Raw genomic sequence first — 57,671 nt, forward strand, 5'->3', positions numbered from 1 at the left:
CTCTAAGCGCATATCCGAGGGTTTGGAGCCGGCGGCTTAGCGTTTGTTATGCAGCGACCACCGAACCGGGAGCCATACCTGTCGGGCCACCCATGGGCCGGTATGGAGCCGGATCTCACCGCCCTCGACGACCACCTCGCAGACCACGATGTCGACGGCTATCTCATCGACGCCGACAGCACCGACCCGAACCAGCGATACCTCTCGGGGTTCGACGCCCCCGATCCATTTCTGACCTGTTATACGCCCGATGGGCTCGCGCTGCTCGTTTCCGGACTGGAGTACGGCCGCGCGGTCACCGAGAGCCGCGCCGACACGGTGAAACGACCGGCCGACTACGACCGCCGCCAGCTTGTTGCGGAGTATGGCCCAACCGAAGCCAGCCACCGCATCAACAGCGCGTTTCTGGCCGACTGCGGCGTCGACAGCGTCTTTGTGCCCGATCGGTTCCCGCTGTCGACCGCCGACGGGCTCCGCGAGCAGGGCCACACCGTCAGCGTCGACACCGACGATGTGTTGATGGATATCCGAGCGGTGAAACAACCCGACGAGATCGATCACATCCGCGCAGCCCAAGCTGCCAACGAGGCGGCGATGGCAGCCGCGGAGTCGCTGCTCGCGGCCGCGAGCGTCGACAGCGATGGGCGACTTATCCACGAGGGCGAACCTCTCACCAGCGAGCGCGTCAAACACGAGATCGAGGCGACGCTGCTGGAGGACGGCTACGGGCTCGATTCGACGATCGTCGCCGGCGGCACCCAAGCCGCCGACCCACACGACCGCGGCAGCGGCCCGCTGCGGGCCGGCAAGGCGATCATCATCGACATCTTCCCGCAGGATAAGACGACGGGCTACCACGCCGACATGACCCGCACCTTCTGTGTCGGTGAGCCCGGAGAAACGATCAGCGAGTGGTACGACCTGACCGAGCGCGCTCTCGATGCGGCCCTCGATGCGGTCGAAGCCGGCGCGAGCGGCGCAGACGTCCATGCCGCCGCCTGCGAGGTTTACGAGGATGCGGGGCTCCCAACCTTCCGGACCGATCCGTCGACCGAGACCGGCTTCATCCATACGACCGGCCACGGCGTCGGGTTGGCAGTTCACGAACAGCCACGACTCAGTACCGAAGGTGGCGAACTCAACGCCGGTCAGGTCATCACGGTCGAACCGGGGCTCTACGATCCCGATGTGGGCGGCGTTCGCATCGAGGACATCATCGTCGTCACCGAGGACGGCTACGAGAATCTAACCGACTACCCACGGACATTCGTCGTCGACTGAGACGATGTGGCGAACCGAAACCCACAGGCCGCCCGCGGGCCACCATCCTGCATGAGCAACGAGCACACCACAACCGCCGTCAGCGTCGTCGTCACCGACGCGCCGGCCGGCGTGCGGAAGTACACCGCCCGGGTCGCCTGCGACGCCGCCGGCGAGGCGGTCATCGAGGCTGTCGAGCCCGGCCTGTTGGAACGCTACTTCGAGGTCGTCGACGGCGGCACAGGATCGGCGTTTGTCCGAGCCCGAGCGGTCGATATGACGGGCGAGGCCGGCTCGCTCACCGACCCCGCCTCGCTGTTTACGATCAGGTTCAGCGAGGCGGTGCCGGCGGAATCAATCACGCTCACCTTCGAGACGATTCAGGATCACACCGAGGAGACGATCCCTGATGAGGCGGTGCGCTTCGACGCCATCGAGTAATCACACTCGTGGTCACGTCCGTCAGCCACCGAGTTCATACCCGTAGGCCGAACGGTAGCGGACAGTTGGATCAGCATCGAGAGTGGGTTTGATCACCTCCTGCCACCACGTCGTCGCCTCGTGGTCTGTCGCCGAAGGTGGCGCGTAGCCGAGTGGATGTTCCGGCATGACACTGTCAGCAATTTCACCGTCGGTCGCCGGCCCGGCGGCGACAAGAAACTCCACGACCGCATCGTACGCCGCTCGCGCGGCGGTCGCGTCAACGGCATCGGGAAGCGTGATGCGGTCGATCGGATGGGACACGACGGCCGTTGAGGCGTCGGCGGCAGGTGAGCCACTGTAATCGGCTGCGTCGGCCCATTTTGTTGCTGTCGGCGTCGGCTCGGCTGTCGGCTCAGCGGGTGCTGTCGTTTCCAGCAACGCTTGGATAGTTTCGACCGCCGCCGCGAGATGCTCGGCGTCACCGTCATCGTAGGCCCCGTTGTCCGCGTTGTGGACGAACGCTTCGAGTGCTTCCCGATCTGTAGTCTCAATCCCGACAGCAGGATGTCCACCCGTGTGCGATTCATCGTGCCCGGAATGTATTAGTTGATTATTCATTTCTGAACAGTCTTCTCGTGCTTCTGTCTGATCTAATCGCGTATTCGATGACTATTCGTAAAAGAATTCGGATCAATATAGCTATATACCTAATATAGTCTTAGCCAGTTAGCCGATGAGAGCGAAGGGGGGCGCGATCAGCGACAACAGGACAACAGGCCAGCAGAACAGCGGCATTGCAAGCCGCTGGCAGACAGCCCGTCGCCCCCATCGAACCCCTTTTGGGACATCACCCGGAAAGGCGGGTATGAAGCTACTCATCGTCGGCGCGGGCGAGATGGGGCGGTGGCTGGCCGACACCGTCGACGCCGACGTTGCGTTTACCGATGCTGATCCCGCCGTCGCCGAGGCGGCAGCCGACCCTCGAGCGGCGCGAGCGGTGCCAAGCGACACCGCGGAATCCTTTGATGCCGTCGGGGTTGCGGTGCCGATGTCGGTCGTCGACGAGGCGATCGCCACCTACGCGCCGCTGGCCGAGACGGCCGTCTTCGACATCTCAGGAGTCATGGATCGACCGCTGGCGGCGATGGCCGACCATGCCCCTGACTGCGAGCAGGCCAGTTTTCATCCCTTATTTGCACCGCCGCGAGTCCCCGGCAACATCGCGGTTGTCACCGCGACCGCGGGCCCGACGCTGGCGACGATCCGTGAAGCCATGGTCGAGGCCGGCAACACCGTCTTCGAGACAACAGCCGCCGACCACGACAGCGCGATGGAGACGATTCAGGCCGGCGCCCACACGGCCGTGCTGGCCTACGCGCTCGTCGCCGGCGACATCCGCGAGGAGTTCGCTACGCCGGTGTCCGAACGGCTCGAATCGCTGGCGACGACGGTCACCGAGGGGAGCCCCGAGGTGTACAGCGAGATCCAAGCGGCGTTTGATGGGGCCGACGACATCGCGGCAGCCGCCCAGCGGATCGCCGACGCCGACAGCGAGGCCTTTGCCGACCTCTATGCGGAAGCCAAGCGCAACGTCGACGCCGACAGCCGGGTGACAGACGAGTGATCGACCGAGAGGCTGTCCGCTCGAACGCGAAGTATCTCCGGCAGGTGCGGCCGATCGATCCCGACGAGATCGCCGAATACATCGACGGCCAGCCACACCCCGCCGTTGTCGCCCAAACACTGCGGGAGGAGGCGTTCGACCTCGGCCTCGTCGAGCGTGCGGATGGAACCTTCGTCCCGCTTGAGGCCGAGGCAGTCCCCCACCGAGAGTGGTCGCCAGCGGCGTTGCCTGCGGCGTATAGCCGTGCTGTCGAGGATTTCCTCGTCAAGCAGTACGGAGCCAACTGGCATCGCGGGGAATCAGGGACAACGCTTCGGTCGACGATCAGAACGCTGAAAGCCGACTATCTCACCGGCGACGATATCGAATACGACGCGGCGACCGCCGCAGGGTATGCGATCTATCACCTGCCGGCCTACTATGCGACCATCGGCTACGTGCTGGCGACGCTCACCGAGCGAGGGTTGCTGCCGGCGTCGCTGCGCGTCCTCGATGTGGGCGCCGGCGTCGGTGGGCCGGCACTTGGGCTCCACGATTTTGTCTTCGGCGACGCGGATGACCGCGAGCCGACAGCCGGCCTCGTCGATTACCACGCCGTCGAGCCAAGCGCGGCGGCTGACGTGTTGGATCGTGTGCTCAGCGAGACTAGCCGCAACTTCCGGTCGACGATTCATCGGTCGACGATCGAGACGTTCGACTATGATGCGGTCGACACAGACGACGACCCGTTTGATCTGCTCATCTTCGGCAACGTCTGCAACGAACTCGACGACCCGGTCGCCGTCGTCGAGGACTCGCTGTCACATCTGGCCGACGACGGGACGATACTGCTGTTGGAGCCCGCCGACCGCAACACTGCAATCGAACTCCGGGAGATCGAGCGAGCGATCGCCGGCGGCGACACCGACGCAACCGTCTACGCGCCAACGCTGCGGCTCTGGGATGGCGCGGAACCCGACGACCGCGGCTGGTCGTTCGACGTGCGCCCGGAGATCGCCGTGCCGGCGTTTCAGGATCGCCTCGCCGAGGCGGCCGCCGAGGCCGACGAGGACGACCCGGACGCATTCCGCAACGTCGATGTCCAGTTCGCCTACAGCCTGCTGCGCCGAGACGACGAGCGACGCTACCCGTTCCGGGCGAGTCGGGATCGACACGCGAAGATGGCCGCGATGGACGACCATGTCACCGAGCGGATCGACCTGCTGGCGGTCAAACTGAGCCATGATCTCAGCGACGGCGACAACGCGGTGTTCAAGATCGGCGACGGCAGCCAGACGACCGACCACTACGCCGTGGTGACAAAGGAGTCTGGGCTGAATCGGGCGTTGGCGAGCGCCGACTACGGCGCGGTACTGGCCTTCGAGAACGCCCTCGTCTTATGGAATGACGACGAAGAAGCTTACAATCTCGTTGTCGATGGCGAAACTGTGGTTGATCAGGTGTCCGGCTAACCCCGCGTTGACCTGTTTGCTGGCTGAATAAAGCCCGAAACGCGTGTGGCGTGCGGCCGACTCCTTTTTGCGGGTGGGGGTATACAGCGGTAGGTGTGAGCGACGACGAAGACCGGTTGGAGGCTAAGGGCGAATACTGGGATTTCGAGGTTGACGCCGGCCTCCCGGATTCGATCACCGAAGACGACGAGGAAGACGACAGCTACCAGATCCGCCTCGAAGAGGCCGCCGGCAAGGTCAAATGGTCATACAGCACGGGCGGCCTCGGCGGCTCCGCGCCGACGGTCGTCGGCGGCACGGTCGTCGCCGGCGGCGACGGCGACAGCATCTACGCTGTCAACGCGAAGACAGGCGAAGAGCAGTGGGTCTTCGAAACTGACGACTTCGTCGAATCCGCGCCCACCGTCGTCGACGGACGGGTCGTTGTCGGCAGCGACGACGGCCATGTCTACGCGATTGACGCCGACACCGGCAGCCAACAGTGGGCATTTCGAACCGCACGATTCATCGAGTCGTCGCCGACGATCGCCGGCAACGCGGTTTTCGTCGGTGGGGGCGACGGCTACGTCTACTCGCTACACGCCGGGATGGGCAAAGAGCGGTGGGCGGTCGGCACCGATGGCCCGATCTACGCCTCCCCAACCGTGACCAACAGCACCGTCTACATCGGCAGCGACGACGGCCACGTGTACGCACTAAGTGCGGCCTCTGGCGAGCAACGCTGGGCCTTCGAAACCGGCGGCCCGGTGCGCTCCTCGCCGACGGTCGCCGGCGACACCGTCTTCATCGGGAGCGGCGACGGCACCCTGTACGCCCTGGACGCCAAATGGGGCGACAAGCAGTGGGAGTTTGCCACCGGCGACGCCATCAACTCCTCGCCGACAGTCGCCGAGGGGAGCGTCTTCGTCGGCAGCGACGATGGCGCGCTGTATGCCATCGACGCCGCATCCGGCGACCGGCAGTGGTCATTCGAAACTGATAGCCGAGTGTGGTCGTCGCCGACGGTCGCCAGCGGCACCGTCTATGTCGGCAGCAACGACGGCTACGTCTACGCGATCAGTACGACAACCGGACAGCGCGACTGGATGTTCGATGCCGAGGACTGGGTCGACACCGCGCCGGTCGTCGTCAACGAGACGGTGTATGTTACCAGCGACGACGGGACGATCTACGCGCTCGGGGCTGGCGTCCGTGGCTCCAGCACCGACTCGCGGGTGAACCTCGGGACGCTCAGCCACCACGGCGGCTGGGCTGGGGGCGGTTAACTGTCGTTGTGATACGTGCGAGCCGTGGCTTCTTGTTGCTCCCGACCCAAGACCTGTTATGGCAAGCGCAGCAGCGACATTCGGCGGCGGCTGTTTCTGGTGTATCGAAGCCCCGTTCAAGGAACTCGCAGGCGTCGAGTCGGCTGTCTCCGGCTACGCTGGCGGAGATGTGGTTGACCCGAGCTACAAGGAAGTCTGTTCGGGGACGACCGGCCACGCCGAGGTCGTGCAAGTCGAATACGATCCCGACGTGATCAGCTACGGCGACCTGCTGGAAGTCTTTGTTACCGTGCACGATCCGACCCAACTCAACCGACAGGGGCCAGATGTCGGGACGCAGTACCGCTCGGCAATCTTCACCCACGACGACGACCAGCAGGACGCCGCCGAGGCGTTTCTCGCCGAACTCGACGCCAGCGACGCCTACGACGACGAGATCGTCACCGAGGTCGAACCGCTTGAGACGTTCTATCGGGCCGAAGAACACCATCAGGACTACTACGAAAAAAACCCCTCACAGGCTTACTGCTCAATGCACATCCCGCCGAAACTCGATAAGGTGCGCGAGAAGTTTGCCGACCGGCTCCGCGAGCAACCAGTTCACTGACGCTGTGATCAGTGCGTTGCTGGCAGCGACACTACCGAGCCCCGCTTAGTCCAACTCGACGGTCGGCGTCTCGAAGAAGGCGGTCTCGTACCCCTCGTGACGGGCGACCTGTGGCGGCGTCGTCACATCAATTGTGGCTGTCTCTTCGCCGGTCGCACCGGGGACAACCGCGCCGTAGTGGAAGCCGAGTTCCGGATCCAGTGACGGTTCCAGGGAGGTGCTCTCAACAACTGTCTCGCCATTCGAGTCGGTGAGCGTCCCGGCCAGCCCCATACTCGGAACCACCAACTCGTTGTACCGCGTCGCCGCGGTGACCGCGAGATACGGCGCGTCGCCGAAGCGGTCGTCGGTCAGGACGGCAGCCGCATACCGGATGTCGTCGGCGCGTCCCGTTCCCAGTTGGGTGCCACCAAGGTCGCGGACGCTACCGGTCGGCATCGCCATCCCGTTCATTTCCATGCGCATTGGCGACAGCGCACCTGGGTCGCCCTGTCGATCCTCGTAGGTTTCGTAGGCGAGTTCGTTGCGGGCGGCTTCGCTGTAATCAAGATTGATCGTCACGGTCTGAGGCTTGTCAAAGCGACCCTCGAAGCCACCGAACCGGGTGGCGGTCGTCGCGCCAACAGTGACGTTGACCGTGTAGGTGTCGTCGCCGTCGAGATGGTAGTTATCGCCGTAATGAAAGCCCATGCGCTGGGAGAGCATCGGGTACACCGTCTCACGTTCGTCGACGTTGTTGCCGCCGCGGGCCGCGATGTCGACGCTTGAGACCGGCAACACGACACCGGTCTCGGCGTCCCAGATATTTGCCATGATATGTATCGCGTCGTCGCCGTCGACGCTGAACTGCTCGGCTTCGTAGCGCCCCTCGCGTTTGAACACCCGCCAGAACCGATGGGGGAAGGTGTAGGCCAGCGAGACCGCCAGCCCATCGTCGGTCTGTGCCATCCCGCCCATGGCCATCTCCTCGGTGTGGGTTGGATAGTAGATCGCCGCCGGGCGGTCGGCGACCAGCTCGGGTTCCCGCCCATAGCTCACGCCATCGAGAGAGGTAAACGAATCAACACAGCCGGCAGCACCAACTGCCAGCCCGGCCGTTGTACCGGCGAGAAACTGTCGTCGCTTCATAACCCGCTTAGCTGCTCAGCGACCAAACGAGTTCTGGTGTAGGCGACGAAACACGTGGGGACGACTACCAGAACCCATATCTGACGCAGTCGACTACTCCGAGTATGACACTGCCCGACACGTCTGCGTCCCGTCGGGACGTACTGAAGGCAGCGTTGGCGACCGGTGGCGCGGCCGCGCTGTCGGCCTGTCTAGAGGCCGTCGACGACGAGCCGATCCCCCAAGGCGTCGACGATCCCGAGACGCTCCCGGATCGCCAATTTGCGTGGAACGACAGCCTCGACCACGACGAGGCTGGCAACGTCGTCCTTCCAGAACACCACCTATTTTTGTATCTCACCTACGACGGCGAGGCCGGCAACGATGGAACCCCCACCGACGCCGACCGCGAACGGCTAACTGCCGCCCTGCGAACGATCGAACGCGCCTACGAACGGAGCAACCGCGGCGTCGTCTTCGATCTCGGCTACTCGCCGGCGTACTTCGATCGGTTCGAGGCGTCGCTGCCGGAGTCGGTCGATCTCCCCCCGCCGCGTCGGCTCACGCCGGTTGATACGCCAACGCTGGACGAACAGGACGCCCTCCTGCAGCTGGCGTCGGATCGCAGCGACGCCCTGCTGGCGATCGAGGAAACGCTATTCCCGGACGGCGACGACACCCCAGAAACGCTCAACGGTGTTGCGGTGACGGGTCGACTGGGCGAGGTGTTCCGGATCGACGACCGCCGAACCGGATTCATCGGACCGGGACTGCCCGCCGCCAACCAGGGCGTCGGCGGGATTCCCGAAGATGGGCCCGTTCCTGATGCTGCACCGCTGTTTATGGGCTTCAAAGCCGGCTTTGCGGCCAACCAGGCCAGCGAGGCATCGGTGGCCATCGAGGACGGCCCCTTCGCCGGCGGCACTACGAAACACGTCGCCCGGATCCGCCAGCAACTCGACAAGTGGTACGACGAAAACAGCCACGAGGAGATGGTCGCGAAACTGTTTAGCCCGCAGCTCGCTGAGTCGGGGGCTGTCGAGGGCGTCGGCGAGAATCTCGGCGACGACAGCGGGATCACCGCGGAGCTGTTTGCGGCGATCGACGAGACCGCCGACGTGTTCGGGCTTGTTGGGCACGCAGAAAAGGCCGCCCGCGGCAACCGCGACAGCGAGGGCAACGTCCGCACGCTACGCCGCCACGTCGAATCGACCGACAACGACAACGCCAGTCTCCATTTTCCCTCTTACCAACAGCAAATCAGTGAGTTTGAGGCGGTACAGGAAGCGATGAACGGAACCGATATCGTTGCCGACAACCCGGAGATCGATCCGCGGGTCAGAAACGGGATCTTCCGCTATATCTTCGTCGAAAACCGTGGCAACTTCTTCATCCCGCCGCGGTCGCGGCGAGCATTTCCGACGCCACAAGGCGGGGACGCGGCGTAAGCTACAGGGCGTCGTCGATCGCGCTGCTGACCGGCTCGTACCAGCCACCGCTTTCGGGCGGCTCGATCAGCGTGTCGTTGACAAAGATACCAGGTGTTGATTCAACGCCCCTGTCGATCCCAGTTTGTCGGTTTGCGCTCAGCACCTGCTCGTAGGTAGCGTTGCTGGCATCACTTAGCACGCGACAGGGATCGGCACCGACTTCGTCAGCGAGGTCACCGATGAGCTGCCAGGAGTAGTCGGCCTGGTTCTCGTAGGCCGCAAGGCTAAACTCGAAAAACGCCGCATCGTCCTGTGTCTGTTGAACGCTCCGAGCGGCGTTGGCAACTCGGTTCGACCAATCAGAGACAGGGATAGGGAAATCGAAATGGCGGAACCGAACAGTCTCGCCCGCAAGATAGTCGGTTTTGAGTTGGCTGAGTCCGCCGGTGGCGAAGTCCGCACAGTGCGGACAGGCAAAATCCTCGAACACATCCACGGTGACCGTGGCCTCGCTCGGGCCCACGACAGGTTGAGAGAGGTCTGCGACGGGCTCGCGCTCCGTGAGCTCACAGCTGTGGCTCGTCGTTCCCGGCCCGGTGTCACCGGCACAGCCGGCGAGGCCGACAGCGGCGGCCGTCCCAACAGTCGTGAGATACGCGCGTCGCGTTGATGGCATACATCGGTGTTGTCGCGGCGATATTTAGCTTCGTTGAGACCGAAAGACAGCGACAGGCTGTCGGTAAGCCTTTGAGGAGCCACCCCGTTGAGTCGACCATGCCGACTGTTCACTTCCGCGGTGAGGAAATCGAATGCCGAGAAGGCGCGACGCTCAGAGATGTGCTGTTGGATGCAGATCTGACCCCACACAATGGCAAATCGAAGGTACTCAACTGCCACGGGTTCGGTAACTGCGGCACCTGTGCGGTCAAGGTCGACGGCGAGGTCAGCGACAAGGGCATCCGCGAGAAAGGTCGCCTGTTAGTGCCACCACACCACCCGAACTATGACCTCCGCTTGGCCTGCCAGACGAAGGTCATGGGGGATGTAACCGTCGAGAAATACCCCGGGATGTGGGGCACGCAGATTGCGAAGGAGCCGCTGCCGCCGCTGACAGACGACGCCGACGCGGACGACACCGTCGACGCTGACGACGAGCCAACCGCCGCCAGCGCGGATGAAACCCCCGCCGACGCCGACTAACCACACGACGTGCCCCGTTCGTTCGACGATTTTGTGCGGTATCTCGACGCCAAGAAATCGGTCGACGACCGTGCACTCCACCGACCGACCGTCGATCGCCTTGGTGCCGAACTCGACAGCCGAGCGACGGCCCGTGATGGAGAGCCGATTCGAATCCTCGAAGTCGGCTTCGGGATCGGCACGATGCTGGAGCGACTCTGCGCCTGGGACGCACTTCCCTCGCAGGTCGAGTATGTCGGCGTCGACATCGAAGACACAAACATCGCGGCGGCAAGCGACCGTCTGACCGACGGCGACTTTGAGCAAACTGCCAGCCACCAGTTCTCACGCACCAACGACGACGAAACGGTGACCGTCGAGTTGCACGCCGCTGATGCCTTCGAGTTCGCGGCCAACCGCTATGATCCGACGGCGGCCGATCCGCAGTTCGATCTGCTGATCGGGATGGCCTTTCTTGATATCGTGCCGTTTGCGCAGGTTGCCCAACAGCTACTTCCGCTGATTTCTGGCGGCGGCCTTGGCTACTTCCCGATCACCTTCGACGGCGTCACCGACGTGCGACCGGTTGACGATCCGGGGGTGACGGCGACCCTGCTGGATGGCTTTCACGCCGCGATGGATGCCCCCGCCCGGCCGGGCGGCAGCCAGACCGGCCGGCGGCTGTTTACCGAATTACCGGCCGCCGGTGCCGCCCAGCTCGCAGCCGGCGGCTCCGACTGGGTTGTGATACCGAGCGATGATGGCTATCCCGCCGATGAAGCGATGTTTCTCCGCCATATCGTCGATACGATCGAAACCGCGTTGCTGACGGAAACACCGAATGCCGCCATCGACACCGTCAGCGACGACGCGATCCGGGCGTGGGCGCGGCAGCGACACGCCCAGATCGATCGCGGGGAGCTAACCTATCTGGCGCACAACATCGATCACCTAATCCGGATGCCGTAAGCTGTCGGTGCCGACAGCTACTGGTGTGACACAGTCGAGACGGAGCAACAGCGTCAAAAACAGTCCCAGACGAGTCGCTACGCTTGGCCCGCGCCGACGTAGAGGACGACGACGAGGAAGATCCAGACGGCGTCGACAAAGTGCCAGTACATCGAAGCCGTCGACACCGAGAGGTGTCGTTCAGCGGAATACTGGCCATACAGCGCGCGCACGAAGACGATCCCGAGGATGGCTGCTCCCAGCCCAACGTGGAGGCCGTGGAGGCCGGTCAGCCCGAAGAACGCCGAGGAGTAGACCCCCTGTGTCCACGTGAAGCCGTATTCGCCGATGAACTCGAAGTATTCCAGCGCTTGCCCGCCGAGGAAGACAACCGCAAACAGGATCGTCAGTCCCATCCCACGCAGGAAATTCGTTCGGTCACCGTCGCGCAGGGCGACGTGGGCCCAGTGGAGCGTAAACGAGGAGGCGATCAGGATCGCCGTGTTAGCGAGGATCAGCGAACTGATCAGATCCGGCGTTGTCGACGGCAACGTCCACTCCGCGCCAGCACGGAAGTAGAAGTAGTAGCTGAAGATCGCCCCGAACGTAGCCAACTCGGAGCCGAGGAACGCGATCATCCCCCATCGCAAGGAGGCATGGCCGTGTTCAGTTGTATCGCGGCTCCAGAATTTGGTGATGAAAGCGTGATACAGCCAGCCGTAAATGCCGACCAAGAACAGCCCAACGCTGCCGGCGACCGCCGCCGGCCCGAGAAGCGGGCTGATCGCATCCCCGATGATCCAGAGTGCCACGCCGATGTAGATGCCGGCCGCCCCGAGTGCGGTCACAAACGGCCACCAACTCGCCTCGCCGAAGCCGCGCGGCCAGTCTTCGACCGCCGGGAGGTGGTGGTCGTCGTGTCCGTCCTCCGTTTCGGTGCTCATACTACCCCGTTGCAAGTGTGTGATTAAAAATCCTCTTAACCACGTGGGTGACACGAGATCGGCTGGCGTCGCCACCAAGGCGTTGATTCCGAAGATCCGCAAGCTACTCCTGTCGGCTGGCGCAACCCACGATAATGACTGAACGCGGTGCTGGACGACCAACCACGGACGCTGGCGGTCGCTGGCAACGAATGGCCCTGCGGGTGGTACTTATCGCCGCGGTTGCGGCCCCACTGGTGGCACTCCTCTCGGAGCCAGCGATCGCCCATGCGGCCGCGCTCCGGGGGTCGACAAGCTCTGTGGAAGTGCCAACCTGGCTCTTCCTGACGACCGGCGGCGGCACGGTCGGCGCGTCGTTTCTGCTGGCGTCGTTTGTCACCGATCGAGCGTTCATGCGGTCGATCCACGACTGGGGATTCACACTTCCCGCTCCGGGTCGGCTGCTCAGACTCGGCGGCCAACTCGTCGGGCTCGCGGTGCTGGCGGCAACCGTTGGGATCGGCTATCTCGGCCCAGAGACGGGGTATCGCAATCTGGCGATCCTCGTCGTCTGGGTCGGCTGGTGGGGCGGCTACGTCGCCTCGACGTATCTCATCGGCAACACGTGGCCGACGTTGAACCCCTTCCGTACGGTGGCATCGCTGCTGCCATCACTGGATCGGCCGTATCCTGCTCGGCTCGGCGCGTGGCCAAGTGTCGCCGGGTTACTCGCGCTCATCTGGATCGAGGTGGTCAGTCCGCTGGCCGACGATCCACGGCTGTTGGCGACGACGATTGGAGCCTACACGGCTGTCAGTGCTGCCGGCAGCGTCGTCTACGGCACCGACACGTGGTTCGGCCGTGTCGATCCGATCTCGCGGGTGTTTGCGTTGTTTGGTCAGTTCGCACCACTCAAACGAACCGACGACGGGCTCTCACTCCGGCTGCCCGGGGGCGCGCTCACCGATCGCGGTGCTGTGTCGGGGCATGCAGAGACCGTCTTCGTCGTCGCGGTACTCTATGTGACGACCTTCGATGGCTTCGTTGGCACCGGGCTCTGGGCCCGCCTTATCACCGCGGTCGTCGAGATCGGTGTGCCGCCGCTGGCCGGCTATCTGGGCGCGTATCTCGTCGGATTCGGACTGTTTGTCGCCGCGTTCTGGTGGGCGATCAGTCTCGCCCGGCGGTTTGGCCGTACCTACATCACCCAAACGGCGTTGGCCGAGCGGTTCGCGCCGTCGCTGGTGGCGATCGCCGCCGGCTACCACATCGCCCATAATCTCGGCTTCATCCTCGGAGTGGCCCCATCACTCGCTGTCGTCGCCGCGAGCCCGCTGTCGCCACCCCAGCAGCCGCCGGTGCTGACGACCCTGCCCGGCTGGATTGCAGGGCTTGAACTCGCCTTCGTGTTGGTTGGGCACTTCATCGCGGTGTGGATCGCCCACGCCGCGGCCTACGAACTCCTGCCCGGGCGACTGGAGGCGATCAAAAGCCAATACGGGATCACGCTGGTGATGATCGCCTACACGATTATCAGCCTCTGGATCGTGACAACGCCAACGGTCACACCACCGTTCCTCGGTGGAGGTGGTGTGTGATGTCGACCGGGCGGGCTGGCGACGACAGCGAGGCTCAAAATAGCAGCGACACCAGTCACACACAGGCCACCGCTGAGCTACGGCCGGAGACACACGTCCCCGACGGCGAGAACCCACGACAGTGTCCACACTGCGGGTTTGAACTCCCGGCCGACGACCAATTTCGGCTGCATCTCGGGCTCAACCACTATGACAAACTAGATGATGCCGACCAGCAGGCGTTTCGTGACGCCTACCAGCAGGAGGAAGCAGCACTCACCCGGTTTCGGATCATCGCCCTCGGCGGACTCGTGGTACTCTACTTTGGATTTTTGCTGATCTATGCGCTGTTAGCGACATGACACGCACCCCATACTGTAGCGGAAGTATAAAGTTCACAGCACTCGATTTATTGGACGACCGGGCACCCGATATTCATGACTACTATCTCGACAGATGACGCGACGATTCTTGTCGTCGACGACGAACGAGATGTCGCCGACCTCTATGCCTTCCGGCTTGAAGAACACTACACTGTTCGCACCGCCTACGGCGGGCAGGAGGCACTTGACGCGTTCGACAGCGATATCGATGTGATCCTCTTAGACCGCCGGATGCCGGGGCTTACCGGCGATGAGGTGCTCCAGCGCGTCCGCGAGGCCGATGCAGACGTCCGTGTCGTGATGGTCACCGCGATCGATCCGGATGTCGATATCGTCGATATGGACTTCGACGACTATCTCTGTAAGCCGATCGGCAAGGAGACGCTGCTGGAGGCTGTCGAACACCAGCTGACCGCCCGCGAGTACGGCGAAACCGTCCAAGAACTGTTTCGAGCGACCTCAAAGGTGGGCGTGCTCGAAGCAGAGAAATCAGCCGAAGAACTCGAGGAGTCCGCGGAGTATCAGGAGCTGACCCAGCGCATCGAGGAGCTCCGGGCCGAACAAAGCGAACTCATCGAGGAGTTAGACGACTTCGAGGCCGCGTTCAACGCGATCGACCGCGCGCCGAAGGAACCGATGCAGTAACGGGCGCGCCGCGCCGTTTTATCTGTCTACAGTCCCTACAACAAATATGAACGACGAGCTGCCGGACTCGCTGTCGGGATTTATCGACGAAACCACCGGCAGCCAGGAGAAGACGCTGCTCCTGATAAACCGAACCGAGCCCCAGCCGCTCGTAAACCTCTTAGATCGCGCCTTTGAGAATCAATCCATTCAGATCCAAGAGCGACACATCCCTGAAGGCGACAGCGACGTGGTGTGTCTGATCGAAAACGGACAGGTGAGTGCCGTCTCGTCGTTTGCGGATCTCAGCGAAACGTTTCTGCTTGTCAACGCCGACCGCTATCGAACCAGCACCGGTCGCTCCGCGACGGGCTCCTTCCCGGACGTGTTGACGGGGCTCGATGATATCGAGTTTACCGTCCGTGGGTTTCCGGAGTCCAACAAGGAGAAGCTGCTGTTGGTTGTCATCTCGCGGTTCATCGAGGATCGCGCACTGGCCTGTGGCAACGGCGAGTTCCACAGCACGTTTCAGCGGCTCTCCCGGCTTGACGACGAGTACGGGACTCGCAAGATGTATGAGTGGCTCGGCGACAGCAACGTTGAGACCCACGTCTACGGCATCCGTGACGATCCCGGTGTCGTCGACGATCTTGATGTGATTGTGCACGCTGGGACAACCCACGAGTATCGTCGATCGTGGGTGGTACTGTTTACTCCCGAAACAGACACAGGTGACGCCAGTGGTAGCGATATCGCCGCGGCCGACGCCTGCAACCCCGTCGCGCTCGTTGCCATCGAGACTGGCCCGAACGTCTGGCGGAGCATGTGGACCTACGACCGCGACCGCGTCGAGCGGATCAAGGCCTACGTCAACGATCGATTTTGACGCACGGTCACACTCGAAGGCGGGTATTTTCCACACGGAAAACGCTGAATCCAACGTCCGACGCTCTGGAAAGTATTTTATGCGTCTCGGGCGTCGGTATACCAAATGGATAGCGACATAGTTACCGCAGTGACCGACTGGGAGACCGTTCCGGTCGACGCGGGGTATGCGGGCCTCCATGCCCTCGCCGACGCGGAGTTCTCCGGGGCGGTCAACGCCGATGACGCCTGGGGGTTCATGCTTAACGGCCGGCTGGTCGGGATCCGCGATGGCTCACTCGGGGCCTTCGACGGGGCAGCCCAGACCGCCTACGAGGCGCCAACGCCTGCGCTTCCGTTGCTGTATACGATGCAGACACAGGACAACGAGAAGCAGGCGGAGTATTACACCAACGAGACGGCGATCGCCGAGGCCGATTCAACCCTCTCAGGTGGCAACTTCACCGGCTATATTGAGCTCTCCGAGAACGTCCTGTCAGGGGATTATTACATTGTCTACTACGGTGGCCGCTCGATGAGCGTCGCCTTCGTCGGCAACAGTCGCCGCCTCCTAACCGACGAGGAAGCCTTCGACCGCGCCAACGACGAGGTCGGGATCTACGATGTGTACGCCGCCGACATCGACGTGATCGATCTGCCAGAGCGTGACACACCGGCAACGACAACCGAAGACGAACAGACTGATGTCGGAGCCACCAGCGACGGCTCCGCACCCGCGACCGACACGTCAGCACCGACGACCGACGAGGCCGACGCCGATGCCGAACCCTCGACGAGTGATCGTCGCCGGGAAGCGATCGACATCCCGCAGGCAGGGTCGGCTGACGACAGTCCAGCAAGCGACGACACCGCGGTAGACGATGCTGGCGCGGAGCCGACGACCGCGGCCGATACCAGCGAGGATGGGGCGGAACCGACCGTCGCGGCTGACACCGACGACGAGGAGACAGCCACCACAGAAGCGTCCGAACCACCCGAAGGCATCGATCCGACCGGCGCGACAGCGGCCAGCGACGACACCCACGACACGGATCACTCAAGCGTCGACGGTAGTGGATCGGGGGTTGACAGCGGGACATCGACCGAACCCACGTCGACAGCCGACACCGGATCGACTACTGATGCCAGATCGACAGCCGACACCACCACACCAGCTGATACCGGATCAGCAGGCACCACCACGACAGATCCCGAACCCTTCGAAGAGGAAGCTGCCTGGCGGAACACGACAACGATCCCGTCGCTTGATCCCAGCGACGACGACACAGCCGACAACGGGAGTGGAGGCCGCGCCGACAGTGCTAGGCGGAGCGGCGGCGGTGGCCAACAGACAGTCACCCGGTCGGACGACCGCGTCTCACGCAAGCAGCTCCAACAGCGACTCCAGAAAGCCGAGGAGGTAATGGAGAAGGCCGAAGAAAAACACAGGCAGTTGGCCGCCGAACGCGACGACGCCCGCGAAGAACTCGCTGTCGCCGAAGAGCGAATCGACGAACTCGAAGCTGATCTGGCGGCCGCCAAAGAGCGCATCGAAGAGCTCGAAGCGCAACTCGAGGCTGCTGAGTCAGCCGGCGGAACCGACGCGGCCGGTGGCACATCCACGACAGCACCGAGCCACACGATGGATACCGCCAGCGCGCTTGCGGGAACCAACCTGTTTGTCCGCTATGATTCGAAGGGTGAAGCGACGCTTGCCGACGCCCACGACGGCGAGGCATCGAAAGAGGATGTGGCAGCGAATATCCGACTCGACACCCACACGACGTTCGACACCGAGGGGCTGGAAGTTGATGGCACCCCCTTCGAAGCGTTCCTCGCCGAGCGGATCGAGGTCGCCTTCGCGGAGTGGTTGGTGACCGATCTGCTGTTCGAACTGCGGGCGACAGGGGGAACAACCGCGCTCAGCGCGGTCGCTGATACGATCCCGGAGATCGATCGGGTCGAGCTGCACGGGACGATTGAGCTTGGCACCGACGAAGACGACGAGCCGATCGAACGCGAATTTGACTGTGTCGTTCGCGATAAGCGCGGCAAGCCGCTGTGTGTCGCCAACTTTGATAGCTCAAAGGAACCGGTCGGGGCGGAGTTGATTGAGGGACTAATCCGTGATGGCAACGCCCTCCGCGAGCGCAACGACAGCTTCGCCGCCAGCTTTGCGGTGACGAGCAGCTACTTCACCGAAGACGCCTACGAGATGGCCGACGACGCGACCGGCAGCGGCCTGTTCAGCCGCAGCGGCGGCAAAAGCTTCGTCAACATCTCCCGCAAACAGGGTTTCCACCTCTGTCTTGTCGACCGAATCAAAGGCGGGTTCGAACTCCAGAAACCTGAACTGTAGTTGACCCGGCAGTGGCTCACAGACTGTAGTTGACCCGGCAGTGGCTCACAGACGGCGCAAAACAGAACGGAACAAGACAGCGCGCAACAACCAATCGAAGCGCGTTAGTTTTCGATCTCGGCGGTGTCGTCGATGCGCATCGTCCGCAGCTTGTCGACGATGGAGTCGATCTTGTTGTCGAGGTCGTCGACGAACTCCTCGGTGTGGTCGGTCTGAATCGCGCCCTGGCTGGATGGCTCGATGAGGTTTTCCTCTTCGAGGACGCGCAGGGAGTACCGAACCTTGTGGTGGGGGTAGCCGGTTTCGTTGGACATCTTGACGATGCCGATGGGCTCGTTTTCGATGACCATCCGGAGCACTTGGAGGTGCCGTTCAAGCATGTCGACTTCTTTTTCGAGTCGGTCAATCATGACATGTGCTAACTTGTCTTGGCGTGATTTAAGTGTTGCTGTCGGCTGGGAAAAAGGCTCGTGCTGATGGCTGGTTGTGCGAGTAGTTAACACTTCGGGTCGGTACGCTGACAGCAATCGGTCGACACCACAGCCACGGGCTTCGACCGGTGGTTGCGTCATGGTCTGTCCGCGCGAGGCGCTGTACCGTAATCTGTTTACCCGGTGGTTGGAAACCCACAGTCGTTATGACCGTAACTATCGTCGGCTCCCAGCTGGGCGATGAGGGCAAGGGCGCGCTCGTCGACATCTGGGGAGGCGACGCCGATGTCGTCGTCCGGTATCAGGGCGGCGACAACGCCGGCCACACTGTTGTCCAAGATGGGACGGAGTACAAACTCTCCTTGGTTCCCAGCGGGGCGATCCGCGGGAAAGTCGGCGTGTTGGGCAACGGCTGTGTCGTCAATCCCGAGACGCTGTTTGACGAACTTGATACCCTCCGCGACCAAGGGCTTGAACCGGATGTGCGACTCGCCCGCCGGGCGCACGTCATCCTCCCGTATCACCGCGTCCTCGACGGCATCGAGGAAGAGGCGAAAAGCGACGATGATCTCGCAGCCGGCACCACCGGTCGCGGGATCGGCCCAACCTACGAGGATAAGGCGGGTCGCCGCGGGATCCGCGTCGGCGACCTCCTCGATCCCGACGTGCTGCGCGACCGCCTCGAATACGCGGTGCCCCAGAAACGCGCGCTCGCCGAGGAGATCTACGGGCTCGACGTCGAGAACTCCGAGCATGCCGACGCCTTCGATATCGACCATCTCTTTGCAACCTATCGGGAGTACGGCGAGCGGCTCAAATCGGAATCGATGACCGTCAACGCCGGCGAGTTCCTCAGCGACAAACACACCAGCGACGACGAACTGCTCTTCGAGGGTGCCCAGGGCACCTCCATCGACATCGACCACGGGATCTACCCCTACGTCACCTCCTCAAATCCAACCGCCGGCGGTGCGGCCGTCGGCACCGGTGTCGCCCCGACAGTCATCGGCCAAGGCGAGGTCGTCGGCATCGTGAAGGCCTACCTCTCTCGGGTCGGCACCGGCCCGCTGCCGACGGAACTCGATGGCACCGACAGCGAGGAGGAACTGGCGGACTTCATCCGCGAGAAAGGCGGCGAGTTCGGCACCGTAACGGGCCGACCACGACGGATCGGCTGGCTCGATATGCCGATGTTGCGGCACGCTGCCCGCGCCAACGGCTTCACCGGCATCGCCGTCAACCACATCGACGTGCTGGCCGGACTTGATGAAATTAATGTCGGCCACGCCTACGAGCGTGAGGGCGAGGAACTGCTGACGATGCCGGCGACGACCGAACGGTGGGGCGAGTGTGAACCCGTGCTCAAATCCTTCGAGCCGTGGGACGAGGTTGACTGGGCCGCCGTCGCCGAGGAGGGCTACGACGCGATACCCGCGAATGCCCGCGAGTACCTCGACTACATCAGCGACGAGATGTCGACGCCGATCTACGCGGTCGGCATCGGCCCCGGGCGCGACGAGACAGTCGTCCTCGACAACCCCTTCGAGCAGTAAGCCGGCGGAACTCGCCGGTGGCTGTTGTCTGCTGAGCGGACAAAGTAACACTTACACGCGGCCCGCGGTCTTTCTCGGATATGAGTGAAACCGTGCTGTTAGTTGGCGGTGGCGGCCGCGAACACGCGATCGCCCGCGCGTTGGCTCCTGACTGTTCGTTGTACGCTGTTGCCGGCAACCGCAACCCTGGCATCACCGAACTCGCCGATGGGTTCGAACAGATCGACGGCACCGACGCCGAGGCGATCCGCGAGTACGCCGAAGAGATCGATGCGACACTCGCCATCGTCGGCCCGGAAGCCGGCTTGCAGGCCGGTGCCGCCGACGAACTCGACGCGGCGGGGATCTACACCTTTGGCCCACAGGCTGAGGAAGCCAGAATTGAAACCGACAAAGCGTTCCAGCGGCGGTTCATGCAGGACAACAACATCCCGGGCTGTCCGGTCTTCGAGACGTTCGACGACATGGACGCCGCCTGCGAGTTCATCGACGACTACGACGGCGATCTGGCCGTCAAACCGGTTGGCCTGACCGGCGGCAAGGGCGTCAAGGTCATCGGCGATCAGGTGACCAGCGAGGAGGCCAAAGCCTATCTGCAGGAGTCAGACTACGAGGGGGTCGTCCTCGAAGAGCGGTTGATCGGCGAGGAGTTCACGATCCAAGCCTTCGTCGCTGACGGCGATCTGCGAACAGCGCCCGCCGTGCAGGATCACAAACGCGCCTACGAGGGCGACGAAGGCCCCAATACGGGCGGCATGGGCAGTTACAGCGACACCGGCTTCCAACTTCCATTCATGCAGGACGGCGACTATGAGGCCGCCGTCGACATCATGGAGCAGACGGTCGCGGCGATGCCCGACTACAAGGGCGTGCTGTACGGCCAGTTCATGTTGACCACGGAGGGCCCGAAAGTCGTCGAGTTCAACGCCCGCTTCGGCGACCCCGAGGCGATGAACACGCTGCCGATCCTCGACACGCCGTTCCTCGACGTACTGACCGCTGCCCGCGACGGCGACGACCTCCCAGAACTCGACTTCTCGGGCGAAGCGACGGTCTGTAAGTACGCGGTCCCTGACGGCTACCCAACTGATCCTGACGCCGGCGCAAAGATCGAGGTCAACGAGGAGACGGTCGGCGACGGACTCCTGTTCTACGCCAGCGTCGACGCCCGCGAGGACGGACTGTACACGACGACCTCCCGTTCCTTTGCGGTCGTCGGCCGCGCTGACTCCATCGCCGCCGCCGAGGAAATCGCCGAGGACGCACTGGCGGCCGCCGGTGAGGGATTTCACATCCGCCACGATATCGGCAAGGCCGACCTCGTCCAACAGCGGATTGACCACATGAGCGAGTTGCGCGGCGAGTAATCGCAGGGGCACACTCGATGTTTTTGTAGCCACCGCCCGAAGGGCAAGCCGTGCCGACAGCCGACACCGACGACAGCGACGACGTGCGCCGCCATGATCGCCTCCAGCGACGGCCGACCGCCGGCCCGCACAACTCGCTGTGGGGGTGGGCGTCGATCCGATCGCCGTGGCGGGTTGTCCGCAACTACCTCGTCGTCTGGCTGATCCGCATCTCACCGAGCCTGCGGCTGAAAAACTGGCTGCTGCGGCGGTTGGGCGCGAGCGTTGGCACCGGCGTTTCGTGGGGGCTTGAGGCGACCCCAGATGTGTTCTGGCCGGAGCGCATATCCGTTGGCGACCACGCGATCATCGGCTACGACGCGACGCTGCTCTGTCACGAGTTTTTACAGGACGAATATCGGCTTGGTGAGATCGTGATCGGCGAAGAGGCGATGATCGGCGCGGGCGCGACAGTGCTGCCGGGCGTCAAGATCGGCGACGGCGCGCAGGTCGCGGCCAACTCGCTGGTGACACGTGATGTCCCGGCCGGCGCGACCGTCGCCGGCGTGCCGGCGGAGCCGATTGATCACGGCGAAGCTACCCACACCGGTGACGATGCGGGTGACGCTGAGTCCTGATCAGCGTGCTACGATGTCGCTGCGTCGTCTGTTTCGGTTGCTGACTCCGCAGCGGCAACCGCTTTCGCTCGGTCTTCCAGCCCTCGCAGGACGTCCGGGCGGCCGAGGACATAGATCGTTTCCGCAACCGCAAAGCCACGATCCCGATCCGGGAGGGCTGTTAGCTTCCCGCCGTCGGGGCGGATCGCCACGACCGTCGCTGTCAACGCGCGTGGCGTCAACCCAACAAGTTCGCTGTCAGCCTCGATGGTAACCGTTCCCATCGTCTCGTCGACACCGCGCAGCAGGGTCGCAAACTCGCGGTCGGCCTGCGGTTCGGCGGGCATCGTCACCAGCCGATAGCCGGCGGTCGGTGACAACAGCGTCTCGTCGCCGTCATCGACGACCAGGGTTACCGTGTCGCCGGCGACGCCGCGGAGTTCGCCGGTTGTTAGTCGTTCCGGCGTCTCGCCGGTCGTCCAGACCTGTACGGTATCGCCCGGCGAAGCGTTGTTCGGCGGGTCGGCACGGATCGCCACGGCGACGCTGCCGGGCGCGATCGTCGCGCCGATGCCCGCCGCCCGCGAACCGACGGCGAGATACTCAACGGTTCCCTCGGCCGTGAGATCGATATCAACGTAGCCGACCGCGTAATCTTCCTTCAGTCGCTCGATCAGCCGACTCCGGAGTTCCTCGACAGTGAGCCGCCGCGGGAACAGCAGCGTCTTGTCGGCGAGTTCGGCTTTGGTCTCATCCGTGACGGGATCGTAGCTCTCCATGTCGTCGATCTCATCCGGGAGGGTGATCGTGGTCACCCGGCCGGCCGAGCGGACGACCGTCCCGACCTCGCCTTCGAACTCTCGGAGTCCGGCCAGCGAGAACAGATTGCTACTGACCGCATCGCCGAGTCGGCGGCCGACCGGCGCGGCCACCGCCGCGATGCTGAGCGCGACGACATTGAAGAAGACGACGCCAGGCTCAAAGAGGTCAACGGAGATGTCGCTGACGGCGACACCCAACGAGGTCGTGTTGATGTACAAAGCGACAACCGAGACGCCGACAAAGGCGACAACCCCCTCCGGGACGGTCTGTTTGAAATACCAGCGGTAGGCGACCGCAAGGCCACCAGCGGCGAGCAACGACAGCAGCGCGTAGATGATGAGGTTGATCAGGGCCGCGGTTGGTGACTCGAAGGTAACTGGCGATGGCGGGCCAGTCGTGAACGCATCGACCAGCGAATCGGTGGCGGTCATGTTGCGGCCTCCGCAAACCGCGTCAGCGACTCGCTCGTCCCGATGACATACAGTGTATCTCCCGCCGACAACGGCTGGTCGCCTCGGGGGGCAACTTGCCATTTCTCGTGGTTGGCCGCGAGAACCAACACATCGTAGCTGTCCCGGACACCCACCTCGCCGATGGTATGCTCATCAAGTGGGCCGCCGCCGGCGACAGTCACTTTCTTGAACTGGATGCCGGAGCGACGCAGCAGCGACACCAACTCGAACTCCCGGCGCGTCCCCCGCGAACGGACGACGACCTGTGGATCGGTCGCCGACAACAACGTCGTCGCGTCTGACCGGGAGACAGCGACGGTAATGCGGCCCTCGCCGCCGGTCGTCGTCGCGGCCGCGGGCAGCGGTACCGGCGGCTCCTCGCCACCATCAGTCGCGAGCGTGTCGTCGGCTGGCGGTGGCGAGGAATCAGTCGTCGTCGGTGCTCCCGATCGGGCGGCGATCACCGTTCCGGTCACCGTCGTCTCGGAGGTGACGATCCGTACCGACTCGCCGCGAGCGATGCCGGACGGCACCAACGCCGAAAGCGAGACGGCCCGCTTGCCAGCGGGGACGCGCCGTGAGGTGCTGCCCATCGGCGGCGCGGCAGCAACGCGGGCGCGGGCGGCTTCGTCCAAGGAGACAGTCACGTCGGCGAGATCGAACTCCGACTGCAGGCGATCGGCAAACCGACTTTCCAACTCGGCGATCGGCAGGTCGGCCGGAAACGTCCATTCGCCGTCGCCGATCTCCTGGCGAAGCGCCGCGGGCAGCGGTGGGTAGCCCTCGATGTCGCTGACCTCGCCCAACACGGTGAGTCGCACCTGATTTCGCCCGCCGACGAGTTCGATCACGTCCGTGTTCAGCGTTCGGTCGCGGAGCGATTTGATCGTGAGCCGTTTCGGGGCTGACGCGCCGAGTTTGTCGCCCTGGGCGTGGGCGTACAACGCGAGCATCAACACGACCACGATGGCGGTGAGGATCGAGGCGGCGTTCTCCGAGGAACGGATCGTCGGATCGTTGAGTGCGAGCAGCCCGCCGTTGATGCCGGCGATCGCCAAAGCGAGGACGACGACACCGAGTCCGGGGATCGACACATCGGTGACGTACTTAAACAGGAAGCCGAGCACCCCGGAGACTAACGCGGGGATGATCCCGGTTAGCACGCCGAGATAGACGCCCAGGAGGATATCAAACGGAAGCGCGGTCATTGGCGTGGTATGCAGGCGGATTCGGTTAAATCGTTCTCTTCAGCGGGTTTCGGCGCAGGCGGCGACCCCTGTCTTCGGGGGCGGTGACGATCCGGGGTGTATTAGTAGTCAGCCACCAGAGGCCACTCCGATGACGTGGACACGGGAGTGGGTGAGCGTCAGAGCGTCGATCCTGCTGACGTTCGCCGTCGCCATCCTGTCGATCATCGTTGGCCTCGTGCATATCACGACCGGCGGCGTCGACAGCGAACTCGCCGCGGTCGTGCCGACAGCGGTGCGACGAACGGTCGGCTTCACCGGGACGCTGACCGGGTTTACGATGCTCGGCAGCGCGTATGCCCTGAAAAGCCGCTTTCGGATCGGCTGGTATGCGACAGTGGTGTTGCTCCCGATCACGGCGATCCAAGGGCTGTTGCAGGTATCGACATTTTCGCTGCCGTTGGTCGGACTATCACTCATCTCTGTGCCGGCATTACTCCTCAATCGCTCGCGGTTCGATCGCTCGTTTTCGCCGTCGCCAACGCAGTTGGCCGCCGGTGTGGCCCTCGTCACAGCGATCTCCTATGGAACGTTTGGTTCCTACGCGCTCCGCGATGAGTTCAGCGGGTTGACGACGCTGACCGACGCGTTCTACTATACGATTGTCACCGCCAGTACCGTCGGCTACGGCGACGTGACCGCTGCCTCCGAGCTCGGCAAGCTGTTTTCGATCTCGGTGCTGCTGATCAACGTCGCCGCCTTCGCGGTCGCCCTCGGTGTCCTGTTGACGCCCGCGATCGAAGCCCAACTCTCGAAAGCACTCGGACGCATGACAGACAGCCAGTTCAACCTCCTCGACGATCACGTGATCCTCCTCGGCTATGGGGATCTGACCGAACCGATTATCGAAAATCTCGGCGACGAGACCCAGTTTGCTGTCGTCACGACAGACGAAGCCGCGGCCCGGCGGCTCGCAGAGCGCGATATCGCCGTGTTGACCGCCGAACCGAGCGATGAGGCCCCGCTACAGCAGGTCAGAATCAGCGACGCCCGGGCGGCGATCGCCGCCACCGAAAACGACGCCCAAGACGCCTTAGCGATCCTCACCGCCAAACAGCTCAGCGACGACCTGACTGTCCTCGCGGCCGCGATGCAGCGAGAAAACGTCGCCAAACTCCGCCACGCCGGGGCCGACCGCGTCATCAGCCCCGCCGAGATCGGTGGCCGACTGCTGGCGAACTCCGCGATCGGGAAACGCGACGCTGAGGAAGCCTCCAACCAGCTGCTCGGCGAGGACAGCGACTAGTCACCGTGGTGGTGTGCTGACACGGATAGGGAAACCGACGACGATAGCGACACCGCTGACACAGCGAGCGACGGGATTACTGGATCCGAACGATCCCGTCTCGAAGCACCGTTCGATTCGGAACGATATGTTCCTCGCCGTCCGTGTCGATGCGGGTGACAAAGAGGTCGATCTCTTGGACGATCCCCTGTTGGCCGGCGACAGCAACCTCGTCGCCGATGCTGTAGGGTTCCGTGAGGAGGAGATAGACGCCGACCGCACCGGAGGCCAGCAGTTCTTGGGTCGCAATCGCGGTGAAGACGATGAGGGCTAACGCATAGGCACCCAACAGCACGATCAACGCATTCGTGGCGACGCCGATCTGCCCGAGGGCGATCAGGGTCGCGACGAACAAGACGCTGTAGCGGGCAGTCGCCGGAATGACGCCGATCTCGGGGAGTTTGATCCCCCGAAGCCGTTCGGAGACCAACACCTCGATCTTATCGCCGATGATGATCCCGACGACGAGGATGAGCAGCGCGGTCGCAAGCTGCGGGAGGAAAACCGCCGCCGCCCGCAAAAAGAGGTCAGCAAACTGAATATTGGTAAAGGTACCGGCGATAAACACCGAGAGGACGATCACGAAGTAGCCCGCCAGCTTGGTGATGAGGCCGACTGTCGAGGTGCCGTATTCGCCGGCCGCGCGCTCGACGGCTGTGCCCTCGACAGCGTCGTCGATGCCGAGGCGATGGAGCAGTCGCCGACCCATGAGCATCGTCAGATACCCAAGGATGATGCCCAGCAGGACGATCCCGGCGGCAACCCACAGGCGTGTGGAGATGGCCGCGAGCCAGTCGGGAAGCGCAACTTGGAGTACCGACACGTCGATCAGTGCTCCTCTGGATCAAGTTCGAGTATGAGTTCGCCGCCTTTGAACGCTCTGACCAGCCCATCGGATTCCGACAGCACGATCGCCGTCGCGTTGGTGTCGCGGGTGATCGCACCGCCGGCCATGTGGCGCGCGCCGAGGCCTTTCGGGATGTCGATGCCCTCCGCGCTCGGTTCGAGATAGCGGTAAGCGGAGACGATCTTGCCGGAATCGGAGATGACGAACGCGCCGTCGAGTCGGGAAAACTCCTTGAGCATCACGTTGACGATGGGATCGCCGACGTGGACGTGGGATTTCTCAAAGGGGTTGTAGCTCAGCGGGCGGGATTTGTTCATTACCTTGCCCGCGTCGCCGACGACGAAGAGCGCGCCGACCGGGCTGCCCTTCTGGCCTTTCCGGCCGAGTTCGAGGGCAACATCGAACACGTCGCGGATGACGTTCGGGTCGGCCCGTGAGTTCGTAAAGAGGTCGTAGAGTCCCGAGCGCAGGTCTTCGCTGACCCGCACCCGGACAGCCGAATCGGCGTCGTCGGCGAAGATCGAGCCGAAGCAGGCGATCGTGTTGCCTTCCTCAACGAGATCGTTGTCCATCGCGCCCTCGATGCCGAATCGGATCCGATCTTTGATGTTGGTGAACTCGATCGGGAGTTCGACGAAGGTCTCGGCCTCGACGGTGTTTTCGCCGGCGACGACAACGACGTTGTCGGTGTCCGCAAACCGCTCGTAGAACGCCCCGTTGGGCGAAAAGAGGAACACACTGTCGATATCTGCCATGATGTCCGCAAGAACGTCATCAAAGGAGCCCATTGGCGTATATATGTTGGCTGGATTCTTAAAGCTGTACTGGAAGTGTCAGACGCGCGGCTGACACACGCGGGCCCGGAGCGAAGCCCAGAGGCGAATGAAAAGCGCATTCAACGACCGCCGCCAACTAGGAAGTGTCGTGACCACTCAGCGGTTTGCCATCGGAGGTGACCGATGAACGCCAACGATCGGGCGATCACCGGCTTTGCGATGGCCGGCCACGCGATGGTACACACCTACGAGTTGGCGGTGCCGATTTTGCTGACCGTCTGGCTCGTGGAGTTTTCGGTTACGTCGGCGACGCTGGGGACTGTCGTCGCCGTCGGCTACGGGCTGTTCGGCGTCGGCGCGCTGCCCGGTGGTGTGTTGGTCGATCTGTTTGGCTCCCGGCGGCTCATCGTCGCCTGTCTGTTCGGGATGGGCTCGGCGTTCGTCCTGCTGGGGCTGCTGCCCGGCGTCGCCGGCATCGCGGTCGCGCTGGCCGTGTGGGGCCTCGCTGCCAGCGTCTACCATCCAGCGGGATTGACGCTGATTAGCAAGGGAGCCGACGAGCGCGGGGCGGCCTTCGCCTACCACGGGATGGCCGCCAACGTCGGCATCGCCGGCGGACCGTTTCTCACCGCGCTGCTGTTAGTCGTCGTCGAGTGGCGGCTTGCGGTTGTGCTGTTGGCCATCCCGGCGTTCATCGCCGGAGCCGTCGGCCTGACCGTCGAGTTCGACGAAACCGCCGCCATCAACGGCGACACAACGGCAAGCGACGATGATAGCGGCAAGCGCGCTGGCGACGAACGCGCTGGCGAGAAGGCCAGAGACGACGCGAGCGACACCGCCACCGCGCCCGAGGTCGACTCGCTGGCAGCGTTTGTGACCGCCTCCCGGGGGTTGTTCACCGCGGGCTTTCTGACCGTCTTCGTGCTCGTGTTGTTCAACGGGCTGTATTATCGGGGGATGGTAACGTTCCTGCCGGAGGTGTTGAGCGACGTGCTTGATCCGTTGCTGGCGGTCGATCCGGCGGCCGCCATCGGCCCGGTTGCCGACAGCCCGGCGGCCAGCGAGTTCGATCTCTCCCAATACCTGTATGCCGGCCTGCTGGCGGTCGGCGTCGCCGGGCAGTACGTCGGCGGACGGCTGACCGACGCCATCGAGCCCGAGCGCGGGCTGGCGGTAATGTTGACACTGCTCGTCGTCATCGCGCTACTCTTCGTTCCCGCCTCGGGGTCGTTGCCGACGTTGATGGCGATCAGCACCGCGCTTGGCTTTGCGCTGTTCGGGCTTCAGCCGCTGAGTCAGGCGACGATTGCGAAGTATTCGCCGCCGGCCTATCGCGGACTGTCGTTCGGCTTTACGTATCTCGCCATTTTCGGGATCGGCGCGCTTGGGGCGTCGCTGGCGGGGGCCGCGCTCACCTACGGCTCGCAGACGACGCTGTTCGTGATGTTGGCTGGCTTTGAGGCGATTGCGCTGGGATTGGCGGTGTGGTTGATCGTTCGGGCGTAGCGGCATACCGTGAGCGAGGAGTATAACACAACACTCCCGTAACGTACGGCCATCATGACACCCGAACTCGGCTGCGATGTGTTGATCATCGGTGGCGGCCCCGCAGGCCTGGCAGCCGGGCTGTTCACCGCCCGCGCCGACCTGGACACGCTGCTTCTCAACGACGGCGATCCGATCCTCCGGCGAAACGCCCACCTTGAGAACTACCCCGGCTTCCCGGCGGGCGTCAACAGCCACCGCCTGCTGGAACTCATGGGCGAGCAGGCCGACCGCGCCGGCTGTGACCGCCGGGAGGGCCGCGTCGTCGACCTTCGGGAGTCAGCCGACGGCTTCATCGCCGAAACCGCCGAGGGCCGCACGCTCGCCGCGCGGTTCGTCGTCGCCGCGACGAAGAACACGGTCGATTTTCTCACTGGGATCGACGGCGTTGAGATCCTCGACCGCGGGAAGGCGTTCGTCGACACCGACGACCGCGGCCGGACGGGCGTGGCGGGCCTCTACGCCGCCGGGCGGCTGGCCGCCCAGCCGCATCAGGCGATCATCGTCGCCGGCCACGGCGCAACCGTCGGCGTGACGCTGATCGAGGATTCGGATGTCGATTTCTATCACGACTGGGTGACGCCCGAGGGCTACTTCACCGACCGTGGGCGTGAACTCCCGCCTGGGTGTGAGGAGATCGATAAAGCGGAACGGGAATCGCGAGAGGCGGAATCGGTGGCTACGATGCAGGAGCGGTTCGCCGAGCCCCATCCTGAGGAGCCGCAGCAGCATCCGAGTGTGCGCGACGACGAGTAACCTTGTCTGTATCCGCTACGTGGCCACCGGCCAGCACATAATACAAATTATTTGAGAGGAATGGACTGCTGCATACAGAGCGTTTATACAGCACCAATTGTACCATGTGAACGCATACCAAAGATTTTAATATTATAATCACGAAAGATAATGAAGGAAGTGATATGTATGCACAAACCAACTTCGCTAGACCGGCGGGAAAGGGCAAGTGAGAATCAACAATACGCACCATCAGCAGTTAGACACTCAATATGTGCGCTTGCTAGCTTAGGAGGCGTCACAATGTTAATTCTTGTTTTTATCACCCTACTATTTAGGCTCACACAGCAGTTCGGGATGTTCTCAACCACCGTTCTTGTGTTTGGTTTGACTACACTGTGGGTGCTGGTCTGGATTTCACTCGAATCGCTGTGGGAGTGGCGTGCTGGTCGTCTCTTCTGATTGGTGTGTTATGTTTTGTTTGTGATAGGGGCTGGGTGAGAGATCGCCTAAACGCAGTGGACAACACCTGTTGCCGTGTCTTGGTATATTTTTATCAGCGTAATTCACAGATTCCCTCCAACAAGTGTATAGAGATAGAGATGTGTTGGCGGAACAGTCAGGTATACGTTTGATACGTGATAAAGAGCGCAATAGCGAGACATACGACACCGAGTCCACGAATGAGCCACGTCCACTGGTCGGGGAGCGAGTCGTGCTTGTCTGTGCCGTAGTCACCACGACGTCGACGGGTCGGGCTAACGAATACGGACAGTCGGAGTGCTGTTTGTGGGGCGACAATCAACACAACGCCGAGTAAGGCGCCGAGAACGACTGCGAGGAGTTCACGGACCCCAGACATCTACGAACGGAGTCGCTGGATGCGCTTTTCCATCGGGGGGTGGGTGGAGACGATTTGTTGGAGGAAGCCACGGTCAGAGCTGGAGATACAGAGTGCGCTCACCTGCTGATCAACGTTCGCGTCGCGGGAGCGCTGACTCCCCCGCCCGCGGCCGCGCTGGGCACGTCCAGTCGACTGTTGGGCCTGCTGGTTACCCTGATGAATTTTCTCAAGCGCGCGAGCGAGTGGTTCGCCCTGCCCGATGACATCTCTGGCGTCGGCGTCGGCGACGTATTCGCGGTACCGGGAAATCGCGAGCACGAAGATCATCACGACGAACTGGACGATGTTCCCGACGACGACCGCGAGGAAGAAATCCGCGAGGTCGTTCTCGCCAGTGAACAAAACGATGTACTGCGCAACGATAGCGACGATTGATGCGATGCCTTGACCGAGTTGCATCGTGATGACGTCGCGATTGTCGATATGGGCGAGTTCGTGGGCAATGACGCCTTCGAGCTCGCTTCGGTCAAGCAGTTGAATGAGTTCCTGAGAGATGACCACGGTTCCGTTTCCACGGCGACCGACCGCGAACGCATTCGGAACGCCCATACTGGCGATTTTCAACGACGGTGTCTTCATGCCCTTCTCTCGACAGACGCGTTCAACGAACTGATGAATCTCTGCGTATTGGGTCTCAGGCAGGTCTTCGGCCCCGACGCTCCGTAACGCGGCCCACTTGCCGACTTTATACTGGATTCCGATCAAGAGGATGCTGCCGACGATAGCAATCGGGAGGATGCCCTCGCCGAACGCGACCATCGCTGCGGCGACGGCCACGAGGTAGAATCCCGCGAGAAGTGCACCGACGACGGCCATCCGTATTTTAAGTCCAAAATGTCGCATGTGTGTTATGTTGTAGAGGTGGTCTCGAGAGTACACTCAGTTTCGACGCTGGCTGGTTTATCAACCCGATTTAGTCTCCGGGTGACGATTGTTCGATCGAGTCCGGCCGTCAATTCTGGATGAGTTCCGCTGTTCGCGGTGAGTCGTTGCATATGTATGTGATTAGTCAATTGCGTTACGTTCACGGTCAGCGAGGCTGACCGAGAGCTGCCCGTCACTGTGAACAGAGACGACACACTCGGAGAGAACGAACTTGACCACTCCAGTCGATGGCGTCGACGATCCGTCAGCTCCGCCGAACAGTTGACTGAGCGCGAACGCATGCGTCCGATCGTAGCGGGAGGCGACTGCCGAACGGGCATCGCCGGTAACGGTCGACACGGCGTCGGTGACGGCTTCGTAGAGGGGTGTTTCATTGCCCCAGCGAGCCAGGTAGCGGCCGTGCCACGATGCTGTCAATTCGTCAGCGGGCCGGGATTCATAGGTCATTGTGTATTCGGGCGCTTCGGGTTGCGCCACAACACTTACTGAACGTTCGGTAAGTATCAATCTTTCCCTTCATCTCACGTGAAAGTAGGTCGCCTCAAACCTGACAATATTCTCAGCCACAATTCTCTATCTGCTGGATTTACGGCTTAAAACTAGTTTACTCGGATATATAGTGTGCATCTCATCGTGCCTCTGTCAATAGCCTTTTCCAGTTAGACGAAGGTTTTAACACCTACCGAACGTTTAGTCAATAGTATGGGACGAGTCTCGCTCAGCAACAATCCACTACTCGCTGCGCTTCTGGGAACAGTGGTCACCGGACTTGGCCACTTCTACCTCCGGCGCTGGCAGAGAGCGCTTGGATGGCTAGGACTCACCGTTGCTGCTTCAGTTCTGTTTGTCCCCGAGTCAACGATATCCGCCCTTAGTTCGGGTACGCTAACCGATCCATTCTCGATTCTCCCGATGATCCTGATTAGTGCCGCTAGTGTCCTTGACGCGTATCTCATCGCGAAAGTTAGAAGACAACCCGATAGATTCCAAGCAAACAATACTGTCGGGTCAACAGGGGCTGATGAATCTCCCGCCTGTCCTGCCTGCGGAAAGCCGGTCGATCCCGATCTCGGATTCTGCCACTGGTGTACAACCGAATTCAACGTTGTCGACGTCTCCAAACTGGAACGAATCGACGAGAACCAATCGGACTGACTATGGCTTCTGATTCACCCAAACAGCACTGGAGCACCGCCGAAGAAGAGATTATGGAAGCCACCTATCGAGCACTACTCAAGCACGGTTACGCCGACCTGTCGATCTCACGAATCGCCGACGAACTCGATAAATCGAAGGCTGCTATCTACTACCACTACGACACGAAAGACGACCTTCTGGTCGCGTTTCTCGAGTTCGCCGTCGATAGATTCGAAGAGACGATCGAGACAGAGACAGGCGACGAACCGCCAGAGGATCTCGAGCACGTCATTGAGAAGCTCCTCCCGCTTCAGCCCGACGAGGAGCAACGACAGCTCCAAGCGGTGCTAGTCGGTCTCCGTTCCCAAGCCGTGACGAACGAAGTATTTCGCGAGCAATTCACGCAGATCGATGAACGACTGGCAGCCACCGTCCGGAGCATCGTCGAATGCGGCATCGACGACGACACTTTCCGTGATGTCGACCCGTCGCGGGTCGCGGAGCATATCCTAGCGACGGTCAACGGCGCGATGTACGGTCGCGTGACGACAGACCGCAAAAGCGCCGCGGCGGCAGCACGCGTCTCGCTGGCCTCGTACATCGACTCGGAACTGAGGTGCCGGTCGTGACTCAAGCGGGGAGATAGGGTGATAAATATCAGTCGTGCGGACGCGATCGCCGAGGCACAAACTCCACTCGAAGGAAATCGGTGATTGAGGAAGGGACACTGCTCCCGCTCACTCGGATCGATCTGTCGATGAGGTCGGCGGGTGTGAATCCGGCTCAGGTTGGCCGCTCAACTCGTCGTCAACGACTCGAAAGCCACCAGTCTCTTTCCTCCCCATAAGTTCACGTTGCGGGAACGGAATCTTGATTCCCTCGCGTCGGAACGCGGCCTTGACATTGTGGATGACTACTTGGGTAGCTCGCCATTTCCGTTGTGGGGTCGGTTTGTCGATCCAGAATCGCAGTTCGAGTATCACGGCCGAATCGTCGAACCGAACCGGGAGTACCTGCGGGGCGGGCTGACTCATGATCTCCTCAAGTTCCGTGAGTGCCTCCAGAGCGACAGCTTCGGCATGGTCGGGATCAACGTCGTAATCGATCCCGACTTCCACCCGGAGCCGAAGTTTCCCTTCGATGCTGCGATTGATGATGGTTCGATTGTTCACGGCTTCGTTCGGGAGCACGACGTGTTCACCGTCGAGATTACGGAGGCGGACGTTGTTGATGGTGATCTCGGTGATGAATCCTTCGTGATCGCCGATTCGGACCCAGTCTCCGATGGCGAAGGGCCGCGAAAGCATGAGAATAAACCCTGCAAGAATTGAGCCCAGAGTCTCTTGGGCCGCGAATCCTAAGACGATGCCTAAGACTCCGGCTCCTAGTAACAAATCACCAAGTTGAACACCCCATAGAGACAGCAAAGCAAAAACGGCGACAATGTAGATGGCTACCTGACTGATATAGAAGCTGACTCGACGCTGGTGTTCTGAAGTGATACGGTTTGTTGAACTGTTGGCACCTAGGAGTAGGCGTTTTAGAATACGAGTGAGAGTGTAGGCTGCGACGGCCATTATTATAGTCAGCAAGATTCTGATACCCACACCGATTCCAAATTCAAAGACTCCAACAATGGACAGAGCCGTTTCAGTGGCACCCCATTGGGTCAGGAGTACACCTGCAACCACCGCTGTCAATAGCAATATGAGTGCTGAACGGATTACCTCGGCATTAGCAGTTTGAACACGTGTTTTTAGACGGTTCCCAAGAACCCAAATCACGATACCGGTGGCTGCAGCACCACCAATGAGAATGAACGTATCAATAGTATCTGTGGTAAGCTGAAGAAGTGTGAGTAATAAAGAACCCATCAATTAGTGAAGCAATATCTGCGTGTTTATATATGTACTACAAGCACCCTATTAATGAAATTTGTTTGACTATTCTAGCTATTGCTTTATTACAAAGAGTCTCAACAACCTCAAGTTGGTAATTTGTTATCAATATACCTTTGCCATAGGATGGCAGTAATTAGACGAATGAAGTACGACGCAGAACTACGACGACGAACACTCTTTGCACTCGGAGGGTTGGGATTGCTAATCGCCGTCGGCTTTATTTTGGTTCAATTTCAGGCGACGCTTGTATTCACAGTGTTTCTCTATTACGCAAGCCGTCCGATCTATCATAAATTAGAGAAGCTCTCGCTTCCTCCACAACTCCAGGGTCGTCATCTCCCGTATCGCCGCCAGGTGCTTGCTGTCACTACAATTGCTGTTTTTCTACTGCCATTTCTCTTTTTGCTCAGCTATACGCTTGTATTGCTGGTACCAGAGATCCAGCGTCTTCTTGGTGGGAGCGGTCCCGGTGCAGCCTATCTCTCTGCATTTCAGTCAGCACAGGGCAGTGGGCTCCCAGCACCGCTTGTAGGATTAGATCTCAGTGATATATTGACGATGGATCCGGATGAGGTCACCGCAATCCTCAACGATTCTGCAGTGCAAGTATGGGCAGAACGAACCGCTGACACTCTCATTGACTCAATAGGACTCATTGCAAATGCTGCGCTCCACGGGTTTATTATCCTCGCCGGAACGTATTATCTTCTCACCGATGGGGCGCGTTTGACAACGTGGTTTCTCGAAAACTTTGATGAATCAGGCATAGTTGAGCCATACGCTGTGTCCGTTGACCGTGAACTGTCTTCTATTCTCTTTGGCAATATCCTGAATGCGTTTCTGACAGGAATTATCGGGATTATCGTGTTCTCAGGCTATAACCTCCTCGCGCCAGGAGCCGTTGACGTGCCGTTTGCGCCCCTTGTCGGCGCACTCACAGGAGCAGGGAGTTTGATTCCTGTTGTCGGGATGAAGATTGTCTATATCCCTGTGGGAGCGTTCCTCGCGGTCACGGCTGCCGCTAGTGGCCAAGGAAGTGCTTTCGGCTTTGTGATCCTGTTCGTTGTTTTGGCCTTCGTGGTCGTCGACACAATACCGGACTTCCTGATTCGTCCGTATGTGAGCGGCAATCGGACGCATGTTGGGCTGCTAATGTTTGCATATATTCTCGGCCCAATCGCGTTTGGCTTCTATGGTATTTTTCTTGGCCCAATACTGCTCGTCCTCTTCGCACAGTTTTTCAGAAGTATTGCCCCATATGTTCTTTCTGGAGAGACAAGCGAACAACAGACTACACTCAAAACGTACGAAGGGACAACAGGAGGCGAGTCGACGACAAACAAATAGTGTCAGGATTTGCGACGATGTGAAAACAGGTTCCATTCTGTCGGCCAATCTGTCACCGCCATTTCGATTCAAAATAGGCTGATTTCGGATATCGTCTGCAGGCGGGCCGTGGTGTAAGGAAACACATAGTTGCCTGCATACTAACCCTACGACCATTGATGTATACGATTGCAGACTTGCCAGTCGACAACAAGCTTCAGACCGTCGAATATGATCTTGAGCTTGAATCAGCACTCCGCATGATGTTTGAGAACGGCTACACACAGGTTGGCGTTGAACGTGATGGTGAACTGGCTGGGATTGTCACTTACAGATCGGTTGTCCGAACATTACTGTCGTTCAATCAACTGGATGTTGGTCACAAGACGCTTGATAACATTTCAGTTGGAGCAGCAGTTGAAGATGCGCACACGATCAGCGAGGATGAGAACGTACTCGCTGTATTTGATTCACTTGCGGAGTATACCTATATTGTAATCAATCGCGAGGAAGAGTGGCGTATTCTGACTGACTATGACCTCCTGACTCGATTGAAACAGATGCTCGAACCGTTTTTATTGATTGAATCGATTGAGATGCAGTTGCGTGAAATATTTAGACAGGTGTTTGGCGATTCACTGTCTGAACAACTGGCTGAAACGTTTAATGAGGAACATCCACTACCAACACCAGCATCTGTCGAACATTGTAGCTACGCGCACTATGCCCAGTTCATCTCCATTCATTGGGCTGAATTTGAACCCCTATTTGATGATCAACAGGACGTAATCCGTGAGTTAGTGCTTGAAATTGGTGATATGCGAAATCAGCTCTTTCATTTTCGAATTGAGGGCTCAGATGAATTTGATCGGGATTTACTCCGCTTTGGCCAGTCGTACTTCTCCTCAGTGTAGGCTCAAACGAAGTCATAGCCAGCGTCAATACTCACAAACACAAATCAATTGTTGCTATCTGGTAGAATAAATAGACAGTGTATAGTAGCTGGGGAGCAATAAACAAGTTGGGTAAATATGGCTAATGGCACTAATTTCTTCAGCAATACATCTGGCACGCGCGAAGAAATACTAGAATCCACATTTCATGCATTATGTGAGCATGGATATGCTGGGCTTACGATTTCCAAGATTGGAGACCATTTCGATAAAAGTCAGTCTCTCATCTATCACCACTATGACAATAAAGATGACTTACTTCTAGATCTGCTTGAATATATACTGGAAGAACTCGAATCACAGGTTCCTCTATCAACACAATCACCAAAAGAATATATCAATGAAATCGTTGAGCAAATATTTGGAGACACAGATAGCTCAAATGCGCAATTTTCAAAGGCAGTGTTGGAGTTACGAGCACAAACAGCCCACAATGAGGAATATCGAGAGTTGTTTAAACGAAGTGATGAGTTTGTTCGCAAGCAAATAGCACTGGTCATCCAAGAAGGCAGTGAGCAAGGAGTATTTGATGTGAACCAGCCGAAGCAGGCCGCTGCACTTTTTCAGACAGTTATTGTAGGGATCCAAGGTCAACGAACGACAGATGATCAAAATATGATTGGAAGCACAAAAGCTGAATTTCAGCGATATGTTGATCAATGTCTTCTATCTTCAGCAGAAAGAAAATAGTACAGTTAGCACGATCTGTGTGTCTGTAATCACTTCTAAGGCAGATATCCACATTGTCTGATTATAGATTTCTTTGATTCGTTCCAGAGTGATAGACAATTTTTGCACCACGAACGGTGATTTGCTGGATACACATCGAGAGACTTCTTCTTTGATGCTGATGGTTCTCCGCATAAGGGGCCAGTATCAAATGGGATATGGAGTCTGATTCCACCTTTTGGTGATACATAAACCGTGTTAATGTATTTCTCTACCCCTACGACCGCTTCTTGAGCCACCATACCCGATGAACGGTCTTGGTAGATATACAGTTGTTGATTGAACATTCAATCTATTTATTAACTATGTTTATTCACTAACACAGTCAGACTTGGTTTGGCTGGCACGAGCTGATTATGATAGTTGAGAAGTCAATACGTGTCTTAAAATAGCCTGAATCGACCATATCTGCCGTCCAGTGATTGAATGCGAGTTGAAGAAGCCACTACCAAGACAAGCCTTTGCTACTGAGCAATTCGGAACCCATATATGACTGAATATTCATTCAACTATAACGCGAACAAGCTGATCTGAAAAATCAACTTCAATTTGAATTTGAAAGATGAATGTCGAATATCAAAAATACATAGATGTAATCGATAGATGGATTGTGAATAGAAGCAAGACAGTCATACTTGCTTTTCTTGTTCTCACACTCATCCTCTCTGCTGGTTTGGGAATGACTGCAACTGATTCAGGAACATCGCAATTTACCGAGGGGGTTCCTGCTCAGGAAGCTTTTGACGATGTCAACGATAACTTTGAACAGCAACCATTCACTGAGGGGACTGGAACTACGACACTCATACAGCAAGAACAGAATGTGCTTGCAAAACAGTCGCTTGTGTCAATGCTGAAAGCACAACACCGGCTTGAACAGCGTCCATCTCAACATGTCGCTGGTACTAACAGTTTTGCTCAAATTGTTGCCCAGACCTTAGATTCGGAAGCGACTACCACAGAAGCTCAAATACGAACTCTCGAAGGAGCGGGCCGCTCTGAGGTCAAGCAGACTACACGGGAAATACTTGAGCAACAACCGTCGACGGCAGGCCTTTTGAGCAATGATCTGAACAGAAAAGATCCCTCAGCATCTGCAACGTTAGCCACGGTCACTCACCAAGTCGAAGGGTTGTCTAGTGGTAGTAGTGCTGGCACACAGGGGACATCGCCACTGACACCGATACAACAAGAAGCAGAGTTTGTCGTCGGTTCAGTTGGAAGCGATATCACTGTATTCGGTAGTGGACTCATCTCAGCAGAACTGAGTAGCGTTATTTCAGATTCGCTCATATTGGTTATACCTGCCGCAACACTTCTCATATTCATTTTCCTCGTCATTGCGTACCGAGACCCATTTGACCTGCTAGTCGGGCTGATCTGTATCGGGATGACCATGGTATGGACGTTTGGGTTCATGGGGTGGGCTAATATCCCATTCACACAGATGCTAATTACGGTACCACCGCTCTTGCTTGCGATTGGTATTGACTTCGGTATCCACGCGGTCAATCGATATCGTGAGGAACGTGTTGAGGGAATTAATCCAACCGAGTCAATGGAAACTGCGACTGATCAGCTGCTACCTGCATTCTTCATCGTAACAGGAACAACTGTACTTGGGTTCGCTGCAAATTTGGTCAGCGATCTTGGGCCGATTCGGGATCTTGGGCTCGTTGCTGGTATTGGTATAATTTTCACCTTCTTGATTTTCGGTATTTTTCTACCCGCTCTGAAGCTATTTGTTGATACGAAGAGAGAGAAATACAATCTCCCATCATTCAGCATCGCACCGCTTGGATCAGAAGATTCCTCGACGGGCAAGGTGCTATCGGTCGGGGTTACAATCGCACGCCGTGGGCCATATGTCTTCTTTGCTTTGATCTTGATTTCGACAGCAGTTATGGGTGCATATGGAACTGGTATCGATACACGGTTTACCACCGAGGATTTCCTGCCACCTGAGGAGAGTCCAGACTACGTAGATAATCTCCCCGACGCTATCGCACCAAGTGAGTACACAGTCACGAAAAACATCAATTTCTTAGAAGATAAATTCGAAAGCAGTGACAGTGATACCGTTACAGTGTTTATAAAGGGAGAATTACAACGAGATTCTCGGTTGGAAGAGTTATATCGGATAAATAGTGATCCACCGGATTCGTTTGTGGAAAGTGGTAGTAGAGCTGATGCAACAAGCATACTCAGTGTTATCAACCAGTACAAACGTACTTCTCCTGAGTTTGCAGCTCTAGTCAATAGAAACGATATTAATGACAATGGAGTTCCGGATAAAAATCTCGGGAGGATCTACAAGGAACTGTTCAGTTCCTCCTATGCAGATCGCGCCGGATCATATATCACAGAGGACTATTCAAGCACTCGAATTGTCTACTCCGTAAAATCGGACGCAAGCCAAGAAGAAGTGACTGCAGACACGCAAATGGTTGCAGATCGGATGAGAATGTCAGCTACAGCAACTGGAAGTGTCGTAGTGACAAAAGCTGTCTCGGATGTTATTGCTGAGTCGGCATACATTAGCTTAGCTCTTGCAATCCTTGCGTCAGCTGTATTCCTCTTGATTGCGTATTGGATTCTTGAACAACGGCCAGGACTTGGTATTGCAAATCTGGTTCCGATTCTGCTAACAATAGCGGCTCTTGCGGCGACAATGCGGTACCTCGATATCCCGTTCAATGTGCTTACTGGAACGACACTGTCCATTGGGATTGGTTTAGGAATCGATTATTCTGCTCACCTTGTCCACCGCTTTTCGGAGGAGTATCGTGGATCTGTTGAGTTGTATGATGCACTTGCTGTAAGCGTTAGAGGAACTGGTGGTGCGTTAGCCGGAAGTATGCTCACAACGACATCTGGAACGGGCGTATTAGTACTAGCAATTGTTCCAATTCTCGGGCAATTTGGGCTGCTTATTGCACTCAGCGTCCTGTATTCGTTCGTTGCCTCTGTCTTGACGCTTCCTACCACACTCGTGATGTGGAAGCGCGGCGGAGACCACCTGAAAAAATACCGTATAATTTCCTAATTATTGTTTTGTTGATATTATTCTCATTGGGCGCACTTCTCAATACCAGATACGCGCGTTCTATTCAGCAGTTGGCGAAGCAACCCATACAGTAGTTGATAGACAGCCGACTGACCGATACAGAGGTTGTACCTTGCATGGTTCTAGAGAGGTACAGTATATTTAACAGATAGAACTGACATAGAAATTATAATTTTACGGTTGATTCCCATAGAAATCATAAGATAAAAAATATGAGCTTGAATGGCATTGTTTAGCTCTGTTGTTGATCTTCGCTGATGTACTGGAACTGAACGTAAAGCACTTCTATAGCTAAACTGGTATTTTAATTGTATATGAGCTTTTGAATGAAACAGCGTGCATCTAATTTGGTGGGATCAAAACGAAAATATAGAGATATGGGCAAGCCATTTATAACTACGGACGGCATCAACGCAGTCGTCACAGAGTTCCTGCTCCATGGTCGTGTGTGTTCCGTCCCGATTGTGAACGCGCAGAGTTCGTCTAATCCCACTTCTCCGGGAGCACGCTTCACAGCCTGCAGGAGAATCGTCAGTTAATAACAGCTGTACCATGTCCATATTTATATTTCTTAGCGTAACTGTATGAGGATTCTGGCGGGCCCATCATGGCATTTATATCCGCTTCTCTGTCAGTGTTTGTTGATTTCTCATGATAATATCGCCCGAATTAGGGAATGGATTCAATTGTTGCGCCCGATCAGTCCCTTGGATTTCGACGACTGTGTGTCAAGTATCCGATGCAGTGAGTAGCAACGTATTCGCAACCAGCATATCGATGGCTCGTCTCAGCCGTTCGGATGCTGCTTGATCAGAAATATCGAACTCGTTAGCAATTTCTTGTGTTGAGATCTGCCGTGGGAGCGCGTAATAACCCATTTCGACGGCATACATAAGCGTCTCACGCTGCGGTGCTGTCAGTCCATACCACGGCCCGGCATCGGGTTTTGTTGGATTGTAGATGCGCCTGATATCGACTGGGATATCACTCTCGAAACAGTCCTTCTGAAATTCTGAGAGGGCGTCGTGGGTGCGGAATCGAATTTGAAAGACCCAGGTATCTTGTCCACCAGTCGCCTCCAGAATGTGCCCATCCACAGTCAGTACACTATTAAAAAACCCTTCAGTATCCATTTTCCAATCTAACCCATACAGTGTTTCCGCATTGTGAGAGCTGACAACATAGAGATTAGAGACCGTTGGATGGTCTCGAACACGCGCCTCAAATTTTTCGCGGACATGATCGGTGGCATGAAAAAATGGGACTGACCGGCCACCAAGTGGTACCATCGTTTTGAGAGTTATTTTCCCCTCTCCCTCGGTGGCTAAAATTTGGCCAAGCTGAAACTCTGTTGCTGGGAGGGCCAGTTCAATGATAACAGGCACAGATATTCACAAACAGACAGGCGAATTAAAGCCTCGCTCTGTTGTTAGCCGGATCCGTGCACAAAGCATGGTTGACCATGCTTTTCGGTATACATATGCCCGTGGCCGATAATAATTATCTATGTTGTTAGCCAACAGAACTCCAGATGGGCGTTTTGATGTCCGCATTAGCTCTACCGAGTTCGGCCAGCTTGGCATCAAACAACGGTTTGAGGCGGCCGTATGAGTGATCCATTGCGGACAGATTCTTTCACCAGCAAAGCCGATTTTGAAACCGCGCTGGGAACATTACTTGATGCAGCCGAAAAGAATGATATTGATCCCAAGGGGAGTTGGGTTTTCAGTACCGACAGCAAGATTGGTCATAACTATGAGGTCATTGTGTATGAACTAGAGTAAGCACAGAGCAAAATCGGAGAACAACCGGTCAACAATCACTGTGAATCAATCTGTGAGTGTGATCATATCTAACAGATTTCGGTTACTGGCGGTGTGACGCTGGGGGGCACAGTTCAACAGTACTGCTGTTACAGTGGCACTGAGCGGCTGATTAACGCCACAACTTGTTTAATTATTTAGCTATGTGAAATCGAACTACGATCATTTCTCGTCTGTATAAGCGGCATTATGTATTAGGGTGAGAAGCTATACGCCAGTGAAAGAATCTTATTATTATGCAGGTTCTAAAGACGAAAATATCCTTTTCAGATGCCCGTCAGTCGATGAACCGATATGGTGAACTGCTGGCTTTTGTTCTCATGCCTATGATTGACTACGGGGTGAGGTAGATGGATGCAGACCCAAATAGTGAGGAGGCGGTCGAAGTCCTCCAACAACTTGGCCTCAAAGAGTACGAGGCCAAGTGTTTCGTTGGGTTGACGCGGCTTAATATGAGCACAGCAAAAAAACTCAGCAGTCTTACCGATGTCCCCCGTACCCGAATATACGACGCGATACGCATTCTTGAGGCACAGGGGTTAGTTGAGATCCAACACACGAGCCCACAACGCTTTCGCGCAGTTTCCTTAGAGGAGGCAACTGCCACACTTCGTGATCAGTATGAGGGTCGTGTTGATCGGCTTCACAACGCGCTCAACAGAGTCGAGACCGTCGAGGATGACGACAGCTCGTCGGTACAGGAAGTCTGGACGATGCGCGGCCGCGACCCGATCGAAAACCGGACGGAGCAACTCATCAACACAGCGACCGAAGAGATTGTCTTGGTTATCGGGGATCAAACGCTGTTGACTGCAGACTTGGTCGAGACGCTAACCGGGGTGGAAGACGACATCGAACTAACCGTGGGCGCACTAACACCGTCGCTGCAAGCAGAGATCCAAACAGCCGTGCCGGCCGCCACGACGTTCGTCTCGGAGCTTGGATGGTTGCACGGTGAGCATGCAACGGTGGATGATACTGCGATTGGTCGCCTGCTAATGGTTGATGGTGCCTCAATTCTAGTAAGTTCGATCATCCCGGATTCAAAAGCCGAACAAGCCGTTTTCGGTGAGGGATTCGGAAACGGGCTTGTAGTGGTTGCTCGCCGGCTGATGTCTCAGGGGCTTGTCACCGAGAACACGTCGGGAGCGTAGCTGTTGGGACGCTGACGGCACTGTTATTCGGTAATTTCCCGTGGTGGCTCCACCTCAGGAGGCGTCGTTGCGGATCCGATCAGCGTCCGTCGATCACGGAGGTAATGGAGGCTGCTGGTGACAACGAAGACGCCACTGGCAAGCAGTGCGTAACCGAATCCGCCAACGGAGGAAAACGGTGTCACCCCTTGGACGGCGATGACTACCAACACAGAGATAACCGCACTCAGCAGCAAATAAAATTGGCTCCACGGGAGGTCGTCAGGTGGAACAATATCGAGGTAGAGATCAAACTCCTGAATCTGATCGGTGATACTGATGGTTTTGCGATCTTTCGCATACACAATCACATCTAGTCGATCCATCGTCGGAAGATGCGTTTGGTGGAGAGCGGTATACACTCGCTTTCGTTGCTTCGGTGTCACTGCGTGCAGTTCAACGCCATTTTCCCATGCGGCGATCTGTGTAGAAAGTTCTCGGATGGTAACCGACTCACCGACCTGTGACAAGTAATGAAGTGTGAACCGACGCCGGCGACTGCTTAGTGTTTCGAAGACAGCTTCGGTTGATAGTCCTTGCTCGTCGGCTGGGAGTGATTTGGCAACCGCCCGCAGTTTGCTCATATGACCAGTCGAGAACTCTGTGAAGCATTAATACCACACAATTTCCATATCATTTGATTATTAATTAATTGAGTGACAAAAATCGATTCCGCTCTCACTATCCTGATTCAACGAGAGAATCCCGCCCTTCCCATGAGTGACGGGTGTTCCGACGCTCGGTCGGAACCGAGGAGCAAACAGGGCATTAACGAGAGCATTGACCGCCATGACCCGTAGGGTGAGAGTCTGCCGCTGAAACCGGCGGGCGATGATACCTCACGGGATGGTAGCGCCCGTGACAGCGCCACGACCCACCGAGTGACGAGCGAGGAACCCTCGCAGATGACTCTCTCGACTTTCCACGGGTCGGAACCCTCTGCCAGCAACAGCGAAACGTAGCTGGTATTCCCCATGCGTAGGAAGCCGCGCCGTGCACGGCGCGGAGGATATCACTTTTACTCGAATGACTTCTTCAAGACGTTCAGGGCAACCATACCTATTTGTTCTAATCACTATCGTTTAGCGGAACTACATGACACAAAAACCGACTCCTAACTTTTTGCGGGCGATTCACCGCCCCGAGTATACCGGTGACAATCGGTGTCGCCCTTGTACCGTCATCAACCTCATGCTTGCGGGGGCGATAACTGCTGGGGCCGCGGCTGTCTGGCAGCCAGCTATCATTCCGGTTGCGTTGGTTTCGCTTGCGAGTATTTATTTTCGTGGGTACCTGGTACCTGGCACGCCTGCGTTAACCAAACGGTATCTTCCTGACCGGGTACTCGATCTGTTTGGAAAGTCGGCGACCGACACCTCGATGCCACCGGAGGAACCGACGGATACATTCGACATTGTCTCCTTCCTCACCCGAACATCGGTTGTGGTCGACGACGGTGACGATATTGGTCTCGCCCCGGAATTTGAAGTAGATCTCAAAGTGGCCGCACTTGAGCTTGATTCCGATGCAGCACTCCTTGCTGGTTCGGCTGATCTGCTAGATGTTGCCCCGGAGCAGCTATCGTTTGTCGATGGCGGCCTGTCGTGGCGTGTCTCTGTTGACGACTCGATCCGTGGCAAGTGGGAGTCACGTGCGGCATTTATTTCTGATCTCGCGGCTCACCGTACACTTGCCGACTGGACTAATGAATGGGATGTGGTACCGGGTTCGGCTCGGGGACGGATCCTCTCAGCAATCCGCGCCTGCTGTGACACCTGCCCCGTCTGCTGGGGCGAGATCAGGCTTGGAACCGAATCAGTGAGCTCCTGCTGTCGAGAGTACGAGGTGGTAGCTGCCGTCTGTCACGACTGTGATGCTCGCCTCTTCGAGACTGATGCAGCTGCTGTTAGTGACGATTAAACGAACCCACATCGCGGGCTCTCATTTTATCGACAATATCAAAAGAAACGTGCGAGGAGCCGTGTCACCTGGCCGCCGGTGCCCAGCCGCCCAGCGTATAGTTGATAAATGGTTGAACCGGAAAACAGCAGGAGACAGGCTGTTGCGGGGATGAGCGGATCGACTGCAGAGAGTAGCGGAACTGTTGCTAACGAGCCGACTGTCACAACCAGTCCGACAACGCCGAGTGCCCGATAATACTCCCCCCATGTGACGCCGATACGTGTTGTCACATCCATATAGCGATTAAGTTGCCCCGCCTGCGAGCAGACACGCACCGTCTTCCGGTTTGGATCATACACCACCAGTCCGAGGCTGTCCAATTTCGGAAGGTGTGTCTGATGGAGCGCGTTGTAGACGCTTCCGCGGAGCGCGCGTGGCGCGGGGCGTTCTCCGGACTCTGTGGTTGCGATTCGTTCCGAAAGGTCGCGCAACGACATACTCTCAGGCTGTTTCCACAGCTCTGTGAGCACCTCGCGCCGGCGCGCGTTACTGAGCACGCTGTACACTTCTACCTCGGGCAGCATGGCCTGATTGAACATTGCTCGTCGCAACGCCCGTGAGTGATATAGATATGAATTCACTGCTGTTTGGGTACAGATAGAAGGGTACGGGTACCAAACCGGTATGTCAACTGGATACTACTGGTACGGGATCTGTACAAATCGGTATGACCAGTCAACCCAGTCGGTATGGTGGCTGGAGACGACCGGTATGTCCGCCCAACGAGGCGGTATGCGTTCCGTGCAAACTGGTATGGTCAGTCTGTTTGAATCCGAAATGGCGTAATCATCCGTTCAAAACACCTCCGAGAGGGCCTCAAACCGTTGAATCAGCACATAGGTAATACCCCCTGTGATGTGGGGATAGTTGTCCCGAGCCGACCGGACGATCCTGTGATTGTTCAACGTGGTCTACCCGGGAAACAGACCCATGACAGAAGACAACAACCCCCAACTGTACAGCCTCTCACGCCGCAAAATGGTAGCCGGTCTCGGTGTTGTCGGCCTCGCGTCTGCGGGTGCCGGCGTCGGTACCTCGGCGTTTTTCAGCGATGAAGAGAGCTTCGAAAACAACACGCTCACCGCTGGGACGCTCGATATGAGTGTCACCGCCAACGTCGTCGCGGCCGACGACTACTGGACCGGGCAAGGCGCCCTTGACCTGAGCGAAACAGCTGACGGCGACGTGGTTTCCGGCATTCAGGTCGACGATGTCAAGCCCGGCGACTGGGCGCTTATCTGCTTCGATATTGAGGTCGGCGACAACCCCGGCTACGTGCAGGTGCGCACAGAAGAGTTCGTAGAGAACGGTGGTGCCAACCCCGAGCCCGAGCAGGACGTCGAGGGTGACACCGACAACGATGCCGATCTCGGTGAATTCCTGCTGACGACCGTGTGGCAAAACTATGACGAGACCAGTGGCGACAAGACTGGACTCTCCACACTCGATCCCGTATTCAACAATGCCTCTGATGATCTTAACATCAGTTACGGGTCGCCAGATGTTGATGGTGTCGTCGACGGTGTCACTCACTACACAAACGCCCGCGAGGCAAACGGAGTGCTTGAGAATGGATACCTAATCAAAGACGACAACGGCGACCTGCTGCCGATTAACGACCAGGCCAACGAGGGCGTCTACTCGTTTTGTCTCCTCCTTGAGATCCCGTTCCAGGTCGGCAACGTGATTCAGGGCGACTCGATCTCATTTGATCTCGTCTTCGAGACCGAACAGGTTCGACACAACGAGGATCCGTTCAACAACACAGTCCCGGTGAACAACTCAACCGGTGGCCAATAAGATCGCAGTACAATCACCGAATGGCGGAACTCCCCGGAGCCTTCCCCGCTGACGCTGACTGGCTCCCCCGCTGTTCAGGCTCTGTTGTCCGGTGGAAATTGCACCGGACAGCCAACCGACTCCCATCCCGCATTGGTATACCACGACGGTTCGATTCCGTCGGCGGGATTTCCCCCTATGGGGATGACATATAATGAATGAAAAACTCAGACTTTCCCGCCGCAAGGTGCTCGCGGGGATCGGTGTCGTTGGACTCGCGTCTGCGGGTGCTGGTGCCGGCACGAGCGCGTTCTTCAGCGATGAAGAGGAGTTCGTCGACAACTCTCTCGTCGCAGGTGAGCTCGACCTGCTGGTCGACTGGCAACAGACCTATGATTTCGGCGACGGCCAAACCTTCGTCAGTGCCCATCCCGATCACGACAACGACGGCGAACAGTCAATCATTGACCCAGAAACTCAGACCGTTCAAAACTACAGTGATTTCCCGGACGACGACGATGCTGACAGCAATGGTGCGAACATCCCCGGGTTGACCTGTGAGAACATTCCGCCGCTATCGGAGGCTGACTTCGGCGTTGACCCTGTTACCGATGAAAACATGGAAACGCTGGTGCAGTTCTCCGATGTAAAGCCCGGAGACAGCGGCGAAATTACGTTTTCGCTTCACCTGTGTGATAATCCTGGCTACCTATGGATGCAGGCTGACAATGTTTCCGAAGACGGCGGTATCCTCACTGAGCCTGAGACGGCAGTTGATCCCGACAACCTCGGTACGCTTGGGGATGAGATCCAAGCGACGCTGTGGTACGATGAGGACTGCGACAATGTCTACGATATCGACGAACCGGTCGATATCATGCTGACATTAGACTTCTCTGGCTCGATGCTGTACGATCAATACGGCGGGCTTGTCAGTACTGACGACATTCAGCTCAATGGGACTACATTGTCAGAAACGACAAAGATTGATCTCGTTGAATTGGGGACTCGTCAGTTCGTTGACTACCTCCAATCCCAGAACGCGGATGTGCAAGTTGGGGTCGCTTACTTTGACGGCGAAGGAACCGACGATAATGTTCCTCGAACTGGGATCCTCCAGCCACTGACGACTGACCTCTCGGTTGTCGACGGGGCGCTCTCAGGGCTTCGCCAGAAACTTGCAAATGTTGTGACTGGTAGTGCTCCATCGACGCCGTTCGATGGTGACGGTAATCCGAGTCCATTCTTTACGAATGGGATTGCGACGGGCACCTACATCGGTGAAGGCGTCGACGATGCGCAAGCTGAAATCGATGCTAATGGCCGCAACGGGGTGGATTACACGAATATAATTCTCTCGGATGGCGAATCGTTCAACGGAACCGGAAGCACGCAGTTTTCCGATCCAGTCACCGCAGCCGACAACGCCCGTGCTGGATCACTGTCGCCGCCTACAGACGTCTTCACCATTTCGGTTGGAAGTGCAAACGATAGTATCCTTCAGTCGATGGCTGGTTCGGCCGGTGGAACCGGTGGAGATACATCCTTCTTCAACGATGTTGACAACCCATTAGACATCCCGAATGTGTTCGGAAATCTCGCGGCTCAAACGGTCGCTGAGAAAGTTATCTTGCAAGATAGTCTTGCCACCGTACTCACCGAATTGGCGGATGGTAACGGGATCCCGCTTGACGGCAATCGAGCCACGATATACGACGAACTGACTGATCCTGCTGACGACTCCGATCGAGAGGCGTTCCGCGGCGATGGCGTGATGCACTGTGTTGCGCTCTCGTGGGAGCTCCCCTTCGAGGTCGGCAACGAGATCCAGGGCGACACCCTCGGCTTCGACCTGGGGTTCTACACCGAGCAGGAGCGGCACAACGACGGCTCCGGGCCGTCGGTGCCGGCCTGATCGGCCGGCGGCTGAGATACCGCAACCCGACCCACACTGGTCTCACGGGGGTTCGACTCCTCCGGTGGGTTCTCTCCCGTCACCGAGGCAGGGAGCACGAAACAGGCAACGGCAACGGTCACACAAGACCACAGATAACCCAACGAATACCGAAATAAACAGCAAATGACAGAACATAACGACCCCAAACTGAACAGCCTCTCTCGACGCAGCATCCTCGGGGGTATCGGCGCAGTCGGTATCGCTTCCGCTGGTGCTGGGCTTGGCACGAGCGCGTTTTTCTCCGACGAGGAGGAATTCATGAACAATAGTCTCCAAGCTGGCACCCTTGACCTGAAGCTTGACTACAAAGCAACGTACCTCGGCGGCCAAGGCCGACTTGCTTCTGTTGAGGCTATGGGCTACCCGAACGTCGAAGAGATCACCGACGACGGCGAGCCGACCGGCCGGTACCTCCTTGCACAAGCACCATCGCCAGCGGATATGCAGGAATGGGAAGATCTTGTCCAGGGCGAAGCATTCGATTTCTGCAGCCCTGCAGCCGACGAGTTCCTCGTCAACGGCGACGGGATCCCGATGTTCACACTTGATGACGTTAAGCCAGGTGACTCCGGCGAGGTGACTGTGAGCATCCATATCTGCGATAATCCTGGCTACCTTCGGATGATGGGCGACATCACCGGCAACGCCGAGAACGGCCAGACCGAACCCGAGATCAACGCCGAAGGTGAGGACACCGACGGCATCGGCGAACTCGCCGACGCGATCGAGGTCTGCGTCTGGTACGACGAGGACTGTGACAACGTCTTCGAGCCGACCGGCACCGGACAACAACAAGAACTAGAAGTCGCTCTCGTCTCCGACGTTTCCGGATCGATGAGTGGCTCTGCACTCACATCGCTACAATCCGCTGCGACCAGCTTTGTTGACAACCTCGCCTCGCCTGACGAGGCCGCGGCGATCTCGTTCAGTACGAGTGCCACCACCGATCAAGAGCTGACGACAGTCTACCAAGATGTCAAAGATGCGATCAACGGCTACACCGCGGGCGGCGGCACCTCGATCGCCTCCGGTATCGATGAAGGAGCTGACGAACTTCTTAATGGTACCAACGCCACAGTGGGCGCATCAAAAGTGATGCTTTTATTGAGTGATGGTAATTCCAGTGCCTCGGCGGCAACGACCGCTGCCAACGCCGCGAAGAACGCCGGCATTCGGCTGTTCACTATCGCCCTCGGTAGTGCCAACACAGCACTGTTGGAATCACTTGCGAGTTCACCAGACGACGCGTTCGTCGCCCCAGATCCAGCTGATCTTGACACCGTTTACGCGGAGATCGCTCAAATCGTTCTTGGTGGCGAACAGAAGATCGCGGAGGGGACGATGGCCGAAGTGTTTGCCCAACTTTCGGAGGGCGTGATCCTCGATGGGGATCGGCAGGAAGAAGGCCTTCAGCCATACCCTGGCGCAACTACCCAGTGTATCGGCTTCGAATGGACGTTACCGTTCGATGTTGGTAATGAAGTCCAGACTGATTCAGTCGGCTTCGACTTTGGGTTCGAGGTTGAGCAGTCACGGCACAACGAGACGCCGTTCGCCGCTAACAACACGGCCCCGAACGGCACAACGTCCGGAAACTAACAGCACAGCACATCGCCCCGATGGGGTAGCATGATTTAGTGAGCGTGGTAGTGGCCGCCTGCCGTCCGGTACGAACGCCGTACCTGGATGACATCGGCTCATACCTATCTCCGCTATTGATCTACACTCATCCGACCAACGGATCGGTACGTCCGATCCACCAACGACCCGGCGTATCCGGGACAACTGACAATGATATTAACACGCCGGAAACTGTTGACGGGTATCGGTGGCGGGACGCTCACAGTCGGTGGGATCGTCGCCGTCGGGAAAGCGCCCTGGAACCCGCCGCAGTTCTCACAGTACACGTACGCTGCACCCGATGATGATACCGATGACCAACGCCTCAGTATCGCGTGGTATGAGCGATACAACGGCACGTTTGTCGAAAACCATGCCGACACCGACGACGATCTCGAAACAACCTTGGATCCCGATGGGGGCCCTGGGTACACTGCGGAAGCGACGTTCGTGACTGACGCCTCTGGCCCGGTCATTGCCGTACGAAACGTCCTTCCGGGAGACACTGGGGTTGTCGTTGTCGGTCTCGAAGTGGTTGCAGATCCTGACGAGCCACTTGACGTGTGGCTCCGTGCACAGGTGACAGACGATTCTGAGAATGGCATCAACGGCCCCGAACAGGTTGACGGTGATACGACGCCGAACGATGGTGAACTTGACGAGCTTGCGACCGTTGAGATATGGCGCGACGGCTCCCCGTTTGGCAGCTGCAACGGTCAAAAGGAGTTCGATGAGAGTCTTGAATCGCCGCTTGTCGCGCCCGCCCCCGTCGCTGAAGCCTTCTCGCCGACGACTGATGTTGGTGATGATGCAGGGCTTCTCGCATTCGATTGTCTTGATCCGGGAACCTTGCGGTGTGTCGCGCTTCGCTGGGAGGTACCAGCCAACACCGGCAACGAAGCGCAAGGGGACTCACTGGGATTCGATTTCTCCTTCGGTGGCGGTCCGTGTGGGGAAGACAGCCCGTTCACCGGTGGAGGGTCACAATGACCTTGACTCGACGCCGGATCCTGGCGGCGGTAGCCGCCACGGGTGGGGCCGGCGCGCTGATGGGAACTGGTACCGCTGCAATGCTCCGAGATACAGAGCGGTATGACGCCTCAATCACGGCCGGCACAGTCGACCTGCGTGCGGAGTATGAACTGCTGACCGGCCCGGGTGCTGGCGAGCCTGACGGACAGGGGATAATCGATGGCCCACGTGTGAGGCTGCCAATCGGGTCGCTCAGCCCAACTGCTGCCTCCGGGAGCATGCGTCTCACGTTCGCGTTGCCGCAACGCGGCGATGCGGTCAACAACCCGGCGGCGTTGTGGCTTGCGACAGACTGCCCGGTTCCACAATCGACTGCAGTAGCGGAGTCGATTCACGTTGTGGTGTCGTACGCTGACTGTCACTCCGGAAGCCGCCTCCAGCGAGTCACTGCTGGATCACTGCGTGAGGTTGCTGAGGATCTCCGCGGGGGATTCCGGGTCGACGGTGATCCGTCGACGGCAGGCGACGACTGCTTGGTCGACACTGTCTGTCTACTCATCGAGTACGAACTCGACGGCTATATCGGAACTGAGACGGTTGCATTACCGCTGTGGTTTGCAGCCCTCCAGTGCCGAAACGCATCCCCGCAGAATCCCTTCGCAGGGGTGGATTCAGATCCATGTCCTACCGCTGACCCATGCCCATGCTGCAACACGCTTGGGAAACTTGAGTTTGAAGACGATACGCAGTCGGGACTAAGCGAGAGTTTCGCCACCCCCGGAGTATACGCTTTCAATAACGGCGATCCAGACTACGGGTTGGAGATCTACGACACCACAGACAAGGATGGCGGTAGCGAAACGGTCGGGATTGCGTTCCGGCTTGTGAGCTTTACCGGTGGAAACGCCCCGCCGATTTGCACGGTCGCGGTCAAAGGTGGTCGCGGATACGAGCAGTATGACCGCACCGATGGCCTCTCGGCGGACACACTGTCTCTCCCCGGCAGCGACACCAACGGTATCGTGTACGCACCAGAGGGAACCGCGATTAGCCACGTCACAGTCTGTGTCTGTACGGCCGATTCGAAGGCAGACTGCGAGGGGTGTACTGATCCCTCACATTCGAATACTGTCGTCAGCGGTTGGAACGGGAACGGCAATGGTGCGCCCGGAGCCGCCCGAGGTGACCGATGATCCCGCTCTCGCGGTCATCGTTGCCGAGAGCGCGGAGCCTTGTAGTGACGCTCGTGCTGATCGCGGCTGTCTCGCCGTTTGTAGTGTTTGCCCTCCCCGAGGTGGTCGGGGCCGACGAGAGCTACGTCGTCCTGTCAGGGAGTATGGAGCCAACACTTTCGCCCGGTGATGTGGTGATCGTCGATGCAACTGCCACCGTGGGTATCGGTGACATCATCACGTATGATACCGGCGACCAAGTGCCGACAACACACCGTGTGATCGACGAACGGGACGGTGGCTACCAGACCAAAGGTGATGCCAATGAGAATGTTGATTCGGGGCTCGTCGCCTTTGAATCCGTTATCGGACGCACCATCATTACGATCCCGTTTGTCGGATATGTGATCCTGTGGGCGAATTCGCCTGTCGGCTACGTCCTGCTTGTGGTGATTCCGCTGGTGCTACTCGGGGTGAGTGAACTACACAAGTGGGCTCGCCAGGATCCCACCACCGCATCAGACACAGCCCACCAGTCAGTATCGGCCGGCAATCCAACAGAGAGCGATGGGGATCGTGAGTGGCAGACCACAGATGAAGTGGAGAATGCGGTTGATATCGATCCTGAAACACAGTCTACTCCCACCAGTAGCCAAGCCACTGAGAGCTCGGACTTCGATAACCCGTCCTCATCCGACACCGGGCAACTCGCAATCGTGGATCTGAAACTCACACTACTTGCGATGACAGTCTTGCTCGTATATGCGGGCTGGAACATCTACCGTGAGGTCACTACCGCCGCCGCACCGACCCCACTCTCGGTCGGTGTCTTCACTGCGGGGCTTCTTGGGCTCCTGTTTACGGGGGCGATGACCATCTCGGCATGGCAAGCGAATAACCCCGACGAGCCACGTTTGCCACCGGCCCTCCCGCTGCCTGACGGTGGCGAGGGTGAGATGTCGGAGGGAAGCGATGAGTAAACTACCCGTCGTTCTCAGTGCCCTCTTTGTCTTCGTCGCGGCGACGACTGGAAGCGGGTCAGTCGCATTCCTATCAGATGGAGAATCTGTTTCCATCGGTTTTAATGCCGATGTACCAGCCATTGAGATGGTTTCACAGGATCACACCCTGCATACCATAGAGACAAATGTTACTAGCAACGAGACAGCACGAAACGCCACCAACAACGAGACAGGCCAAAACCAAACGGAAAACGGTTCATTGGTGCCGGATGCTGATGAGAACCTATCACCGGTACCGGACGGTCTCCCGGAAAATAACGCATCTGAACTGCCTTCAAATGGAAGTTTGGCTCCTGATGTGGAGGTTCCACAGTCGGAAGAACCAGAGGACTCTCCACCGAGCGAATCAGAAGATTCGTCTCCTGATGAAGACTCAAAGTCGAGATCAGACAATCCGCCTCCAAGAGACGACACATCTGATACAGCGTTAGATGAGCAACCTGCTCCCGGTGGGAAGGCACCGCAGTCTGAAGAATCAGAGGAGTCGTCTACAAAGGAAGAATCAGGATCCCAATCAGATCATCCACCCGCTGAAGACGATACGGATGGGCCAGATCCAAATGAGGACTCACATTCACCTTCGGACAGCACGACTCCACAGTCCGAAGAGCCGAGCGACTCAGAAGCCGACAGTTCAGAAGGATCGCCCACTGAGAGCGATTCAGACTCCCAACCGAACGAATCACCTGAGGAAGATGATACATCCGAATCGCCCTCAGGTACGAATCCGACTTCCGACGGTGGAGCACCACACTCTGGAACGTCGGAGGAATCAGCACCTCCCAAATCGGATGACACATCGACGGGAGGAGATTCACAATCCTCCACAACAGAGACCCCAGAGCAGGCGACGACACCAAGTAAGTCCCCACCCGCCTCCTCCGAATCTGATACACAACAGTCTGCTGGCTCACGAAATAGCGGTACGGCAGATTCACACACCCAAACCTCCGGACAGCCAAAAGATTCCGACGGTGGATCAAACGGCGACTCCACTGGGAGTGGTGTGAAGTCCGCCGGGTCGCCTTCAGGGGTAGACTCTGGTAGCAACAAACCTGATTCGACTCCGAACTCAAATACCCGATCAAACCGGGGCGGTGGATCTAGCGACTCGTCAGACGAATCCACCGGTTCCGAATAATGTCTCCCTCAATATGGCCACCAAATCTCCTACTCCCTGGCATGAGACCACATGCGATTCGCCGGAACGTGCTTGTGATCCTTGTTTACGTAGTTCTGTTTATATTCTTTAGTGGTTTGATCAGTCGCATTATCGAAATGGGTTGATATATAGTATAAAGTGCAAATTAGGCATGCTCCAATACCAGCCACCACCTAACAATCACATTATGAGAATATATATCGGAATTTGGCTGTTGTTACTATTATGAAAAAAGTATCCAACTATATCAATGGCACAACAACTATGACACAATGAGCCAAGCGAACCACAACCACCCAGATTTGTCAAGCACGATCATAGCTACATGGGAGAGCACCGATGAGTAGCTCATCTACCGTGAGTACCACTCTCACAGACAAGCAACAATGTATTCTCTCGTACTTTCGCCGTGAAGTGGATGCTCAAATGTATTTCAAATCACGCGTCATCGGCCAAGATATTGGGCTATCAGCGAAGGAAGTTGGTACAAATATTGGGGCGATCCGTGATGGGGAGTTCGGACTCACTATAGAACGGTGGGGAAAATCTGGCAGTATCACATGGAAAGTCACCGAGGATCCTGTTTCTATCGCTGATTGACATCTACAGGCGGACAGGCCGAGTGCCTCGGGGCTTCGCCGAGGACGCAACGCTCAGTTGTGACGGTTGGTCGGCATATCCAGCGTATCACCCGAAGCTCCAGCGATGCTGGGCGCATCTGTTGCGAGAGACTGAGTTCGTTGCTGACCGGTATAATGAGGCACAGCAGTTGTGTGAAGAGTTACATGAGCTTCACGATGATCTGACTACGTTTACCGAGGTCGATCCATCTGCCTCCGCCCGCCAAGAGAAGCGGGCGGAGGCTATGTTGACCTTAGAGGGGCTTAATCGACAGGAATACGCCAACGAAGAGGTAGCAGATCTGATCGAGAAGATCAGAAACGGGCTTGGCCACTGGCTGACGTTCGTGACAGAGTCAGAGGTGAATTCAACGAACAATCGCGCAGAGCGCGCTCTGCGCGAACAGGTTGTTCTGCGGAAGAGAAGACGACAGTCAGCGTGTCGAACGCGGGCTGTATGTGTGTGAGGAGTGTGATGCGGCGTTCAACGCGGACGTGAACGGGGCGGAGAACATCCGTCTCAACATCAACGATGAAAGTAACTCCGAGTCTGCATCCAATTCGGGTAGGGATAGGAGTACCGGCTGGTTGGCACAGCCAGCAGTCCACCTGTATGACCTCTCTTGCGGATTCCAACCGCAGATAGAGGTGGTGGACTGCAGACCCTAATATCCCAACTGCGGTCGGGATTCCTCCGCGTTCACGCGGAGGTGGATGTCAATATGGGACGAGCGAACCACCACTTTATACACACTCTAAGCATAGTTTCTGTATGCTCTCTCGAATTCTCGTTCCGATGGATAACTCCGAAATGGCAGAAGAAGCACTTGGGTACGCCCTTGAGAATCATAATAATGCGGAAATCACCGTCTTGAACGTCGTGGGCAGGCCGTCACCGTGGGGGACAGAAGCCACGTCACTTGCTCTTGAGGATGACATTGAAGAGGCCGCCGAGGAGCGCGCCAAGAACGTGTTCAATGACGCCCAGGAACTCGCCAGCAAGTATGATGTCGAAATCACCACCGAGGTTCAGCTAGGACATCCGGCTCGGGCGATTGTGAATAGAGCCGACGACTTCGATGCGGTCGTAATCGGAACCCACGGCGGCTCGTTGGTCGATCGACTGGTCATCGGAAACGTCGCCCAGAAAGTATTCCGTAACTCGCCCGTTCCTGTCATCGTCGCTCGGTGAGTGGTGGCGACTGAGGCCGACGGATGGACGTGCCTCGGGAACCTCGGTTAACGGGATAATGGCCAGTCCTACCACTATCTGTCCCACTCTGTTCAGTTTCTGCCTAAATCGGGTTCAGTGGTAAATACGCGTTGTCTATTCAGCAGCTGCCGACCACCATTATTCAGTAATTGACAGAGTCCGACTGATCAATACAGATGATATCTATCACCACCATGTGGAATGTACTCATACTTTTCGAAAACACTGCTGTTTCGATTGGAGATAGTATCAATATCTGCTACTACTGTGGCCTGTCAGTGGCAAATTACCACAGTTTAATCAGTTGGTTTTTGAGCAGTTTTAATATGCTCCTCACTCTTTTTGAGTTCTGTAATATCTCGAATAGCCCCTCTGATAGCCACGATATCTCCATTTTCTCGAATCGCCTCACCGTTCGTACGTACCCAACGGAGTTGGTCGTCGGTATCAATCAGTCGGAGTGTGGCCTCGTAAGACTCGCCCGTTTCGATACATCGTTGCACAAGCCGTCTGATTTCACTGCGGTCATCGGGATGATAGAACTCAATTGCTTCCTGCTTAGTTAGCTCAGCGTCGGGCTCAAGTCCGTATATT

Annotated in this window: 53 protein-coding genes and 2 pseudogenes (1 of these 55 running past the window's edge); 39 read left to right on the forward strand and 16 right to left on the reverse strand. The window is 58.1% G+C overall.

The window, feature by feature from the left end; genetic code table 11:
- Positions 1-102: 102 nt before the first annotated feature.
- Positions 103-1,281: a M24 family metallopeptidase gene (locus DM826_RS07540; RefSeq protein WP_120102795.1), complete on the forward strand. Its 1,179-nt coding sequence runs from the start codon at positions 103-105 to the stop codon at positions 1,279-1,281.
- 51 nt (positions 1,282-1,332) lie between these two features.
- Positions 1,333-1,701, forward strand: coding sequence for a hypothetical protein (locus tag DM826_RS07545; protein ID WP_120102796.1), 369 nt, complete (start codon positions 1,333-1,335; stop codon positions 1,699-1,701).
- A gap of 21 nt (positions 1,702-1,722) precedes the next feature.
- Here DM826_RS07545 and DM826_RS07550 read toward each other — a convergent pair whose 3' ends face one another.
- A complete protein-coding gene (locus DM826_RS07550; RefSeq protein ID WP_120102797.1) occupies positions 1,723-2,301 on the reverse strand; it encodes a hypothetical protein in 579 nt (192 codons plus the stop codon).
- 247 nt (positions 2,302-2,548) lie between these two features.
- Here DM826_RS07550 and DM826_RS07555 point away from each other — a divergent pair, with 247 nt between their 5' ends.
- The 4 genes from DM826_RS07555 (at position 2,549) to msrA (ending at position 6,630) form a co-directional block, all read left to right on the forward strand.
- A complete protein-coding gene (locus tag DM826_RS07555) occupies positions 2,549-3,307 on the forward strand; it encodes a prephenate dehydrogenase/arogenate dehydrogenase family protein (protein WP_120102798.1) in 759 nt (252 codons plus the stop codon).
- Positions 3,304-4,758, forward strand: coding sequence for a small ribosomal subunit Rsm22 family protein (locus DM826_RS07560; RefSeq protein WP_120102799.1), 1,455 nt, complete (start codon positions 3,304-3,306; stop codon positions 4,756-4,758). The genes DM826_RS07555 and DM826_RS07560 overlap by 4 nt, the downstream gene beginning before the upstream one ends.
- Before the next feature lie 95 nt (positions 4,759-4,853).
- Complete coding sequence (locus DM826_RS07565) at positions 4,854-6,023, forward strand: beta-alanine-activating enzyme beta-propeller domain-containing protein (protein ID WP_165853275.1); 1,170 nt, start codon at positions 4,854-4,856, stop codon at positions 6,021-6,023.
- 58 nt (positions 6,024-6,081) lie between these two features.
- A complete protein-coding gene (gene msrA, locus DM826_RS07570; protein ID WP_120102801.1) occupies positions 6,082-6,630 on the forward strand; it encodes a peptide-methionine (S)-S-oxide reductase MsrA in 549 nt (182 codons plus the stop codon).
- Positions 6,631-6,675: 45 nt separating this feature from the next.
- On the opposite strand, the gene DM826_RS07575 is transcribed toward msrA, so the two are convergent.
- Entirely contained in the window at positions 6,676-7,758 is a 1,083-nt protein-coding gene (locus DM826_RS07575) for an iron transporter (RefSeq protein ID WP_120102802.1), read from the reverse strand.
- A gap of 110 nt (positions 7,759-7,868) precedes the next feature.
- On the opposite strand from DM826_RS07575, the gene DM826_RS07580 reads away from it, so the two are divergent.
- Positions 7,869-9,185 (forward strand): DUF7405 family protein, encoded by a 1,317-nt coding sequence (locus DM826_RS07580; protein WP_120102849.1) that lies wholly within the window; start codon positions 7,869-7,871, stop codon positions 9,183-9,185.
- Position 9,186: 1 nt separating this feature from the next.
- On the opposite strand, the gene DM826_RS07585 is transcribed toward DM826_RS07580, so the two are convergent.
- Positions 9,187-9,843 carry a DsbA family protein gene (locus DM826_RS07585; protein ID WP_120102803.1) on the reverse strand — a complete coding sequence of 219 codons (657 nt, stop codon included), beginning with the start codon at positions 9,841-9,843 and terminating at the stop codon, positions 9,187-9,189.
- A 98-nt stretch (positions 9,844-9,941) separates the two neighbouring features.
- On the opposite strand from DM826_RS07585, the gene DM826_RS07590 reads away from it, so the two are divergent.
- Both DM826_RS07590 and DM826_RS07595 read left to right on the forward strand, forming a co-directional pair.
- Entirely contained in the window at positions 9,942-10,367 is a 426-nt protein-coding gene (locus tag DM826_RS07590; RefSeq protein ID WP_120102804.1) for a 2Fe-2S iron-sulfur cluster-binding protein, read from the forward strand.
- Positions 10,368-10,376: 9 nt separating this feature from the next.
- A complete protein-coding gene (locus DM826_RS07595; RefSeq protein ID WP_133304665.1) occupies positions 10,377-11,315 on the forward strand; it encodes a methyltransferase domain-containing protein in 939 nt (312 codons plus the stop codon).
- A 77-nt stretch (positions 11,316-11,392) separates the two neighbouring features.
- On the opposite strand, the gene DM826_RS07600 is transcribed toward DM826_RS07595, so the two are convergent.
- A complete protein-coding gene (locus tag DM826_RS07600; RefSeq protein ID WP_120102806.1) occupies positions 11,393-12,238 on the reverse strand; it encodes a cytochrome c oxidase subunit 3 in 846 nt (281 codons plus the stop codon).
- 134 nt (positions 12,239-12,372) lie between these two features.
- Between DM826_RS07600 and DM826_RS07605 the strand changes: the two genes are divergently transcribed.
- The 5 genes from DM826_RS07605 (at position 12,373) to DM826_RS07625 (ending at position 18,024) form a co-directional block, all read left to right on the forward strand.
- A complete protein-coding gene (locus DM826_RS07605) occupies positions 12,373-13,815 on the forward strand; it encodes a hypothetical protein (RefSeq protein ID WP_205738817.1) in 1,443 nt (480 codons plus the stop codon).
- On the forward strand, positions 13,815-14,156 hold the full coding sequence (locus DM826_RS13160; RefSeq protein ID WP_205738818.1) for a DNA-binding protein: 342 nt from the start codon (positions 13,815-13,817) through the stop codon (positions 14,154-14,156). Before DM826_RS07605 ends, DM826_RS13160 begins: the two co-directional genes overlap by 1 nt.
- A gap of 75 nt (positions 14,157-14,231) precedes the next feature.
- Positions 14,232-14,822 carry a HalX domain-containing protein gene (locus tag DM826_RS07615; protein ID WP_120102808.1) on the forward strand — a complete coding sequence of 197 codons (591 nt, stop codon included), beginning with the start codon at positions 14,232-14,234 and terminating at the stop codon, positions 14,820-14,822.
- A 46-nt stretch (positions 14,823-14,868) separates the two neighbouring features.
- On the forward strand, positions 14,869-15,687 hold the full coding sequence (locus DM826_RS07620; protein ID WP_120102809.1) for a histidine kinase: 819 nt from the start codon (positions 14,869-14,871) through the stop codon (positions 15,685-15,687).
- A gap of 105 nt (positions 15,688-15,792) precedes the next feature.
- Positions 15,793-18,024, forward strand: coding sequence for a DUF7527 domain-containing protein (locus DM826_RS07625; RefSeq protein ID WP_120102810.1), 2,232 nt, complete (start codon positions 15,793-15,795; stop codon positions 18,022-18,024).
- Between the two features lie 104 nt (positions 18,025-18,128).
- On the opposite strand, the gene DM826_RS07630 is transcribed toward DM826_RS07625, so the two are convergent.
- A complete protein-coding gene (locus DM826_RS07630) occupies positions 18,129-18,434 on the reverse strand; it encodes a hypothetical protein (protein WP_120083464.1) in 306 nt (101 codons plus the stop codon).
- A 227-nt stretch (positions 18,435-18,661) separates the two neighbouring features.
- On the opposite strand from DM826_RS07630, the gene DM826_RS07635 reads away from it, so the two are divergent.
- The 3 genes from DM826_RS07635 (at position 18,662) to DM826_RS07645 (ending at position 21,992) form a co-directional block, all read left to right on the forward strand.
- Positions 18,662-20,008, forward strand: coding sequence for an adenylosuccinate synthase (locus tag DM826_RS07635; protein ID WP_120102811.1), 1,347 nt, complete (start codon positions 18,662-18,664; stop codon positions 20,006-20,008).
- Positions 20,009-20,088: 80 nt separating this feature from the next.
- Positions 20,089-21,375 carry a phosphoribosylamine--glycine ligase gene (purD, locus tag DM826_RS07640; protein WP_120102812.1) on the forward strand — a complete coding sequence of 429 codons (1,287 nt, stop codon included), beginning with the start codon at positions 20,089-20,091 and terminating at the stop codon, positions 21,373-21,375.
- 50 nt (positions 21,376-21,425) lie between these two features.
- Positions 21,426-21,992: an acyltransferase gene (locus DM826_RS07645; RefSeq protein WP_120102813.1), complete on the forward strand. Its 567-nt coding sequence runs from the start codon at positions 21,426-21,428 to the stop codon at positions 21,990-21,992.
- An 8-nt stretch (positions 21,993-22,000) separates the two neighbouring features.
- Here the strand turns inward: DM826_RS07645 and DM826_RS07650 are convergent, their stop codons facing one another.
- Both DM826_RS07650 and DM826_RS07655 read right to left on the reverse strand, forming a co-directional pair.
- Complete coding sequence (locus tag DM826_RS07650) at positions 22,001-23,224, reverse strand: potassium transporter TrkA (protein ID WP_120102814.1); 1,224 nt, start codon at positions 23,222-23,224, stop codon at positions 22,001-22,003.
- Positions 23,221-24,453, reverse strand: a complete 1,233-nt coding sequence (locus DM826_RS07655; protein WP_120102815.1) for a potassium channel family protein — start codon at positions 24,451-24,453, stop codon at positions 23,221-23,223. The genes DM826_RS07650 and DM826_RS07655 overlap by 4 nt, the downstream gene beginning before the upstream one ends.
- A 130-nt stretch (positions 24,454-24,583) precedes the next feature.
- On the opposite strand from DM826_RS07655, the gene DM826_RS07660 reads away from it, so the two are divergent.
- On the forward strand, positions 24,584-25,738 hold the full coding sequence (locus tag DM826_RS07660; RefSeq protein ID WP_120102816.1) for an NAD-binding protein: 1,155 nt from the start codon (positions 24,584-24,586) through the stop codon (positions 25,736-25,738).
- A gap of 76 nt (positions 25,739-25,814) precedes the next feature.
- Here DM826_RS07660 and DM826_RS07665 read toward each other — a convergent pair whose 3' ends face one another.
- Both DM826_RS07665 and dacZ read right to left on the reverse strand, forming a co-directional pair.
- Entirely contained in the window at positions 25,815-26,600 is a 786-nt protein-coding gene (locus DM826_RS07665; protein ID WP_120102817.1) for a mechanosensitive ion channel domain-containing protein, read from the reverse strand.
- 5 nt (positions 26,601-26,605) lie between these two features.
- The gene (gene dacZ, locus DM826_RS07670; protein ID WP_120102818.1) at positions 26,606-27,412 is read right to left on the reverse strand and encodes a diadenylate cyclase DacZ; all 807 of its coding nucleotides are present in this window, start codon (positions 27,410-27,412) and stop codon (positions 26,606-26,608) included.
- A 171-nt stretch (positions 27,413-27,583) separates the two neighbouring features.
- On the opposite strand from dacZ, the gene DM826_RS07675 reads away from it, so the two are divergent.
- Both DM826_RS07675 and DM826_RS07680 read left to right on the forward strand, forming a co-directional pair.
- Positions 27,584-28,906 carry an MFS transporter gene (locus DM826_RS07675; protein ID WP_120102819.1) on the forward strand — a complete coding sequence of 441 codons (1,323 nt, stop codon included), beginning with the start codon at positions 27,584-27,586 and terminating at the stop codon, positions 28,904-28,906.
- 54 nt (positions 28,907-28,960) lie between these two features.
- Positions 28,961-29,701 (forward strand): FAD-binding protein, encoded by a 741-nt coding sequence (locus DM826_RS07680; protein ID WP_120102820.1) that lies wholly within the window; start codon positions 28,961-28,963, stop codon positions 29,699-29,701.
- An 841-nt stretch (positions 29,702-30,542) separates the two neighbouring features.
- Here DM826_RS07680 and DM826_RS07695 read toward each other — a convergent pair.
- Positions 30,543-31,400: a M48 family metallopeptidase gene (locus DM826_RS07695; RefSeq protein ID WP_120102823.1), complete on the reverse strand. Its 858-nt coding sequence runs from the start codon at positions 31,398-31,400 to the stop codon at positions 30,543-30,545.
- A gap of 189 nt (positions 31,401-31,589) precedes the next feature.
- Complete coding sequence (locus tag DM826_RS07700; protein WP_120102824.1) at positions 31,590-31,916, reverse strand: HalOD1 output domain-containing protein; 327 nt, start codon at positions 31,914-31,916, stop codon at positions 31,590-31,592.
- Between the two features lie 255 nt (positions 31,917-32,171).
- Between DM826_RS07700 and DM826_RS07705 the strand changes: the two genes are divergently transcribed.
- Both DM826_RS07705 and DM826_RS07710 read left to right on the forward strand, forming a co-directional pair.
- Positions 32,172-32,624: a zinc ribbon domain-containing protein gene (locus tag DM826_RS07705; RefSeq protein ID WP_120102825.1), complete on the forward strand. Its 453-nt coding sequence runs from the start codon at positions 32,172-32,174 to the stop codon at positions 32,622-32,624.
- Between the two features lie 2 nt (positions 32,625-32,626).
- Positions 32,627-33,235, forward strand: coding sequence for a TetR/AcrR family transcriptional regulator (locus DM826_RS07710; RefSeq protein ID WP_120102826.1), 609 nt, complete (start codon positions 32,627-32,629; stop codon positions 33,233-33,235).
- Between the two features lie 108 nt (positions 33,236-33,343).
- Here DM826_RS07710 and DM826_RS07715 read toward each other — a convergent pair whose 3' ends face one another.
- Complete coding sequence (locus DM826_RS07715) at positions 33,344-34,480, reverse strand: mechanosensitive ion channel family protein (RefSeq protein WP_120102827.1); 1,137 nt, start codon at positions 34,478-34,480, stop codon at positions 33,344-33,346.
- Between the two features lie 168 nt (positions 34,481-34,648).
- Between DM826_RS07715 and DM826_RS07720 the strand changes: the two genes are divergently transcribed.
- From DM826_RS07720 to DM826_RS07735, 4 genes are all read left to right on the forward strand, one after another.
- Entirely contained in the window at positions 34,649-35,854 is a 1,206-nt protein-coding gene (locus tag DM826_RS07720; RefSeq protein WP_120102828.1) for an AI-2E family transporter, read from the forward strand.
- 158 nt (positions 35,855-36,012) lie between these two features.
- Entirely contained in the window at positions 36,013-36,747 is a 735-nt protein-coding gene (locus tag DM826_RS07725) for a CBS domain-containing protein (protein WP_120102829.1), read from the forward strand.
- A gap of 117 nt (positions 36,748-36,864) precedes the next feature.
- Positions 36,865-37,476 (forward strand): TetR/AcrR family transcriptional regulator, encoded by a 612-nt coding sequence (locus DM826_RS07730; RefSeq protein ID WP_120102830.1) that lies wholly within the window; start codon positions 36,865-36,867, stop codon positions 37,474-37,476.
- Positions 37,477-38,077: 601 nt separating this feature from the next.
- A complete protein-coding gene (locus DM826_RS07735; RefSeq protein ID WP_120102831.1) occupies positions 38,078-40,561 on the forward strand; it encodes an efflux RND transporter permease subunit in 2,484 nt (827 codons plus the stop codon).
- A 749-nt stretch (positions 40,562-41,310) separates the two neighbouring features.
- Here the strand turns inward: DM826_RS07735 and DM826_RS07745 are convergent.
- Positions 41,311-41,967, reverse strand: a complete 657-nt coding sequence (locus DM826_RS07745; protein WP_120102832.1) for a helix-turn-helix domain-containing protein — start codon at positions 41,965-41,967, stop codon at positions 41,311-41,313.
- A gap of 222 nt (positions 41,968-42,189) precedes the next feature.
- On the opposite strand from DM826_RS07745, the gene DM826_RS13050 reads away from it, so the two are divergent.
- Together DM826_RS13050 and DM826_RS07750 are read left to right on the forward strand one after the other, a co-directional pair.
- Positions 42,190-42,366, forward strand: a complete 177-nt coding sequence (locus tag DM826_RS13050; RefSeq protein WP_165853276.1) for a hypothetical protein — start codon at positions 42,190-42,192, stop codon at positions 42,364-42,366.
- A 389-nt stretch (positions 42,367-42,755) separates the two neighbouring features.
- Complete coding sequence (locus DM826_RS07750) at positions 42,756-43,559, forward strand: TrmB family transcriptional regulator (RefSeq protein ID WP_120102833.1); 804 nt, start codon at positions 42,756-42,758, stop codon at positions 43,557-43,559.
- Positions 43,560-43,582: 23 nt separating this feature from the next.
- On the opposite strand, the gene DM826_RS07755 is transcribed toward DM826_RS07750, so the two are convergent.
- Positions 43,583-44,182, reverse strand: coding sequence for a DUF7344 domain-containing protein (locus DM826_RS07755; protein WP_120102834.1), 600 nt, complete (start codon positions 44,180-44,182; stop codon positions 43,583-43,585).
- A gap of 511 nt (positions 44,183-44,693) precedes the next feature.
- Here DM826_RS07755 and DM826_RS07760 point away from each other — a divergent pair.
- Positions 44,694-45,518: a hypothetical protein gene (locus DM826_RS07760; RefSeq protein ID WP_133304666.1), complete on the forward strand. Its 825-nt coding sequence runs from the start codon at positions 44,694-44,696 to the stop codon at positions 45,516-45,518.
- A gap of 38 nt (positions 45,519-45,556) precedes the next feature.
- Here DM826_RS07760 and DM826_RS07765 read toward each other — a convergent pair whose 3' ends face one another.
- Positions 45,557-46,099: a DUF7344 domain-containing protein gene (locus DM826_RS07765; protein WP_120102836.1), complete on the reverse strand. Its 543-nt coding sequence runs from the start codon at positions 46,097-46,099 to the stop codon at positions 45,557-45,559.
- A gap of 391 nt (positions 46,100-46,490) precedes the next feature.
- Here DM826_RS07765 and DM826_RS07770 point away from each other — a divergent pair, with 391 nt between their 5' ends.
- From DM826_RS07770 to DM826_RS07825, 10 genes and pseudogenes are all read left to right on the forward strand, one after another.
- Complete coding sequence (locus tag DM826_RS07770) at positions 46,491-47,360, forward strand: SipW-dependent-type signal peptide-containing protein (RefSeq protein ID WP_120102837.1); 870 nt, start codon at positions 46,491-46,493, stop codon at positions 47,358-47,360.
- Between the two features lie 193 nt (positions 47,361-47,553).
- Positions 47,554-49,254 carry a SipW-dependent-type signal peptide-containing protein gene (locus DM826_RS07775; RefSeq protein WP_120102838.1) on the forward strand — a complete coding sequence of 567 codons (1,701 nt, stop codon included), beginning with the start codon at positions 47,554-47,556 and terminating at the stop codon, positions 49,252-49,254.
- A gap of 165 nt (positions 49,255-49,419) precedes the next feature.
- Positions 49,420-50,895, forward strand: a complete 1,476-nt coding sequence (locus DM826_RS07780; RefSeq protein WP_120102839.1) for a vWA domain-containing protein — start codon at positions 49,420-49,422, stop codon at positions 50,893-50,895.
- A 192-nt stretch (positions 50,896-51,087) separates the two neighbouring features.
- Entirely contained in the window at positions 51,088-51,906 is an 819-nt protein-coding gene (locus tag DM826_RS07785) for a hypothetical protein (RefSeq protein ID WP_120102840.1), read from the forward strand.
- Positions 51,903-53,081 (forward strand): hypothetical protein, encoded by a 1,179-nt coding sequence (locus DM826_RS07790; protein ID WP_133304667.1) that lies wholly within the window; start codon positions 51,903-51,905, stop codon positions 53,079-53,081. The genes DM826_RS07785 and DM826_RS07790 overlap by 4 nt, the downstream gene beginning before the upstream one ends.
- A 44-nt stretch (positions 53,082-53,125) precedes the next feature.
- Positions 53,126-54,040: a signal peptidase I gene (locus tag DM826_RS07795; RefSeq protein WP_165853277.1), complete on the forward strand. Its 915-nt coding sequence runs from the start codon at positions 53,126-53,128 to the stop codon at positions 54,038-54,040.
- Positions 54,041-55,583: 1,543 nt separating this feature from the next.
- Entirely contained in the window at positions 55,584-55,844 is a 261-nt protein-coding gene (locus DM826_RS13405) for a DUF7123 family protein (protein WP_120102845.1), read from the forward strand.
- A 49-nt stretch (positions 55,845-55,893) separates the two neighbouring features.
- Positions 55,894-56,286, forward strand: a pseudogene (locus DM826_RS07815) (IS66 family transposase); the annotation flags it as partial.
- Positions 56,279-56,533 (forward strand): annotated as a pseudogene (locus DM826_RS07820) (RNA-guided endonuclease InsQ/TnpB family protein); the annotation flags it as partial. The pseudogenes DM826_RS07815 and DM826_RS07820, both read left to right, overlap by 8 nt.
- 103 nt (positions 56,534-56,636) lie before the next feature.
- Positions 56,637-57,056, forward strand: a complete 420-nt coding sequence (locus tag DM826_RS07825; protein WP_120102847.1) for a universal stress protein — start codon at positions 56,637-56,639, stop codon at positions 57,054-57,056.
- Between the two features lie 317 nt (positions 57,057-57,373).
- Here the strand turns inward: DM826_RS07825 and DM826_RS13215 are convergent, their stop codons facing one another.
- Positions 57,374-57,671 carry the 3' portion of a PAS domain-containing protein gene (locus tag DM826_RS13215; RefSeq protein WP_267899968.1) on the reverse strand. Its footprint extends 161 nt past the window's final position, so only the last 298 of its 459 coding nucleotides appear in the window; the start codon falls outside the window, past its right edge — the gene reads right to left on this strand; the stop codon is at positions 57,374-57,376.

The sequence above is a fragment of the Halonotius aquaticus genome (genome assembly GCF_003605575.1).
GTDB lineage: Archaea > Halobacteriota > Halobacteria > Halobacteriales > Haloferacaceae > Halonotius > Halonotius aquaticus.

Bases quoted from the DNA above. Each gene is read 5' to 3' on its own strand.
- DM826_RS07585 (WP_120102803.1), bottom strand. From the start codon at position 9,843: ATGCCATCAACGCGACGCGCGTATCTCACGACTGTTGGGACGGCCGCC.
- DM826_RS07730 (WP_120102830.1), top strand. From the start codon at position 36,865: ATGGCTAATGGCACTAATTTCTTCAGCAATACATCTGGCACGCGCGAA.
- DM826_RS07710 (WP_120102826.1), top strand. From the start codon at position 32,627: ATGGCTTCTGATTCACCCAAACAGCACTGGAGCACCGCCGAAGAAGAG.
- DM826_RS07775 (WP_120102838.1), top strand. From the start codon at position 47,554: ATGAATGAAAAACTCAGACTTTCCCGCCGCAAGGTGCTCGCGGGGATC.
- DM826_RS07635 (WP_120102811.1), top strand. From the start codon at position 18,662: ATGACCGTAACTATCGTCGGCTCCCAGCTGGGCGATGAGGGCAAGGGC.
- DM826_RS07750 (WP_120102833.1), top strand. From the start codon at position 42,756: ATGGATGCAGACCCAAATAGTGAGGAGGCGGTCGAAGTCCTCCAACAA.
- DM826_RS07655 (WP_120102815.1), bottom strand. From the start codon at position 24,453: ATGACCGCGCTTCCGTTTGATATCCTCCTGGGCGTCTATCTCGGCGTG.
- DM826_RS07630 (WP_120083464.1), bottom strand. From the start codon at position 18,434: ATGATTGACCGACTCGAAAAAGAAGTCGACATGCTTGAACGGCACCTC.
- DM826_RS07825 (WP_120102847.1), top strand. From the start codon at position 56,637: ATGCTCTCTCGAATTCTCGTTCCGATGGATAACTCCGAAATGGCAGAA.
- purD (WP_120102812.1), top strand. From the start codon at position 20,089: ATGAGTGAAACCGTGCTGTTAGTTGGCGGTGGCGGCCGCGAACACGCG.
- DM826_RS07715 (WP_120102827.1), bottom strand. From the start codon at position 34,480: ATGGGTTCTTTATTACTCACACTTCTTCAGCTTACCACAGATACTATT.
- DM826_RS07555 (WP_120102798.1), top strand. From the start codon at position 2,549: ATGAAGCTACTCATCGTCGGCGCGGGCGAGATGGGGCGGTGGCTGGCC.
- DM826_RS07755 (WP_120102834.1), bottom strand. From the start codon at position 44,182: ATGAGCAAACTGCGGGCGGTTGCCAAATCACTCCCAGCCGACGAGCAA.
- DM826_RS13050 (WP_165853276.1), top strand. From the start codon at position 42,190: ATGAGTGATCCATTGCGGACAGATTCTTTCACCAGCAAAGCCGATTTT.
- DM826_RS07625 (WP_120102810.1), top strand. From the start codon at position 15,793: ATGGATAGCGACATAGTTACCGCAGTGACCGACTGGGAGACCGTTCCG.
- DM826_RS07650 (WP_120102814.1), bottom strand. From the start codon at position 23,224: ATGACCGCCACCGATTCGCTGGTCGATGCGTTCACGACTGGCCCGCCA.
- DM826_RS07540 (WP_120102795.1), top strand. From the start codon at position 103: ATGGAGCCGGATCTCACCGCCCTCGACGACCACCTCGCAGACCACGAT.
- DM826_RS07660 (WP_120102816.1), top strand. From the start codon at position 24,584: ATGACGTGGACACGGGAGTGGGTGAGCGTCAGAGCGTCGATCCTGCTG.
- DM826_RS07590 (WP_120102804.1), top strand. From the start codon at position 9,942: ATGCCGACTGTTCACTTCCGCGGTGAGGAAATCGAATGCCGAGAAGGC.
- DM826_RS07785 (WP_120102840.1), top strand. From the start codon at position 51,088: ATGATATTAACACGCCGGAAACTGTTGACGGGTATCGGTGGCGGGACG.
- DM826_RS07700 (WP_120102824.1), bottom strand. From the start codon at position 31,916: ATGACCTATGAATCCCGGCCCGCTGACGAATTGACAGCATCGTGGCAC.
- DM826_RS07605 (WP_205738817.1), top strand. From the start codon at position 12,373: ATGACTGAACGCGGTGCTGGACGACCAACCACGGACGCTGGCGGTCGC.
- DM826_RS13160 (WP_205738818.1), top strand. From the start codon at position 13,815: ATGTCGACCGGGCGGGCTGGCGACGACAGCGAGGCTCAAAATAGCAGC.
- DM826_RS07675 (WP_120102819.1), top strand. From the start codon at position 27,584: ATGAACGCCAACGATCGGGCGATCACCGGCTTTGCGATGGCCGGCCAC.
- DM826_RS07695 (WP_120102823.1), bottom strand. From the start codon at position 31,400: ATGGCCGTCGTCGGTGCACTTCTCGCGGGATTCTACCTCGTGGCCGTC.
- dacZ (WP_120102818.1), bottom strand. From the start codon at position 27,412: ATGGGCTCCTTTGATGACGTTCTTGCGGACATCATGGCAGATATCGAC.
- DM826_RS07735 (WP_120102831.1), top strand. From the start codon at position 38,078: ATGAATGTCGAATATCAAAAATACATAGATGTAATCGATAGATGGATT.
- DM826_RS07550 (WP_120102797.1), bottom strand. From the start codon at position 2,301: ATGAATAATCAACTAATACATTCCGGGCACGATGAATCGCACACGGGT.
- DM826_RS07760 (WP_133304666.1), top strand. From the start codon at position 44,694: ATGACACAAAAACCGACTCCTAACTTTTTGCGGGCGATTCACCGCCCC.
- DM826_RS07720 (WP_120102828.1), top strand. From the start codon at position 34,649: ATGAAGTACGACGCAGAACTACGACGACGAACACTCTTTGCACTCGGA.
- msrA (WP_120102801.1), top strand. From the start codon at position 6,082: ATGGCAAGCGCAGCAGCGACATTCGGCGGCGGCTGTTTCTGGTGTATC.
- DM826_RS07615 (WP_120102808.1), top strand. From the start codon at position 14,232: ATGACTACTATCTCGACAGATGACGCGACGATTCTTGTCGTCGACGAC.
- DM826_RS07780 (WP_120102839.1), top strand. From the start codon at position 49,420: ATGACAGAACATAACGACCCCAAACTGAACAGCCTCTCTCGACGCAGC.
- DM826_RS07765 (WP_120102836.1), bottom strand. From the start codon at position 46,099: ATGTTCAATCAGGCCATGCTGCCCGAGGTAGAAGTGTACAGCGTGCTC.
- DM826_RS07620 (WP_120102809.1), top strand. From the start codon at position 14,869: ATGAACGACGAGCTGCCGGACTCGCTGTCGGGATTTATCGACGAAACC.
- DM826_RS07545 (WP_120102796.1), top strand. From the start codon at position 1,333: ATGAGCAACGAGCACACCACAACCGCCGTCAGCGTCGTCGTCACCGAC.
- DM826_RS07600 (WP_120102806.1), bottom strand. From the start codon at position 12,238: ATGAGCACCGAAACGGAGGACGGACACGACGACCACCACCTCCCGGCG.
- DM826_RS13405 (WP_120102845.1), top strand. From the start codon at position 55,584: ATGAGTAGCTCATCTACCGTGAGTACCACTCTCACAGACAAGCAACAA.
- DM826_RS07575 (WP_120102802.1), bottom strand. From the start codon at position 7,758: ATGAAGCGACGACAGTTTCTCGCCGGTACAACGGCCGGGCTGGCAGTT.
- DM826_RS07770 (WP_120102837.1), top strand. From the start codon at position 46,491: ATGACAGAAGACAACAACCCCCAACTGTACAGCCTCTCACGCCGCAAA.
- DM826_RS07790 (WP_133304667.1), top strand. From the start codon at position 51,903: ATGACCTTGACTCGACGCCGGATCCTGGCGGCGGTAGCCGCCACGGGT.
- DM826_RS07705 (WP_120102825.1), top strand. From the start codon at position 32,172: ATGGGACGAGTCTCGCTCAGCAACAATCCACTACTCGCTGCGCTTCTG.
- DM826_RS07725 (WP_120102829.1), top strand. From the start codon at position 36,013: ATGTATACGATTGCAGACTTGCCAGTCGACAACAAGCTTCAGACCGTC.
- DM826_RS07680 (WP_120102820.1), top strand. From the start codon at position 28,961: ATGACACCCGAACTCGGCTGCGATGTGTTGATCATCGGTGGCGGCCCC.